Genomic DNA, 56,467 nt, shown 5'->3' with positions numbered 1-56,467 from the left:
CGGAACTGGTTGCATTCGTTGAGGGCGAGGTTGCAGTCACCCGCACCGGAGCGGACGGTCCCGAGGGCACGGTTGCGCACGTCGATGTCTTCGGCGTCGCCGCAACCGCGTTCGACCACTACGACTCCCGGGCGGGCGATCCGCAGTTGCACACCCACGTCGTCATCAGCAACAAGGTCAAGACCGCCCAGGACGGCAAGTGGCGCGCCCTGGCCGGGAGGCCGATGCACGCCGCGGTCGTTGCGGTCTCCGAGCTCTACAACGCCGCTCTCGCCGACCAGCTCACCCGCACTCTCGGTATCGAGTGGGAGGCCCGTGACCGTGGCAGGGACCGCAACCCCGCCTGGGAACTCGTCGGCGTCACCGAGGAACTGATCGGTGAGTTCTCCGCCCGGTCACGGCACATCGAGGTCGAGAAAGACCGGCTCATCGCTGAGTACGTCGCTACGCACGGCCGGCAGCCCTCCGCGCGGGTCGTGTTGAAGCTGCGCGCCCAAGCGACACTGGCGACGAGGCCGGAGAAGCACATCCATTCGCTCGCGGACCTGACTAGCCAATGGCGGGAGCGCGCCGGCCGGGTGCTAAGGCAGGACGCGACCGGCTGGGCGCGCACTCTCACCCATCAGGCAGCGGATGCGCCAGCTCGGGTACTGCGGGCCGACGATGTGCCGCTGGATGTCGTGCGCGAGGTTGGCCTGTCGGTGATGGCGGTCGTGAGTGAGAAGCGGTCGACGTGGATGCGCTGGAACCTCCATGCCGAAGCCTCCCGGCAGTTGATGGGCTGGCGGTTCGCCTCGATGCTGGATCGGGAGGCGATCACCGGGCTCGTGGTCGATGCCGCCGAACAAGCCTCGCTGCGCCTGACCCCGCCTGAACTCGCGTCCAGTCCGGTGCAGTTCCGCCGTGCCGATGGCACCTCACGGTTCCGGCCGCACGCCTCGGCGCTGTTCTCGTCCGAAGCCCTGCTCGCCGCCGAAGACCGACTCCTGGCCCGCGCCGACACTCTCGCCGGGCCGGTGGTGGGGTTGGAGACGGTCGAGCAGATCACCAGCCGCCCCGACCCAAGGGGCCGGATGCTCGGCGAGGATCAAGCCGAAGCACTGGCGGCGATCGCTGTCTCCGGCCGCGCCCTCGACGTGCTGGTCGGCCCCGCCGGTGCAGGCAAGACGACCGCCATGTCAGCACTGCGTCGCGCGTGGGAGAAGGAGCATGGCCCCGGCTCGGTCGTCGGGCTCGCACCATCCGCCGTCGCGGCGCAGGTCCTCGCAGACGATCTTGGAATCGTCACGGAGAACACGGCGAAGTTGTGGCAGAACCACCTCATGCACGGAACCGCGTTCGAGGCGGGCCAGCTCGTCATCATCGACGAAGCATCCCTGGCCGGCACCGCCTCCCTCGACCGCATCACCGCCGAAGCCGACCAGGCCGGCGCGAAAGTCCTGTTGGTCGGTGACTGGGGGCAACTCCAATCGGTCGACGCTGGCGGCGCGTTCTCGATGCTCGTCCACGCCCGTGACGACACCCCCGAACTGCTCGACATCCACCGCTTCACCCACGAATGGGAGAAGACCACCTCCCTCCAGCTCCGCCACGGACGCGCTGAGGCGATCGACACCCTCATCGACCACGACCGCATCACCGGCGGCGACCAAGAAGGCATGATCGACGCCGCCTATGCCGCGTGGCGACAAGACCTCGCCACCGGGCGGGCATCGATCCTCGTCGCCGAAACCCACGAAACCGTCACCGCCCTCAACGCCCGCGCACGAGCTGACAGGATCATCGACGGCACCGTGCACGGCACCCGTGAAGTCAGCCTGCATGACGGAACGGCCGTGTCCGAGGGCGATCTGGTCATCACCCGTCACAACGACCGCCGCCTACGCAACGGCCGATCCTGGGTCCGCAACGGCGACCGCTGGACCGTCACCGGCGTTCACGCGGACGGGTCGGTCAGTATCCGCCCGGTCGGCCGCCGGCTCCGTGGCGGAATCGTCCTGCCCGCCGACTACGTGGCCGAACACCTCGACCTCGGCTAGCCGAGGTGCCCTAAACGCACTCACCTGTGATCGTGCGCGTGTGCGCGGTTGTAGTTTACCGGTCGGTGAGAGTTCACTCGCGCGACCGACTGATCATCGCGGGCAGCGAGATCATGAATCGTTAGACCGTGGTCGTGTTTGGTGGGTTTTGAGTGGTGGCTGCTCAGGCATCGCGTTCCAGACTCCGGCCCACTGCTCTGGTGTCAGGTCTCGCGGCAACGCGCGTGTGTCGATGCCACTCTGCCTCAAGAGTTGCTTGGCTTGTCCAGGATCGAGGCGGCCCGCGTTCGCGATGATGCGCTCGAGGGTTCCGCCTCGACCGGTGAACACCGCGCGTACGAACTGTTCGTACCGGCTGCGCTGTGAACCGGGAACGAGAGGATGGTTGCGTCTACTGATCTGGATGATGCCCCCATCAACGCTGGGGCGTGGGCGAAAACCCCAGGAGGGAACCCGGCCGTGGAGGTCGAAGGTAAACCAGGGCGCAGTCTGCGCAGTCAGCATGGTGGAGCCACCGATCCCGCAGCGCTTGCGTGCGACCTCCCATTGAGTGAGGAGCACGGCCTCGGTCCAGGTGCCGCCCCGGAGAAGCCGTCGCAGAATCGGAGTGGTGAGGTGGAAAGGGATGTTCCCTACGATCACGGGATGGTCGAGAGGAACGGTGAGCGCGTCGGCGTGATTGATCGTCACGCCTGGCAGTGCGCTTTGGAGGCTTGCGATCCGATGCTCGTCGATGTCGATCGCAGTCACTGGCCTGCCGAGTTGCGCGAGAGGCCTCGTGAGTGCACCGGCTCCAGCGCCGAGTTCAAGGATCGGCCCCTTCGTCGCCGTAACGAGGGCTGTGATCTTGCTGATAGTGGGTGTGTGGGTGAGGAAGTTCTGGCCGAGTTCGTGTCGGCCGCCGTGGGATGAACGAGGCATGTTCGCGCTCCAAGAAAGAAGGATGGAGCGCCTCGGAAACAGGGCAGAGCACAGAGAAAAAATGGGTGCGCAAGATCGCCGTTCCGAGACGCGAATGGTCTCTCGGATGGACGACGCGCGAAGCGTTCAGCGAGGCGCGCCGTTAGGCGCGGCGGTCGCGGACAGCAAGCGTGTGCGTCGCAGCGAACACGCAAATCAAGTTACCCATGCCAAGCATCATACCCGACGCCAGGATAGGTCATGTGGACCACAGGAACTGCGTGACTGATCACAGGCCGCGCGCTGGTCCCTCGCGGCGCGGGTCATAGCGTTGGGGATCGTTCGCAAACGGACTATGCAGTTGCCTGGCCCGTTCCGTTGCCTGCTGCCGACCACGCTCCTGCTCGGCGCGCTTCGTCTCGATGAGCTTGGCGGCGACGTTCGTCGGGAGGCTGCGGAGTTCTGCACTCTCGACGCGAAGGAAGTCTGCGCGGGTGCGAGCATCGCGGGCATTGCGTCGAGGGTTGAGGGCGCGCATCCCGTACTGGTGAGCGCGGGCATTCTCAGCCCCGTACTCGCTTGCCAAGAGCGCCAGCCGTTCGTTGCGGTGACGGTCAACCGTTGTGGTTCGTTCGGTGCGCGCGGTTTCGACAGCTTGGTTGGCTTCGCTCACGCGGGGATCGGCTTCTGCTCGCCGCTCCGCGACCTGTGTAGCCCATTCGGGTAGTGCGCTGCGGGTTCGTGGCGGTTCGGCGTCCCACTCATCGCGAAGGTGTACTCGGATGGTTGCTGCTTGTTCGCTGGCGGCGCGGTGCTCGTCGCGGGCCTTACGCCGCCCGAATCGCCCGACAGTGGCGAGGCGTGTGCTCGCTGTCCTCTCTGCTTCTACTCTGGCAAGGTACGTCGCTCCGTCTTGTTCGGCTTGCTTGGTGAGGGGCGCGGCGACCTTGGCACGCACCCGCGCGGCCTCTTCCTCGGCCTGGCGAAGCGCGGCGGTGCTCTCGTCGCTCTCGGCCCGGTGCGCAGCGCGTTGGGCATCGAGCCGGTTGGCGGCCTGCTCCCATCGATCCGCATGCCGCTCAGCACGTTCGGCTTCCCTGTCGAGTCTGGCGAGTTCTTCGGTGACGCGCTGGATCGGGCCGTCCTTGACGATGCCACGCACGGCTTCGGCGGCTTGTGCGGTGGCGTGGTCGAGGCCCCGGTCTGCGGGATCGCGCTCCGTCGCTGCAACGAACTGCGCCCGAGCCTCCGCCATATCCTCGGCAACAACGTGCAGCCAGTTGTGCTCGCGGCCTCGGGTCATGCCAACGTAGACGCCTGCCGCGCTCGTCGCCTCAGTCAGCATCGTGTGGGAGGCGTTGACGGTTGCGCCCTGGACGCCGTACGCGGTTGCTGCGTAGGACAGGTGCGCGTGTTCACTCACGTACTCAGGCGGGAGGGCGACGGTGCGGGGGTTCCTGCGCCCGCTGCCGGTCTCGCGGGCGTACACGGTGCCATTACCAGCGACGTGCTGCACGATCCATTGCTGCCGGTTCGCCACGCCAAGCGCGGGGTCGTTCCTCCTCGTCTGGATCAGATCACCCCGACCGATAGGCAGCTCGTCGCTGCCGGTCGCCGTGATCGTGTCATCAACCTCGCCTCGCTCGACCCGCCCCATGCGGATGCGCTCGTTCAACGCCGCTGCCTTGTCGTTCGAGGCGACCGTGATCGCCTCACCCTCAGTAGCTTGCTCTGTGATGTGCTGCTGGGCTTGTTCCTCGTCCGCGTGCAGTATCACGAGGCCCATGGCAGTGAGCCGGTCGAACACCTCGCCGGGGTTCTCCCGGTCGCGCATCGTCAGCGTGAGTGTCGCGTACTCGGCGTCGGCGAACCGGTGCAGCTCGGTCATGTCGTATGTACGGCCCCTGATCTGTGCGGCCATGTCGAGTACCCCGCCCCGACCGACAGCGGGGAGTTGGGCACGGTCGCCGACAAGCGCGACGGTCGCTCCGGCTTCGGTGGTGATGGTGAGGAGGGCGTGGGCGGTGTCTTGGTCGAGCATCCCGGCCTCGTCCACGATTACCCGTTCACCCCGCGACAGCACAGCATCGTCGGGCGGGCCGGTGAAGGTGCGCCCGGTGTCGGGGTCAGCGTCGCCAGGGTGTAGGCGTGTCCATACGCCATCGGAGTTCCATCGCCATCCGTGCGCATGTACGAGCGCCGCAACGCTCGTTGCGGGGATGCCGAGTTCTTCGTGCGCGACCTGCGCCGCGCGCAGCGTCGGTGCAACCACCCGTGACGCCCTGCTGTGCTGGGCGGCGACGTCGATGGCGGTGCGCAGCATCGTCGTCTTCCCGCTGCCCGCAGCACCCTCCACGATCACCAACGGGTCAGATGATGCAACCGCAGCAGCAGCGACCGCCTGCCCTTTGTTCAGCCCCGCTACTTGTGCGGCGTCGGTCATGTCCGGGTGCTTCGATTCTTGCTCTGGGGTGGTGGCGGCGAAGCGGTCGCGGAGCGCGGTTTCGGCGGCGATCACGGTGAGGCTGGTCAGGTGCGCGACATGTTCCGGCGTCGCCGCACCCGGTGGCAGGACGGAGAAGCAATCCGAGACCGCAAGGTCGGTCGCTATCTTGATGAACTCGCGCAGCTCGGCAGGTGTTGCTTGCACTCCGTGTTCGGTGGTGATGCGGGTGACGTGCTCCTGCATGCTGTGTTTCGTCCATGCTGATGATGCGGCGGCGCAGCGATCCAGTGCCCGTGATGCAACCTCCTGCACCGCAAGTTCATCCAACTGCACCGGGCGCTGCACGGTGCTGCGTCGAGGTGCAGCGGGGTCGTATCCGGCGTCGCGGAGTTCCTGCACCCACCACTGCTCGTTCTTCAAATCAGTCGGCTTCTTCCCTGGCCGCTTGTGTGTCCAGGCGATGCCCTGCAACTTCGCGGTCATGATCGGGCCGAGAGCTTCGCCGGGGTGCTCTGTTTCCCATTCGGCTTCGAGCCGGACGAGGTTGCGTCTGATCTGCGCAGACCGCTTCGACATCACCCCATTGAATGGCTGCAACTCAACTACCTCGCCGGAGACGGGATCGAGGGTCAGGCCATGCTCTGCGAGGGTTTGCGCGAGGTGTGGGTGCGCGGCGATGACCGCGGTTCCGAGGGCGCGGATCGCGCCTTGCTGCTTGAACAACGCCGCCGTATCCAGTGCCCGCCACTTCCCAGCCGCAAACACCCGAGTGCCGATCTGCATGTGAATATGCCGGTGCGGATCACCAGCCCGCGAGGTCTTGTGGCGGATGCCGACGACCTGCATCTGCTCGATAGGCAGCACTTCCCGCGCGTCACGCGGCCCGACCCTGATGACGGAGTGTTGGCCGAGCCAGCGGCGAATCTCTCCAAGTGCATCCTGCTGCGCTTGGTCGAGGGCGCTAGATACTTCGGGGTGGAGGGCGGCGGCGACCGACAGGCTCTTGGGTGCGTTAATCGTCATCTCCGCGAACAACGGCGAACCCTTCGACCCCTCACCCGGATTACGTGGCGTGCCCATCGACTCACCCGTGACGGGATCGTGCCAGTCCACCCACCCCTCGTACTCGACCGCCGACAGTGACATTGCGGCGGTGACCTCGCCGCTAGCATCGAGCACCGTGTACTCCGACAAGGCGTTGTCCGCGCCCAGGTAATACTCGTCGGCGCGGGAGCGGTCGGCCTCGACATAGCGGCGCGCGGCAGCACCTGTGCCGCGGAACAGGATCACCCCGCCCTTCATCCTGGCCTCCCTCATGAGTCGTCTCATGAAGGAGGTGCGCACGCCCCACCCGCGGTGGCATACGTGCATCCGTTGTTTCAGAGGCAGAGGGTGGCCGGTGCCGAGCGGTCGGTGGGGTGCTGGGGTTAGGAGCCGGTTACTGGTTCGCTCGGGGCGGGTGCGTCGGAGGCGATGAACTCGGTGATGTGTTGTTGGAGGAGGGCTGCGCCGTCGAGCATGGCTCTGGCTCGGTGTGTCAGGCTGGTTCGTCGTTCGGTGAGCGCGGCCTGTAGAGCATCGGCACTCTTGCTTCCTCGGAGTTCGGTGATGATGGGTCTGATGCGGTCGAAGCGATAGCGTCCTTGCCGGAGGAGATGGATGATTCGGGCGTCTCTGACGTCCTCGCTGTCATAGACCCGGTGGCGGCGGCTGGTCTGCCGAGCTGGGGCGAGCAGACCAGCGTGTTCCCATACGCGGAGCGCTGACGTGCGTATCCCGAGATAGTCCGCGAGTTCTCCGATGGACAACGGCGCGTCCGGGCCGGCGTGATGCTCTACCGCAGCGGCAACACGGGTGAGGGCCTGGCTCGTTTCGGTAAGGGCCTGGCGTTGCTGGTGAAGTTCGTGGTGGCTGGCATCAAGGAGGGCCAATGCTTGGTCGATCTGTCCTGTGCTCAACGCTTCCATGATGGAACGGGCTGATCCAGCGCCGTGGCCGCGTGCGAGTGCCTGATAGCAGAGTAGAGCGCTGAGGTGCGCACCGCGATAGACCCGGTAACCCGAACCTGTGCGATCGGCAGGCGGGAGGACTCCGGCGGCTTCGAGGTTGCGAATCTGTTGGGTGGAGACTCCGGCCCGGGTTGCCAGATCGACGGGGCGCATCATGGTTCCTTTCGAGTGCGAGTTGAGGCTTACACGGCATCAGTCCAGGATTTTCGGCAGTCCACACCCTCCAACCCTCAACTAGCAGTTCAATATTATACTTGAAGTATGAGTGATTCCCCAGATAACCCGACCCGATTCCGCCTGGACATAGACCTGGGAGCCGTCGCGGGAGATCCAGTTGAGGAACTGGCGCGTGTGCTGCGGTACTGGGGCGGCAACATGAAGCATTACGACCTCGCCCAGCCGATTACCGAGACCATCTACGACTCGGAGTATCGAGAGGTCGGCAAATGGTCGCTGTCTTGACCCGCGAAACCGCACCCTAGAGCGACTGCGGATGCTCGCGCCGGAATGATTCCCGGCGCGAGCATTCGCAGCCGTTCCTATCGCTGCAGGGCGGCCTTCTGACAAGTCGTACCTGCGCTGCGCCGGGGAAGCAGCGACGTATCGACTGACGAACGGTTGTAGCGGCGTGCTGGTTCACGTCCTGGCGTGGGTTCTGGTGGCGCACCTCCTTCACGGGAGGTGCCACCGTGACCGAACACACCCCACCCACTACAGGCGACGACGCCGCAGCCCAGGATGGCTCGCCACGCCACGGGTTCGAGACACCAGAGGGCTTACGCACCCTGCTGATCCGGTTGCACGAGGCCGGGCCTGGGGCCTGGCGCAGTGACCGTGAAGCCGCGGAACTCATGCGGTACACGGCAGAGAGGTATCGACGCCTGGCCCGCAAGTACGCACTGGATGAGTGGGAGATTGCCTCGGCAGCATTCGAGGTCATGCTCGCCCCCTCGACCAGGAACGCCGGAAACCCGTGGGCGGTCGTCACTCGCGCGATGAAGATCACCTGTGGCGTCGAAGTGCGGGCGGCGGGGATGCTCGTCTCGCCGAGCAAGGTGCGCCACACGGCCAGAATCGTCGGCTTCCACGACGCCATCCGGTTCGCGGAGCGAGAGAACCTGGCCGACTACCACCCCGCGTTCGCCGTCAACCCCACCACCGACAATGAGGAAGACTTCGACGGCAGCGAGCGCGCTCGGGTCGCTGCCGTCCTATCGGAGATAGTCGGGCTGTTCGCCTCGGCCGGATGGGATGCCGTGCTCGTGACCGACTGCATCGAGCACGTCGCCTACCGGCTCGGCGATCTGACCTCCCGGCCGAACGCGGTAGAGGTGCTACGCCGCGACCGCGCTATCCCGGAGCTGCTCGGGGTACCGTCGACGTCGTGGGCTGCCTTGCTGCGGATCGTGCTCGGGCATCCCGCTCCGAAACACGCTGGTACTGCGACTGGCGACGGGGTGCTGCTGCGCCTGCTCAGCGGCGAACCCCTCGACTCCCTGCGCTGCGACACCGGCCTGCTGGCTGCGATATGGGCCGCCAACCCAGACAAGCAGGCCGAACCCTGAACCACCGCGAGTCTGTGGGAGGGGCGTCGTACCTATCAGCATGAGCATCCCCACCGCACCCGCCTCCGTCACTCCTGACCGTTCCGCGCCGTCGTCACAGCATGCTGCTTTCACGTTGGGAGCACGCCTGGCCGCTGCCTCACGTCAGGCGCAGGGTTTGCCCGCGACGGTGGACGATCCGGCGGTGCTGGACGAACTGCGAGGACTCTGCACGGCACCTCGCCCCAACAAGCGCATTGTCTCGAAGATACGGAAAGGCCCCGCACCCTGAACCGCTTGCGCTGGTCAAGATGCGGGGCCGACAACGCCCTGCGGGTGGCCGTGCTCAGGCTCGCCAGACGAACTCCACCCGGCGGGCCAGCACCTCGGCGCGGTACACGGTGCGGCGGGTGTGGAACGCCTCAACCGTCTCGTTGCGGCGACGTGCTGGGGTCGCACCGTTCATCCCGTTCGGCAGAGCGTGGACGAGCACGGCTTCCAAGATCAGGCTGGTGGCCTGGTACTGCCACAACGGGGTACGCCCCGCCCATTCTTTGGCGACGGTGGTCACGTCGATGCCCGGCCCCTCCTGTTCGGGCATGGCGGCGGCGTACTCACGCCGGGTGACCTCGATCCGCTCGGCGATCCTGGCCCGCTGCCGCACCCACATCGCCTTGTCGATCAACCCGTCATAGTGATCGTCGTCCAATCGGGCCAGGCGTTCCCGGTCAGCATCCAGCCTCGCGGCGAGACCGACCCGCGCACCCGCGTCCACGCTCGGCGTCGCCCGCTTCGACGGGGCCAGGGTGATTTGCTCGAATGTTGCCAGCACCGCTTCTTCCACCAGTTTCAAGATGTCGGCGGAGCGGATCGAGCGGTGACATCCGCCGCGGGTGGCCTGCACGCACTGATACACGTTGCCTCGGTGGAGCATCGCCCGCCCACACGCTGAGCAGCGGATCAGCCCCGAGAACGGATACATGCGCTTCGCCGCCCCACTGCCGGGCTGATGGAAGTTCCGCGCCTGCTTCCGCGCATCGAGCACATCGGAGACCTGCTGCCAGGTGTCCTCATCGAGAATCGCAGGCCAGGCGGCTTTCACCTGCATCTGCGAGGTCTTCGCACGGGTGCCGTCCGGCAATACGGGGCGGTACTCGCGCACGCCTTTGATGGAGGGGCTGCGCAGCACCATCTTGATCGTCTTATCCGACCACGCGCACCCGTGGGTGGTCAGCACGCCGCGCTCGTTCCAGTCCTTGCGAATCCGGTACAGCGACTCACCGGCCAGCACCCGCTGCGCGGCCTCGGCCACCATCGGCCCCGCCACCGGATCAACGACGAGGGCACCGGACTCGGCGCGGTAGCCGAACGGCACCCTGCCGCCGTGCCAGGTGCCCTCAATGGCTTGCTGCTTGGCTGCGCGGGCGACTCGGCGGGCGGTGTCGGCGCTGGACTTGTTCGCCATCGCTACCAGCACCCTGGCCATCGCTACATCCGAATCGGTGTCCAACCGTAGGGAGCCGGTGACCGAGCGCACGGTGAACCCGGCCAGCACTTTCGCGTCGATCAAGTCCTCCAAATCTCTGGGGTCGCGTACCGCTCGATCCAGGTCGTAGGCGATCATCACTTGCGCCTGTCCATCGGCCAGGTGCTTGAGCATCGCGCGGAACTCTGGGCGAACCACGCGGCGCACCCGCTCACCCGATGCCAGCGTGATCGTGCGCTGCTTGAACGCCGACGTGTCATTCTCACGGAACACCGCCGCGACCTCCCAGCCGTGCGCGACAGCGTAGGCGCGGCAATCGGCCTCCTGCCGATCCACCCCACGCTCGGTACTCTCGGGATCATCACTGATCCGCACATACACCACCGCCCGCAACGGCGACACTGACCCCGTACTCTGTTCCTGCTGGTTCTGGCCCATCAGTCGGCCCACCTTCCTACTCGTGTGAGAGGTAGGTGCGTTTACAGAACCTCGGCTACGCCATCACCGCCCACCGAGCGCAAGGCGTGACGACCGACACCGCGCACGTCATCGCGACCGCGACCACGACGCGGGAGAACTTCTACGTCGCCATGACCCGCGGCGCTGACGGCAACTACGCCTACGTGGTTCTCGATCGGCCCGACGACAGCCATGGGGTGCCGCACCCCAGCGACAACCCAGACGCCACCGCCCGATCGGTGCTCTACGGTGTGATCCAGCACATCGGCGCCGAACTCTCCGCGCACGAGACGATCACCGCCGAGCACGAACGGTGGAGCAACATCGGCCAACTCGCTGCCGAGTACGAAACCATCGCCCAAGCCGCCCAACACGACCGCTGGGGCGCCCTCCTTGCCGCCGCCGGACTCGCGAGTGCGCAGGTCGATGCTGTGCTCGACTCTGACGCCTACCCGGCCCTGTCGGCCGAGCTTCGGCACGCCGAAGCCAACCACCACGACCTCGACACCCTGCTGCCGCGTCTCATCGCCGCGCGGGGGCTGGGCGATGCGGACGACATCGCTTCGGTGATCCACGCCCGCGTCGCCCGCGCCACGGCCCGGCCTGCCGGGTCCGGCCGCACACGCAAACCGCCTCGGCTCATCGCCGGCCTCATCCCATACGCGCACGGGCCGATGGCCGACGACATGCGCCAAGCCCTGGACGAGCGTCACGAACTGATCGAAGCCCGCGCCGACGCCGTGCTCGCCGGCGCGCTCACTGACAAAGCAGCGTGGACAGCGCAGCTCGGTCCCGAGCCGAAAGACACGAAGCAGCGGACGGCATGGCGACGTGCCGCCGTCATCGTCGCCGCGTACCGGGACCGCTACCAGATCACCGACGACCGAACCCCACTCGGCCCGGCACCGCAGACCACCCGGCAGAAGATCGACGCCGCCCGCGCCCGCGCAGCCCTTGACCATGCCCGCGCCATCACCGCCGACGAGACACGGCCCGAACCGGCGAGGTCGACCACCGCGAGGCCGGCGCAGACCCTTTGAGTTCAACCCATCTGCTGTGCGGCATGACGACGACTGATGGCCCGGTACTTGCTCGGCGTGACGCCGACGCTGCGACGGAACTGGCGCGCCGCAAAGTCAGGATCACGCCACCCCACCTCGTTGGCGATCGCCGCGATCGAGTTCTCCGAGGAACGCAAGAGCCCGGCCATCTGCTCGGTGCGCAGCATCGTGAGGTACGCGATGGGTGACTTCCCGAACGCCTCCACAAAGACCCTGCCCACTTGCGACTTCGACAGATGCAGCTCGCGGGCCAGGTCGGTCACTGACCAGTGTCGTACCGGGTCAGCACGCAATAGCTCTGCACCCCTCCGGGCCTCGTTACGGATCGGTGCGAACCGGCGATGCCGCGGCTGGGTCGGCCATCCCGTCGCGCGTTGCGTCGAGGATGTACGGATCGGCGAAGTCTTGATGAACGGAACGATGACATGGCTGACGGAGAACCAGAGCGCCTGCATCCGATGGAAGTTTTCGACGGGCCGCGCCTCGATACTCAGAGCGACCAGCTCGTCCAGCCACGGCATCAACTGGCCGGCCCGGTCCTCGCCGAGTCGGAGAATCTGCGCTGGCTCGGTATAGACCGTGGCCGCGAACTCCAGTGCATCGAGCCGGTCTTGCAGGAAGCCGACGTGCTGCCAGAACACCTGGTCGATCACGTAGTCGGTGTCCGCGTAGATCGTCGTGACCGTGATGTGGCCCTCAGGCTCCGACCCGCAGAGAGTGTTCGCAGCCAACACGATCGCGTCACCAACCTTGACAGGCTGCTGCCCGAACTCGCTGAACAAGATCGCTGAACCGTCACGGACGACGATGATCTTCACACAGTCGTATGCGAGCGGGCCGACAGGCCGGTGAACAGTACGTGTGCGCGCCACCATCGGTTGAAAATCGCGCACAGGGATCAGCCATCAACGTCAACGGTCAAGTTGGAGGCGGGACCACGACGCGCATACCAATGCGGAGAATGCACCTGGCACTGCGAGCGCAAGAGCGAGTTGTGTGCTGGTCACGGCGGTTCCGCCGGACATGGCCCACAGCGCCGGAGCGGCCAGCGGCATCCAGCCGCCGGCTCCCGCGAGGGCGCCAACTTCGGCGATCACCACGAGCGCGACTGTGCATCCAACCGCCGCGAGCAACGACCGGCTGAACGTCGCGACCCATGCGACCGGTACGGCGATTCCCGCAGAGAGCAGTGCCAGGACGAGTACCCGTCCAAGTGCGCCCCAGGTCTGGCTGCTCGGCGGACCATAGGCGAGAGTGAGTCCGAGGACCAGCACGCCCGCTGTGAGCGCGACGCTGACGACGGTGGCCCATAGCGCGTAGACGGTGAGCTTGGCGAGCGCGATGCGGGTGCGGCTGACGGGTAGTGCGAACAGCCCTGTGACGGTGCCCTCGGTAAACTCGCGGCCGAACATCCAGGCCAGTACGATTCCGAAGCCGAGGATGCTGGCGACTGCGGTGATTTGGGCGGCTCCTGCGAGCAGGCCGTCCCAGTTCAAAGTTCCTGCAGGCCCAGCCTTCGCAACCAGTTCCGGGTTTCCACCCGCTACGCCGGCGGTGATGCCGCCGAGCAGGGCAAGCATGCCGGCGACCACAGCCAGGGTGGCAATCAATCCGACCAGGGAATGCGTCAGTTTCAGCGCCTCGACGCGCATAGCCGCTCTCATCGGAAGACCTCGGCGGTTTGATTCTGTTCATCGTCTTCGCGGATGCGGTCGAAGAAGGCACGTTCGAGGTCGTGTCCAGTCGTGTCGAGCGACCCGATCAGTCGGCCCGCGTTCATCAGCAGCACGCGATCTGCGATTCGCGCCACCTCATCGAGGTGGTGGCTGCTGACCAGGATCGACGCCCCCTCCCGTGCGCGCCGGATCAATTCCTCGCGGAGCAGGATCACCGACGCAGGATCGAGCGCATTACTCGGCTCATCCAGAACAATCAACCGAGGATCATGCTGCATCGCGGCCGCGAGGCCAACGCGTTGCCGATTGCCCAGCGAAAGGCGACGGAACCTACGATCAGCGACCGGGGTGAGCCGCCACGTCCCGATAGCACTGCGCGCACATTCCGGGCTTGCACCATGCAGAAGCGCCGCCAGGTGCAGGTTCTTCCTGACGGTCAGCTCGGGGTAGGCCAAGGGCACCTCGATCAACGCGCCCACGTGCGCCCACCTTGCGGCCGGCAGCTCACTCATCGGGTACCCGAGCACGCGCACCATACCGGCCTGCGGACGCAGCATCTCGAGCGCGAGACGCATCAGCGTCGTCTTGCCGGCACCGTTCAACCCGATCAGGGCGACAACCTCGCCCGGCTCGACGGCGAACGTCAGATCGGTCACACCTGCGCCGCCGCGAAACACGCGAGTGACGTTCTCAAAGGCGAGCATGTCCCTCACCGCCCAGCACATCCAGGGCCGAACTGAGGGCAGCGTCCAACGGGCTCTGCTCCGAACGCGCCCAATCCAGCAGAGCCGCGCTCAGTCCCGCGAGTACCGCGGTCACCGCGACCCTCGCCTGCGCCTCGGGCACGCCACGATCGACCAAGGCGCCCGTCAATGCAGCAGCGGTGTCGTTGCTGTTGCGTTCGACAGCACCTCGCAAAGCCGGCGTCTGCGCCACGATCCGCAGCAGGTCGCGCAGCTCCCGCGTGCTCTCCGCATCGACACGCCCCCATGCCTGCCGGATGCCCTGTGCCAACGCCAACATCGCGGGCTCGTGCGCCGGACGCGCTCGCACCGCCTCCGCCATGAGTGGATCGAACGGGTCAGTCAGCAGCAGTGCCTCCTTCGTCGGGAAGTGCCGGAACAGCGTCATTTCACTGACGCCCGCACGCTCCGCGACCTGAGCCGTTGCTGTCGCCTCATACCCGCGCTCAGCGAACAACTCGAAAGCCGCTCGCTTCAGCGCCTCGTGTGTCTGATCCCATCGGCCCATGCCTCTAATGTTAGTCACTAACTATTTGGATGCAAGCCCATGTCGAAGAGCCACTTGGACGTGGCTCATAAGGAGCGTCCGGGAGACTCGCGCCCTGCCTCCAAACCGATCCCGAACCAAGACGGGGTGACAGATGGACCTTCCGAAGCGTCGGCGTCGAGGAGCGCGATCACGTCGCTGGCCTGGGTGACGACGGCAGCGAGTCCTTGTTTGATGAGTTCGTTTGGGCCGGTGCTGACCACGCTGGTCACCGGGCCGGGAACCGCGCCGACGCGGCGGCCGAGGCTATGGGCGTTGTGAACAGTTCTCATCGACCCTGAGCGCGGCCCGGCCTCTGGAATCACGACTGCACCCGAGAGTGCCGCCATCAGTCGATTGCGGGCCTGGAACCTGTCCTTGGTCGGCATGGCACCAGGGGGAAGTTCACTCACCAGCAAACCGGAATCGCCGATCCGATCCAGCAGTTCGCTGTGCGCGGCCGGGTAGCGGCGATCCACGCCTGTCGCCAGTACCGCGATCGTCTGACCAGCCGCGGTGAAGACGCCCCGGTGTGCGGCACCTTCGATGCCGAAAGCACCGCCAGCGATCACCACCCGCTCTTCATCGGCCAGACACATCGCAAGATCGCTGGTGATCTGTTCGCCGTAGCGGGTGGACGCGCGGGCGCCCGTGATCGTGACCCGATCACTCAGTTCTGTCGCCAGGAATGACGATGCGCCCTGTGTCCACAGCACATACGGGGCGCGGTCGCCCAGCTCGTCCAGTCCGGCGGGCCACTCCCGATCCGCCGGGATCAGCGTGCCGAACCCGTGCTGCTCAGCCTCGGCCACGCGCTCCATCAGGTCGGGCGCGATCCGTGCTCGCAGGCGCTCGCGCCACAACAGAACGTCGGCGCGGCCCAGTCCTGTCACGTCGTGATCGGACTCGACCAGGTTCAGCGTCGCAACGCCGCCGTGGCGACCCAGGATGTACCCGGTCGTCAGATCGTTCGGTTCGGCGATCATCGACAGCACGATCCGCGCCATCCGTTCGCCCTGCACCTGCTCTGCCAGCGTCGCCATGATCGGTGTCCTTCCATTCCAAGGTCACCGACGAGGTGCACCGCCGGGCGCCACCGATGGGGGTTCCCTTCGTCGCAGGTCGGACGTAGAGTTGATGACGAGGCAGGTTCTCAACTCTGCGGGTCCTTCGGGACGGCCCCTCGTGGGCACTCATTCATAGCTGCCTCAGCGGTCAACTGTGCCGTTGCTATGACAAGACGAGGCCTGACATGACTCAGTTCGCACTCACCACCATTTTCAGCATCCGCTACCGGCTGCTCAGGTACGCGCCGACCAACATCCTGCTGATCCGCACCCACGGTCGTCACGGAGGCAGGTGGTTCCTGCTCGCCGTCGGCCTTGCTGCGGTGTTCTTCTACGCCGCCGCGATCTGCACCACGATCCTCAACCACGACGGCCCCGGCTGGCTCAACGCACTGGTGATTCTGTTCACATGGAACGGCTTCAAGATGCTTCGGATCGACCCGGTGACGCTCGTGCTCCGGCGGTACATCCGCGTGACCCGGCCTGACCGACGCGCGAGCACCGACGTGAACCGCGAGGAAGCACCGGCTCAGTACGAGGTCGAGACGATCGGAGCGACCCGATGAGCGCCCGCAAGCTTGACCACTCAGGCGACTCGACCGCGACGAGCAAGCCACGCAAGACCCCGCCGGCTCGGATGCGCAACTACCGCATCGTGGCCGAACCACGCACCGAGCCGGACCTGCACAAACTCGCCCAACTCTTCATCGGCATGGCCCTCGCGCGCGCCGACGCCGAACGGCAAGCGCGGCATGACCTGGGATCGCCGAACAGCCGCCCGCCGCGCCCGGACGGTCCTGACAAGACCTGACCGTCGCAACCGGATGAGCAGAGGATGTCGGTGGCCCTTGGCACACTGAGGGCTGGGCTTCGGGGTCGTCAGCCTGTCGTCTGGGTGACGACGCCCTCGCCCCGGTAGCCTAGAGGCAGGCCTACCTGTCCGGAGGTGACGTACGCAAGAGGAGGAGGTGCGCTGTGGCGCGTCCGAGTGAGCGACCGACTGCTGAGCAGATCGAGCTCGCCGAAGCACAGATCGTGGAGCAATCCAAGCGAATCGACTTCTTCCTCACGGAGTACTCCGTAGAGATTCTGGCCCAGAAGGTCCGGGACGGTGAATACGTGGTCCCCGCATACCAGCGTGAGTTCACCTGGGAGGATCGGCGCAAGTCCCGCTTCATTGAGTCCCTGATTATGGGCTTGCCCATCCCCTTCATTTTCTTCTGGGAGATGCCTGACGGCAAGCTTGAAATCGTGGATGGGTCTCAGCGACTTCGGACGATTGAAGAGTTCATCTACGGCGGATTCCAGCTTGGAGACCTTGACCCACTGACTCATCTTTCAGGTTTCCGGTTCGATGATCTGCCCGAGTCAAGACAACGCAAGATCAAGAATCGGTCTGTCCGTGGAATCGTCCTGAACGAGCATGCCGATGAGGCGGCGCGGCTCGATATGTTCGAACGCATCAACACTGGCAGCAAGAATGCGAACAATGCGGAGATTCGTCGGGGAGCCCTCGCCGGTCCGTTCCTTGATGTCGTGATGGAACTCGCCAATCTCCCGCTCCTGGCCAGCCTCGCACCCATGCCCGCCAAGGCGAAGAAGGAACGCGGATACGAAGAACTTGTCACGCGATTCTTCGCTTACGGCGACGGACTCGAAGACTATCGAGACCGCCCCTCTGACTTCCTTTTCGTCTACTCGAAGAAGATGAACGAAGCCTTTGCGGCCGATCCGGCGCTCGCAGACGCCTATCGCGGACGGTTCAACACGGTTCTGGAGTTTGTCTCTCGGAACTTCCCGATCGGTTTCAGGAAGACTGCAAAGGGCACGGCCACTCCTCGGGCAAGATTTGAGGCGATCGCGGTTGGCTCAGAGCGAGCCTTGTCCGAGCGCCCGGAACTCAAAGATGCCTCAACCGAGGAGATCGGTGTTTCTTCTTGGATCGACGGGGCAGATTTCCAGAAGGTCACGAGTTCTGATGGTGCGAATGCGATTGCCCGCCTCAATGGGCGGATCGATTTCGTGAAGAACAAGCTGGTGAAGCATGGCGACGATTGAGCTCGTCCCATTCTTTGAGGAGAGGTACGCCGAAATTGAGGCCTACCTCTCGTTTCTACAGAATGTAGAAGAAGCAGCGCGAGAGGGAACCCCACGGCTCCGCGGTACCGACGCCCCGATCACAACCGAGCAGAAGAAGATTCTGAACTCAAGCTTCTATCTGCAGCTCTACAACCTGGTCGAAGCCACTGTGCTCCGATGTCTTGAAGCGGTGGTGGCCGCGATCGAAGAGGCTGAGCGCCGACCCAGCGAACTGAGCATCGGGTTGAGGACTGAATGGGTGCGGTCCATAGCGCGAACCCACAGCGACCTCGGTCCTGACAAGCGGTTGCAGGCCGCTCTCGACCTGTGCGAGCAGCTCTTGCAGCAGATGCCGATCAAGGACTTCAAGATCGAGCCTGGCGGTGGCGGAAACTGGGACGACTCTTCCATCGAAAAGCTCTGCGAGCGGCTCGGGTGCGGACTAGCGATTTCTCCTGACGTCGTCCGGGCAGCCAAACGTCATGTCAGAGATGACCTAGGGGCGCTGAAACTCGTCAAGAACCGCCGCAATGGGCTTGCACATGGCTCATTGTCCTTTGTTGATTGCAGTGACGGTGTGACGGTCGCTGAGCTAAAGGGACTCGCCGCGGCCGTGGGCGACTATCTGAGAGAAGCTGTCGGCTGCTTCGTTAGTTTCATCAAGCTTGAAATCGCCGAGAAGGAAGCTCAAGCGGAGAAGGAAGGAGTGATCGCCTCATGAACCGGGACGAGAACACTCTCACGATCCGCGCAATAGACCTTTTCTGCGGAGTCGGCGGACTCACCCACGGACTCGCCCAGGCCGGCATCGAAGTTGTGGCCGGAATCGACATTGATCCCGCATGCAAGTACCCCTACGAAGCCAACAATGAAGCAAAGTTCATCGAAGGTGACGTGAACGACTTGTCGGCGTCGGAGGTAACGCAGCTGATCGGTGGCGCAGATGTCAGCATGATCGCTGGATGCGCGCCATGCCAGCCGTTTTCCACCTACAGTCGATCTGGCCGAAGCAAGAAGCGCGGCGATGACTGGCAGTTAGTTGAAACATTCGGCAAGCTGGTAAAAGAGGTTCAACCAGACCTAGTAACGATGGAAAACGTACCGCAACTACTTGACCATCCGGTTTTTGAGCAGTTCCTAGAGAATCTAGATGGCTACTCGATCGAGTGGTCCGTCGTTCAGGCAGTTCGTATCGGCATTCCGCAGACACGGAAGCGCCTGGTCTTGATTGCCTCGAAACTCGGAGCCGATGGCCTCGCACTCCCACAGAACGAACAGAAGGCAAAGACGGTTCGCCAGGCTATCGGACGTCTGCGTCCCATCAAGGCTGGCGAATCCGATCCCAAGGATCGGTTACACGTCGCATCCCGGCTGAGCAAGACGAATCTAGAGCGGATACGTCACTCGAAGCAGGGAGGGACGTGGCGCGACTGGCCGGACGGCCTCCAAGCCGATTGTCACCAGAAGAGCAGTGGTGCAACCTATCCGAGCGTATACGGACGCATGTCCTGGGATGAAGCGAGCCCAACCATCACGACGCAATGCTTCGGGTACGGAAACGGACGGTTTGGCCACCCCGAACAGGATCGAGCCATCTCCCTTCGTGAAGCCGCGATCTTGCAGACCTTCCCACCGAAGTACAAGTTCGTGCGCCCCGATGAACCCGTCCGGTTCAGCGTTCTTGGGCGTCTCATTGGCAACGCCGTTCCCGTGCGCCTAGGAGAGGTAGTGGGACAAACAGTGGTTGCACATGCCACGCAGTTCGCCCGTCCGGACGACTCTGCGGAGGGATAGCGATGTGCCGCGCTCGGTCAGCTTGCCAAGATGACGCCAGCCTCAACGAGCACACGACGCACAGCCTTGCGGTCCACACCCATGCTCTGCGCGATCGCCCGCATCGAGATTCCGCCGAGGTGGAGCCGCACAGCCTCGGCCGCTTCGTCTACTCCGAGCCCCGGACGACGACGCCCGACGCGGCGCCGGGTCAGATGAGCCGACACGGTGGCGCGATGCACGCCGTACCTATCTGCCAACTCGTTGACCGTCGCGCCGTCGAGGTAGTCATCAACCAGACGGTCGACCTCAGCGGCGGTGAGAAAGGTTTGAAGATGTTCAATCCTCCGCACCACGGTGCCCCGAGAGTCCTCCATCGGGGTGGTTTCCGGGCGCTGAGACACCCGGTAGACGCCGCGCTTCCAGCGTGTGACCAGGGTCTTCGTGCGCGGGGTGAGGTTGGAGAACGTACTACGCAGGGACCCCAGTGAAAGCCGCTCTGGCTGTCTCCCGTCGTTGACGCGGACGAGCCGGAGGCGGTGGGCGAGCAGCGCTGGCCGGCGTTGGCCGATGATGGACGTGGTCCGGCTCCACGAGGCTGGGACGTCACGGTCAAGGTCCACGCACGCCGCCGGACCCAGGCCCAGTGGCTCGCGCTGGCTGCCCACAAGCCACTCGTGCAACGTTCTTCATTGTCGCCACACGGTCGGCCCGCACCCTCTGCTTAGCGCCGCGAGAACTTTGTAGAACGTTTTCCATCTGCGTAGAGTCCGTGGCATGACCACGCAGCGTCAACGCCTGACGCCCACCGCCGAACCCAACGGCCGGCGGGTCACGATCCTCGACGTCGCGACCAGGGCCGGCGTCTCCCCCTCTGCGGTGTCGAAGGTGGTGCGGAACGCCTACGGCGTGTCGCCCGCCATGCGGTCCCGGGTGCGCGCCGCCATCGACGACCTCGGCTACCGTCCCCACGCCGGGGCGCGGGCGATGCGTGGCCGGTCGTACTCCATCGGCGTCGTGGTGACGGACGTGGGCAGCCCGTTCCAGATCGACGTCGCCCACCGCATCGCCGTGGGGCTGGAGTCCACCCCGTACCAGGAGTCGATCACCTCGGGCGGCACATCCGCAGCTCAATACCGCAGCCGCATCGACGCGCTCGTGGACCGCCAGGTCGACGGGCTGGTCCTGGTCGCGCCCTGGATCGACCCGGCCGAGGTCGCGGAGATCGCCGCGACGGTCCCCGTCGTGACGGTGGCGCTGCACGGGACGACCACCGACTTCGACATGGTCGTGGACGACGAGGAGCTGGGCGCGCGGCTCGTGGTCAACCACCTCGTCGAGCTGGGGCATCGCCGCATCACGCTCACGAGCATGCCGAGCCTGGACTGGGAGGAGGGCTTCCGCCTCTCCCACACGGCCCGCCGCGATGGCTTCGAGCGGGCGGTCCGCGCGCACGGCCTCGAGCCGGACGTCATGGACGCCTGGTACTCCGAGGACGCAGGCTACGCGGCGACCCTCGCGGCCCTCGATCGGCCCCAGCCGCCCACGGCCATCTTCGCGGGCGCCGACATCGCAGCCCTCGGCGCGCTTCGGGCCGCCGACGAACGCGGGGTCCACGTCCCCGACGATCTCACCATCGTCGGTTATGACAACATCTTCGCCGCCTCGATCCCCCGGGTTTCCCTCACGACCGTCGACGCGTCCGGCGCCGTGACCGGCGACGCCGCACTGCGCTTGCTCCTGGAACGTATCGAGGGCCGCGAGCAGTCCGTGCAGTACGTGGTCGCCCCCCAACTCGTGGTCCGCGGCACCAGTGGGCCCGCCCCGGCGTCCCGCTGACCGACGCCACCGTCACACCTCAGCTAGCGAAGGAATCCTCATGAGCGAGACCTACCTGGACGCCGCCCTCCCACCCGAGGAGCGCGCGGCGGCGCTGCTCCCCCTCGTGAGCCTGGACGAGAAGATGGCGCAGGTGTCGTGCCTGTTCCCGCCCGACATCGCCGACCCCGCGATGATCGAGCGGGTCCGCCCCGGTGGCATCGGCCACGTGTCGGCGCTGGAGGCGCGGCTGGTCGAGCGCCTGCCCGACGTTGCGGCCGCCCAACGCCGGCTGCAGACCACGATCATGGACGCCGGCGAGCACCGCATCCCCGCCATCTTCCACATGGAGGGCGCCTGCGGGGCGTACCTCCCGGGCGCGACCAGCTTCCCCGTCCCCATCGGCCGGGGCGCCGGCTTCGACCCGGACCTGGAGGAGCAGATCGGCCGCGTGGTCGGCCGCCAGGAGCGGACGCTCGGCATCACGATGACGCTCGCCCCCGTGCTTGACGTGGCGTACGACCCGCGGTTCGGCCGGCACGGCGAGTCGTACGGGGAGGATCCGGCTCTGGCGTCCGCGCTCGGGGCGGCGTACACGCGCGGCGTCCAGGACGACGACGGGTCGGGCCGGGCCACGTACGCGGTGGCAAAGCACTTCGTGAGCTCCCACCAGGTGACCGGCGGCATCCACGGGGCGCATGTGGAGACGCCCACCAGGAACCTCATCGAGACCTACGCCACCCCCTTCCAGGCCGCCATCACCCTCGGCGGACTGCGCGGGGTCATGCCGTCCTACAACCTGGTCGACGGCACGCCCATGTCCGCGTCGGAGCGCCTGCTCAACGGGCTGCTGCGCCACGACATGGGGTTCACCGGGCTCGTCGTCTCCGACTACGGCGCGGTCGGGCAGATCCACGGGCTGCATCGCGTGGGCGAGTCCCCGGCCGCGGGCGGCGTCCTGGCCCTGCGCGCCGGCACGGACGTCGAGTTCCACGTCCCCGAGGCCTACGCCGACGAACTCAAGGGCTGGTTCGCCACCGGACGCGCGGACGCGGCCCTGCTCGACCGCGCCGTGCTCCGCGTCCTGGAGGCCAAGTTCCGGATGGGCCTGTTCGAGGACCCCTTCGCCCCCGAGGCCGACGTGCCCGAGCGCTTCGACGACGCGGACGCCTCGGCGATCGCGCTGCAATCGGCACGACAGTCGCTGGTGCTGCTCCGCAACGACGGCGTCCTCCCGCTCACGCCGTCCGGAGCCCGCAAGGTCGCGGTCATCGGCTGCCACGCGGCCTCGTCGCGATTCTTCTTCGGCGGCTACACCCACCTGTCGATGGCCGAGGGCATGTTCGCCGCCAACGCGAGCATGGCGGGCACCGTCGGGGAGACCAAGCAGCTCCAGCGGACCATCCCCGGCACCCAGATCCAACCCGACGACGACCCCGTCTTCGAGGACCTCGTCCACCGCATGTACCCCGGCATCCGGACGCTGCGCAACGAACTCGAGGCGCGCCTACCGAACGCCGAGGTCGCCTGGGCGTACGGCTACCCGATCGCCGGCCCCGACGACTCCGGGCATGCCGAGGCCCTCGCGCTCGCCGAGTCGGCCGACCTCGTCATCCTCACCCTCGGCGGCAAGCACGGCACGTCGTCCATCGCCGCGATGGGCGAGGGCGTGGACGCCACCGACATCAACCTGCCGCCCTGCCAGGACGCCCTCATCGAGAAGCTCGCCGCCCTCGGCAAGCCCCTCGTCGGCGTCCACATCGACGGGCGGCCCATCTCGAGCGACGTCGCCGACCGGCACCTCAACGCCATCGTCGAGGCCTGGAACCCCGCCGAGCACGGCGCCCGCGCCATCGTCGACCTCCTGCTCGGCGAGACCGACCCCAGCGGACGCCTGCCGGTCAGCGTCGCACGCACTGCGGGCCAGGTGCCCGTGGTGTACCGGCATCCACGCGGATCGGCGTGGCACCAAGGCGGCAGCATCGGGTTCGCCGACTACGTCGACTGCCCCCACACCCCGCGCTACCCCTTCGGACACGGGCTCACCTACACCACCTTCGCGTACGACGACCTGCGCATCGAGGCCGCCGAGGTCGCCCCCGACGACGCCGTGTCCGTCACGGTGCGGCTCACCAACACCGGCGAGCGCGCGGGAACCGAGGTCGTCCAGCTGTACGCAACCGACCGGTTCGCGTCCCTGGCGCGTCCCGTGCTGGAGCTGATCGGCTTCCGCCGGGTGACCCTGGAACCCGGCGCGAGCACCGACGTCACATTCCGATTCCCCGTCACCCAGCTGGCCTTCCTGGACGCCGACCTGCGCTGGGTGGTCGAAGCCGGGGAGATCGACCTGCTGGTCGGGGCGTCCTCGGAGGACATCCGCCTGCGCGGCGAGGTACGGATCGCGTCCGACGCCAACGTCGAGGGACGCGACCGCGGCTTCTTCGCCGCGACGAGCGAGGCTCAGGCGGTGCGGGAGCGCGCCGCCTCGAGCAGCTCGGCCTTCTGATCCCGCGTGCGAGCGAGCTCGGCGAGGTAGGAGGCCTTGTCGGCATCCACCTGGGCCTTCACCGCGGCCTGCTCGGCCAGCGCCGTGTCGCTGCCGTCGTTCTTGGCGGTACGCGCGGCGAGCTTGTCGGTGGCCGCGTTCTCGGCGATGGCGGTGCGGACGTTGTCCTCCGTCTCCGCCAGCGAGGTCTCCAAAGCGTCGACGCTCATCTGTTCGGCGAGCCGCGCGCGCAGGTCGAAGACGTCCCACTCCGGCTCCGGCCACCCCAGGTCCATCTCGATGAGCGTCTGGGTGAGGATCGACACGATGGCCGTCCGCGAATACCACTTCCGGTTGGCGGGGATGACGTACCACGGCGCGTGCTCGGTCGAGGTCCGGGCAAACACGTCGGCGTAGGCGGCCTGGTAGTCGTCCCACTTGGCGCGTGTGGTCAGGTCGTTCTCGCTGAACTTCCAGCGCTTGTCGGGCCGGTCGAGCCGCTCCATGAGCCGGACGCCCTGCTCGTCATGGCTCACCATGAGCGCGAACTTCAACACGATGGTGCCGGACTCGACCAGGTCGGCCTCGAAGGCGTTGATCTCGTCGTAGCGGGGCTCCCACTCCTTCTGCGGCACCAGGTCGTCGACGCGCACGACCAACACGTCCTCGTAGTGGCTGCGGTCGAACACGCCGATCCTGCCCGCCGGCGGCAGTGCCTTCTTGATGCGCCACAGGTAGTGGTGCTTGCGCTCCTCCTCGGTCGGCGGGCCGAACGAGCGCAGCGCCACCCCCTGGGGGTCGACCAGCGACATCACGTGGCGGGCCACGCCGCCCTTGCCCGCGGTGTCGAGGCCCTGCACCACGCACAGCACCGAGCGGGTGCCGCCGGCGCGCCCCTCGGCGTAGAGCCGCTCCTGCAGCTCGGACAGCAGCCCAGCCCGGTCCGCCATGAAGGCCTTGCCCTCGGCCTTGCCACCGTCGAAGCCCGGCTTGCCGCCCCGGTCGAAGCGGGCCAAGTCGAAATCCGGGCCCGCACGCAGCAGGTCACGGGGGTCGGCCTGCCACGGGTTGGGGGTGTTCAGTTCGTCCTTGCCCATGCTTCCTCCTCGAATCGGGATGCGGATGTGACCACCCATGCTAGGCGAGCCCTCCGTCATTCCCCCGAGCGCGTCCCTGCCTACGCGGCGCGTCGGCGGCGCGTCAGCACCCGGCCCACCCGGACCAGGACTGGGAAGAGCGCATCGCGGCGCCGGAGCCACGGGCCGAGGATCTCGCGGTAGGGCGTCCGCCCGGCCTGCGGCCCGAACAGCTTGCCCTCCACCTGCAGGACGTCGGAGCCCACCAGCTTGCCGAGCGCCCCGGCGATCCGGAAGGCGACCCCGGCGAAGCGGCGGGCTGGGTCAGGGTCGCGGACGTTCTCCATGAGGTGGTGGGCGTACTCCCCCAGCGCGGCCAGATCCGGCATGCGCTGGGTGCTGTAGTCGGTGAACGGCGTGGCCGAGCCGGACGCCATCTGCTCGGCCAGCAGGCAGCAGTCCTCCAGCCCCGAGTTGACGCCCTCCCCGGTGGGCGGGATGACGCCGTGGGCGGCGTCCCCGAGGAGCACGAGCCACTCGTCGACGTGCACGAAGGGGCAGCGCACGACGGCCCCCGTGAAGGAGCCGCGGCCGAAGAACGCGGCGTGATCGGCGTCGGTGAACAGCGGTGCGGCCTTCGCCGCGTGGGCGGTGACGTAGCGCTCGAGCGCGGCCACGTTCTCCGGCGTCGCCTCCGACGCACCCAGGAAGGCGGCCTCGTCGTCACCCTCGCGCAGCGACAGGGCCAGGCACCACACCCCGTTCTTCAGCGTGGAGGTGTAGATGCCCTTGTCGCTGAAGATGTAGTGGCAGGCCGGGTCCATGCCGGGAGCGGCGGCGTCCGGACGGGAGAACAGCACCCGGAACTGGACGCCCCACGGGTCCACGTCGGGGGTGAAAGCGGGCAGCTGTTCGGCGAGGGACGTCCGCGTCGCCGACCACACGCCGTCGGCCGCGACGACCCGGGCCCCGGACGCGTCCACCTCATGCGTCGCACCGTCGGCGTCCTCGAACAGCAGCCGCTTGCCCGCCACGTCGACGCGCGTGAGCCTGCGCCCGGTGGTGAGGGTGATGTGGGGGTTGGTCTCGGCGGCCTCCAACAGCAGGGCGGTGAGGTGCGCACGGGTGGTGGCGAGCAGCGTGCCGCTGGGCAGCTCGGCCACCTGGCGGCGTCCCGCGTGGATCCGAAACGCGGCGACCACCTGGGCGTCGGCACGCAACCGTTCGAGCAGCGCGGGGTCGATGCGCCGCAGGGCCTCCTGGCCTCGCAGGTTCACACCGATCGGGTAGCTGTTGGCGTCCGACAGCGCGAGGGTCGCGTGGGACTCGTACACGGCGACCGGGCGGTTCTCACTCGCCAGCAACAGGGCCGCGGCCAGGCCCACGGGCCCGGCACCGATCACGACGACCGGCTCGGTCACAGCGTCATCCACCGACATGACACCTCCTTCTCTCGGGACCCTCATCGTCGCCACCGGGCGCGGGCCGGTCAAACCCGGGCGTCAGGTGGTCCAGGATGGTCACATGGCTGAGGGGCACGCCGTCCACGGGATGGCCGCGCGGGTGCGGCGCTTGGTGGACCAGCCCGGACGCTCGCAGGGCCCGGTCACCGAGCAGTTCGATCCGCGCGCGCTCGACGGCCGGGCCGTCGCGGGCGCCGAGGCCCACGGCAAGCACCTGCTGATCCACCTCCACGGCACCGATCTCAGCCCGCACCTGCACCTGGGCATGCACGGGGCGGTGTCGGTCCGGCAGCACCGGCGTGCACTCGGCCCGGACGGCCTCCCCCGCACCGACCCGCCCGACCCGGCCGGGCTCGCCTGGCGTCACCTCACGGCCACGCACCTGCTCGAGGTGACCCGCCCCACCGTCTGCGAGCTGCTGGACGCCGACGGTCGGGCCGCCCTCCACGCGCGCCTGGGCCCCGACCCGCTGCGCGACGACGCGGACCCGGCCGAGGCCATCGCCCGACTCCACGCGTCGCGGCGTGCCATCGGTGCCCTGCTGGTCGACCAGTCAGTCGTCTCCGGGATCGGCAACGTCTACCGCGCCGAACTGCTGTGGCGGGCGGGCCTCGACCCGCACACCCCCGGCAACGCCCTCGACCCCGACACGCTGCGCGCGCTGTGGGACGACGCCTTCGATCTCATGACGATCGGGCTGGGCGCCGGCTGGATCGTCGCCCACCCCACCCAGCTCGCGGACGCCCGGGCCCTGCTCGCCCGGGGTGAGGCCGTGCCGCGCTGGCCGAAGCGCTACGCGGTCTACCTGCGCCGCGGCGAACCTTGCCCGCGGTGCGGCACGCCGGTGGCGTCCGAACGCCTCGGCCTGCAGACCATGTACTGGTGCCCGGGCTGCCAGCAACAGCCGGCCTGACGCGACGACGCCCCAAGCCAGCGTGGACTCCGGCCCGTCCGCGGTGCAAGATGGGCCCGTGGGGCACCGGGCCCCACCGGGACCGGTCGTCGCTCCCCCCGGCGCGGGCGGACCCCTCCGACGGAAGGCCGCCCATGCCCGACCAGCACTCCCATCCGACCACGCTGACGGTGAACGGCGAACGCCACGACCTGGTGCTCGACCCCCGCGTGTCGGTGCTCGATGCGCTGCGCGACCGGCTGGGTGTCACGTCGGTGAAGAAGGGCTGCGACCACGGGCAGTGCGGGGCCTGCACGGTGATCGCCGACGGACGCCGCATCGTCAGCTGCCTGGCGCTGGCGGTCTCCTACGACGGCGCCGAGGTCACCACGGCCGCGGGGCTGGGGAGTGTCGGCGCGCTCGGCGCGCTGCAGGAGGCCTTCGTCGACCGCGACGCGCTCCAGTGCGGCTACTGCACCCCCGGGCAGGTCTGCTCCGCGGAGGCGATGTTGGCCGAGGCCGAGGCGGGCATGCCCTCGCACGTCACCGCCGACGTCGCCGCGCTCGACCCGGTGCGGCTGAGCCCCGAGGAGGTGCGGGAGCGCATGAGCGGCAACCTGTGCCGGTGCGGCGCCTACCCCAACATCGTGGACGCGATCCTCGACGTCGCCGGGGAACGGGGCCTGGCATGAAGGCCTTCGCGTACGCCCGGCCGGGTTCGATCGCCGAGGCCCTCGAGCTGGCCGGCGACGGCGACGACACCCAGACCGCGTACCTGGCCGGCGGTACCAACCTGGTGGACCACCTCCGTCTCGGCATCGCGCGCCCCGACACCCTGATCGACCTCAGCCGCCTGGACTTCGGCGGCGTCGAGGAGACCGCTGATGGTGGCCTGCGCATCGGCGCGAACGTCCGCAACGCCGACCTGGCGGCCGACCCCGCGCTGCGCCGCCGCTTCCCGTTCGTCAGCGAAGCCTTGCTCGCGGGGGCGTCCGGGCAGCTGCGGTCGATGGCCTCCACCGGGGGCAACCTGCTGCAGCGCACCCGCTGCGTCTACTTCCAGGACCGCTCGACGCCGTGCAACAAGCGCGAGCCCGGGTCCGGCTGCTCCGCCCTCGACGGCTACGGCACGTACAACGCCCTGATCGGCGCGTCCGAGCACTGCGTGGCGGTCCACCCCTCCGACCTGTGCGTTCCGCTCGCCGCGCTGGACGCGATCGTCCACGTCACCGGCCCCGGTGGTGAGCGGGCCATCCCGTTCGACCAGTTCCACCGGCTCCCGGGGGACGCCCCCGAGCGCGACACGACGCTGGAGGCGTCCGAGATCATCACGGCCGTGGAGATCTTGGCCCTGCCGTGGGCGTCGCGCTCGCGCTACCGCAAGGTGCGCGACCGCGCCTCGTACGCCTTCGCGCTGGTGTCGGTGGCGGCGGCGGTGGACGTCGCCGACGGCGTCGTCACCGATGTGCGGCTCGCGCTCGGCGGCGTCTCCCACAAACCCCACCGCGCCCGGGCGGCCGAGGACGCGCTGCGCGGCCAACCGGCCACCCCGGCGGCGTTCGAGGCGGCCATCGATGCCGAACTCGAGGCGGCGCGTCCGGGCAAGGACAACGCCTTCAAGGTGGGCCAGTTGCGGCGCACGACCGTCGCCGTCCTCACCGAACTCACCCAGACCGAGGGAGACCGGCCATGACCGCGACGCGCGACGCCCAGGGCCGATCGTCCGAATCGCCCGTGCTGCCCCTCCACGCCGCACCGGATCCGCAGCGGTCGGCCGGTCCGCGCGAACCCAGCGTGGGCACCGACCGGCGCCGGGTGGATGCGCCCCTCAAGGTCACCGGTACGGCCCCCTACGCCTACGAGCACCCGACCACGAATCCGTGTCACGTCTGGCCGGTGCTCTCCACGATCGCGCGCGGCACGATCATCGGCGTGGACGCGTCCCGCGCCGCCGCGGTGCCGGGGGTCATCCGGGTGCTGACCCACGCCGACGCACCCCGGCTGCGCGTCAAGGCCGACGCCGGCCTGTGGATCCTGCAGGGCCCCGAGGTGCACCACCGCGGCCAGATCATCGGCGGGGTCATCGCCGACACCCCCGAGGCGGCCCGCGAGGCCGCCGAACTCCTGGTGTTCACCTACGACGAGGCACCCTCGAAGGTCGAGCTCGACCCGGACGGCCCGGACGTGACCACCGCCAAGGTCGTGCTCATGCGGCCCGGGAGCGAGACCAAGGGTGACCCGGAGCAGGGCTGGGGCGAGGGCGTCCACCGCGTCGACGCGACGTACGAGCACACGGCGCAATACCACGCCCAGATGGAGCCGCACGCGGTCATCGCGACCTGGCACGAGGTCTCGCCGCTCGACGTGCGGGCCACGCGGCTCACGCTGCAGGACAGCAACCAGGGCCCGCTCCCGCACCGCCTGCTGCTCGCCCCCCTGCTCGGGCTGCTGCCGCACCAGCTCGACGTCAGCTCGCCCTACGTGGGCGGCGCGTTTGGCGGCAAGGCGTTCCCGCACCCCCACCTGGTGCTGGCCAGCCTCGCGGCCAAGATCGTGTCGCCGCGGCCGGTCAAGCTGGCCCTCACCCGGCAGCAGATGTTCAGCGTCGTCGGGCACCGGGCGGCGAGCAGCCAGCACGTGCGCCTGGCGGCGGACGCCGAGGGCCGGCTCACGATGGTCGAGCACGTGTCGACGCAGGCGGCGTCCCGGGTCAAGAACAGCGTCGACCACTCCTGCATGTCGACGCGCATGATGTACGCCACGCCGAACCGGCACACCGAGCACCGCGTCCTCGAGCTCGACGTGCCGCCCTCGACCTGGATGCGCGCGCCGGGCGACTTCACCGGCATGTTCGCCCTCGAGACGGCGCTCGACGAACTCGCGCACACCGCGGGGATCGACCCGGTGGACCTGCGCGTGCGCAACGAGCCGGACGTCGACCCCGAGAACGGCAAACCGTGGAGCACTCGGGCCCTCGTCGCCTGCCTGCAGCGGGGTGCGGAGCGCTTCGGCTGGGACGAGCGTCAGGCCCCGGGGCAGCGGCGCGACGGCGAGTGGCAGATCGGGCTCGGCATGGCGTCGGCGGTCTTCCCGAACATGCACATGGTCACGTTCGCCGCGAAGATCCTGTTCACCGGCGGCCGGTACGTCGTGCAGCTCCAGGCCTCCGACATCGGCACCGGCGCCCACACGGTGTTGGCGCAGATCGCGGCGGACGCGCTGGGCGTGGACCCGGATCTGGTGGTCACCGACATCGGACGCACGGGCACGCCGATGGCGATGGTGGCCGGCGGCAGCTCGGGCACCTACGAATGGGGCAACTCGGTCGTGGCGGCCTGCGAGGCGTTCCGCCGCAAGCACGGCCTGCACCCGGCCGAGGGCGCCTCGGCGACGGGCCGCAGTGGCCCGCCCAAGGGCTCGAACAAGTACTCCCGCAACGCGTTCGGCGCCCACTTCGCGGAGGTCGCGGTGAGCTCGGTCACCGACGAGGTGCGGGTGCGACGGCTGCTCGGGGTGTACGCCGCGGGCACGATCATCAACCCGAGGACGGCCCGCAGCCAGGTGATGGGCGGCATGATCATGGCGCTCTCGGGCGCCCTGCTGGAGGAGTCCTACCGCGACCCCCGGTTCGGGCACATCGCGAACGGCGACCTGGCGAGCTACCACGTCGCCGCGCACGCCGACGTGCCGCCCATCGACGTCGAGTTCCTGCCCGAGCACGACCCGTGGTTCGGAGCCAAGGGATCCAAGGGCATCGGCGAGATCGGCATGGTCGGGACGCCGGCCGCCCTCGGCAATGCCGTGTTCAACGCCACCGGGAAGCGACTGCGCAGCCTGCCCTTCACGCCCTCGGCGCTGGCCGAGGCGTGAGCACGCACGGTCTGCTGCTGGCGGCGGGGGCAGGCACGCGGTTCGGCGGGCCGAAGGCGCTGGCCCGGGACGCCGACGGCTCGGCCTGGCTGCTGCGCGCCCTGGCGGCGCTGCGCCCCTGCGCGGGGATCACGGTGGTTCTCGGGGCCGGGGCGTCGCAGGCCGCGGGTCTGGTGCCGCCGTCGGTGCGGGCTGTGCTCGCGGCTCGGTGGGCCGACGGCCTGGGGGCGTCGCTGCGCGCCGGGCTCGATGCGGTGGCCGCGTCCGACCACGACGCCGTGCTCGTCTCGCTCGTCGACCTGCCCGACGTGGACGCCCGGGTGACCCAGCGGGTGCTGGCTGCCGCCTCCGGCGCGTCGGCCCTGGCGCGGGCCACCTACGGCGGCGTGCCGGGTCACCCCGTCCTGCTGGGCCGCGCGCACTGGGACGGCGTGCTGGCCACCGCGGTCGGCGACCGGGGCGCCGGCTCCTACCTGGCCGCGCACATCGACCGGGTGCGGGGCGTCGAGTGTGGCGACCTGGCGAGCGGTGCCGACGTGGACGTCAACACCGGGGCGGGGCTGCGACCGGGGGGCGTCCGTGCGTGACGTGCTGCCCGAGCTGCTGGCGTGGTGGGACGCCGGCGCGACGGTCGCGCTCGCGACGGTGGTCGCGACGTTCCACTCCTCGCCGCGTCCGGCCGGCGCGGCCATGCTGGTCGGGCCGGACGCGACGGTGGTCGGCTCGGTGTCGGGCGGCTGCGTCGAGGGCGCGGTCTACGAGCTGGCCGGCTCCGTCGTGACCTCGGGGACGCCGGCCCTGCAGCGCTACGGCGTCTCCGACGACGACGCGTTCGCCGTCGGGTTGACGTGCGGGGGCGTCCTCGACGTGTTCGTGGCGCCGGTCTCACGGGAGACATTTCCCGAGCTGGGCGAGGTGGCGCGTCGGGTGGAGGCCGGCGAGCCGGTCGCGGTCGCGACCGTGATCGAGCACCCCGACCCCGGCTGGCTGGGTCGCCGGCGGGTGGTCACTGCGGACGCCGCCGACGCCGCCGCCGACGACGCCGCCGCGGACGCCATGGGTGGGTCGCTGGCGTCCAAGCGGGCCGATGGGGCCGTGGTCGACGACGCCCGGGGGCTGTTGGCGCTCGGCCAGAACGGCACGCTGACCTATGGCGCGGACGGCGAACGGCGCGGGGAGGGGCTGCGCGTCTTCGTCGAGTCGTTCGCGCCGCGGCCGCGGATGATCGTGTTCGGCGCAATCGACTTCGCGGCCGCGGTGGCGCGCATGGGCACCTTCCTCGGCTACCACGTCACCGTGTGCGACGCGCGGCCGGTCTTCGCGACTCGGGCGCGGTTCCCCGAGGCGGACGCCGTCGTCGTGGACTGGCCGCACCGCTACCTCGCCCACGAACGGGACGCCGGCCGCCTCGACGGGCGCACCGTCATCACCGTGCTCACCCACGACCCGAAGTTCGACGTGCCGCTGCTGGAGGTCGCCCTGCGCCTTCCCTCGCTGGCCTACCTCGGCGCCATGGGCAGCCGCCGCACCCACGAGAACCGGACGGCGCGGCTGCGCCAGGCCGGGGTGACGAAGGAGGAGCTGGCGCGGCTCGCGAGCCCGATCGGCCTCGACCTGGGCGGCCGCACCCCGGAGGAGACCGCCCTCTCCATCGCCGCCGAGATCGTGGCGGTGCGCTGGGGCGGCTCTGGGGAGCGACTGTCGTCGCGGGCGGGCCGGATCCACCGGGGGCCCGATCGGCAACCGCCAGCCGGTGCTCAACCGAGCATCGAGCGCAGCGTCCGCCGGTAGGTGGTGAAGGCGACTCGCCCCTCCTCGGTGAGTCGGGCGGACGTCGCGCGACCCTGCTTGCGGGTCAGGACGTACCCGGCGTCCTCGAGCTTGCGCAGGTGGGTGATCAGATTGCCAGCGGTGAGTTGGTGCAGACTCTGCAGGCGGCTGAAGGAGAGATCGTCACCGGGGCCCAGCGCGGCGAGCGTCACCATGATCCGTAACCGCACCGGGGCGTGGATCACGGGATCGAGCGGGTCAAGCACGCCGTCGCCTCGCGGCCAGACCGGCGGCCACGAGCAGTCCGCCGCCCCCGGCCACACCCGCGACCAACGGCGCCCAGACCGGCCCCGTCCAGCTGGCGACGCCCCCCACGGCGATGATGCCGACCCCGAGCCGGACCAGCAACGGGTCGTCCCACACCGCCCCGCTGAGCAGATACATCAACCCGGCAATGAGCACCGCCCCGGCGGTCATCATCACGCTGGCGGCCTCCGGCGTGCCGTACACGGCCACGCCGCCCGCCACCAGCACGAACCCGCCATAACCCACACCCCAGCCGAGGCCCAGCCGTGCGCCGGTGCGTGCCGTCCGGCCGCCGACACCCCGGGTGGCGCGGGTGGTCGCGATCGCGGTCACCACGCCTGCGACCAGCAACAACGCGAAGAACACCAGCGAACTCAACGTGCCGGGCGGGGTGTAGGTGGAGTGAGCGCGGACGTCGAGCCACAGCGCGAGGAATCCCACGAGCCAGGCGACGCCCCACGCCAGCAACTGCACCGGCAGGTTCACCGCCAAGGCTCGCCGCACACGGGACTCCTCATCCTCGATCATCCCCAGCGCCTCGCCCGGGTCGAAGGCTTCAGTCATGGCACGCCCCCCCTCACCTTGACCGCTCTCGCGCGACCTCATGTCCCGCCAACTTTGCGGTACAAACATGATCCTGCGGGGCCGCCGGTGGCGTCAAGGGTCGGCGTCACGGCCGGTCGGACCACCCCGCCCGTGCCACACTGCTGCCCATGAGCGACCCTTCCCCCGCCACGACGCCGTGGCCCGCCGGTCTGTCCGCGCCGGCCCGCCGGGCGCTGGAAGCCGCCGGGTACGCACGAACGTCCGACCTCACGCGGGCGCGCTTCATTGACCTCGCCGGGCTCCACGGCGTCGGGCCGAAGGCCCTCGACCTGCTCAGCGCCGCCCTGACCGAGGCAGGGCTCGACTTCGCCGAGCCCGCGCCGCGCAGCCAACAGCAGTGGCGCCGGGCGATGGGCACCGCACGGCCGGCGGGCACGGGCGAGGACGCGGCCCGCGAGGCGCGCCGCCGCAGCGCCGCCGCAGCGGGCGCGGCGTCCACACCGAAGGCGCCCCCGGTGGTGCTGGACGTGGGCGGCCGCGACGTGCGCATCTCCAGCCCGGACCGCGTGTACTTCCCCGAGACGGGCTGGACCAAGCTCGACGTGGTGCAGTACTACCTGGCGGTGGGGCCGGGGATCCTGCGCGCGCTGCGGGACCGGCCCACCATGCTGCACCGCTTTCCGAAGGGGTTGGCCGGGGAGAAGGTCTTCCAGAAGCGGCTGCCCTCGGGGGCCCCGCCGTGGGTCACCACCGTTCGCCTGCACTTCCCCCGCTTCGACCTGCACGCCGACGAGCTGTGCCCCACCGAGCTGGCAGAGATCGCCTGGGCGGGGCAGATGTCGACGGTGGAGTTCCACCCGTGGAACGTGCGCCGCTCCGACGTGGACGCCCCCGACGAGTGGCGCATCGACATCGACCCGATGCCCGACGCGGGCTGGGACCGCGTCGTGCGCGTGGCCGGGGCCGTGCGCGCCACCCTCGACGAGCTCGGCGTCACCGGTTACCCCAAGACCTCCGGCGGCAACGGCATCCACGTGTACGTGCGCATCCCGCCCGACCGCGGCTTTGCGGAGGTGCGCCGCGCCGCCTGGGCCTTTGCGGTCGCGGTGGAGGAGCGGCTGCCCGACGACGTCACCACCGCGTGGTGGCGACGCGACCGCCGACCCGACCAGGTGTTCCTCGACTACAACCAGAACGCCCGCGACCACACCCTCGCCAGCGCGTATTCTCTGCGCGGCAACCCGCGGGGCACGGTGTCGACGCCGTTCCGCTGGGACGAGCTGGACGCGCTCGACCCCCGCGACTTCACCCTGGCCACGGTGCCGGGCCGGTTCGCCGAGCTCGGCGACCTGATGGCCGGCATCGATGACGAAGCCTTCTCCCTCGATGCCCTCGTGGAGCAGGCGGATCGGCTCGAGGCCGACGGCCGCAGCATCGGCAGCCTGCCGGAACCGGGCTGACGGTGCACGATCGCGACAGGGCACAATGGTGCCCGTGCCTCGTGACCTGACCTCGTTCGACCGCGTCCGCCTCGCCGCGGGCACCGTTCTCGGGGACGCCGCCGCGTGGGCGTCCCGCCGGCTCGGCCGGGGCTCGGGCGCCTCGATCCGGGGCCAGATCCTCACGCGCGTCCAGCCGGACGCCTTCCGCCTGCTGCTCCGCGGCCGCCGCATCGCCGCGGTGACGGGCACGAACGGCAAGACGACCTCGACCCACCTCCTCGCCGCCGCGGTGCGCGAGGGGCTGGGGGCGGACGCCGCGCGCCTCGTCACCAACGCCGACGGGGCCAACCTGCACTACGGCATCGCGTCCGCGCTGGCCAAGGCGCCGAAGGCCGACACCGCCGTCCTCGAGACCGACGAGCGCGTGGTGGCCGACATGATCGCCCACGGCCGTCCCGAGGTGTTGGTGCTGCTCAACTTCAGCCGCGACCAGCTCGACCGCAACCACGAGATCAAGTTCCTCGGCCGCGCGTGGCGTGACTCCCTGACGGCAGCCGGGGACGCCGGCCCGGTGGTCATCGCGAACTCCGACGACCCCCTCGTGACGTGGGCGGCCGGTGCGGCGCGACGCGTCATCTGGGTCGACACCGCCAGCACGTGGGTCGCCGACGCGGCCCTGTGCCCCAACTGCGGTGACCTGCTCACCCGCGAGAACCCCAGCGCGGACGCCCCCACCGGACGGTGGGACTGCCCGGGCTGCGACCTCACCGAGCCGCAGGCCGACTACGTGGTGCGCGGCGACGCGGTCGAGCTGCCCGACCACACGGTCCGCGAGCTGACGCTGAACGTGCCCGGCAAGTTCAACGTCAGCAACGCGGCCATGGCGCTGGCGGCGGCCGTCGAGCTCGGTGTGCCCGTCTCCAAAGCCCTGACGGGGTTCCGCACCGTCCGCTCCCCCGCCGGCCGGTTCGCGGTGACCACGGTCAACGGCGTGGGCGTCCGCCTCGTGCTGAGCAAGAACCCGGCCGGCTGGGCCGAGTCGCTGCCGCTGCTCGAGACACCGACGGTGGTGCTGGCCATCGACTCGGTGGCGGCCGACGGCAAGGACGTGAGCTGGCTGTGGGACGTCGAGTTCGAGCAGCTGCGGGGCAAGAAGGTGATCTGCACCGGCCCGCGCGCCTACGACCTCGCCGTCCGGTTGGCCTACGCCGAGGTGGAGCACGAGGTGTCGGTGGACCTGACCGACGCCCTGCGGATCGCCTCGATCGCCCCCCAGCCGGTCGACCTCATCGCCACCTACACCCCCTTCCAGAAGCTCCTCAAGATGGCAGGCCTCCGATGACCGCTCCGGTGAAGATCGTCCTCGTCTACCAGTCGCTGCTCGGCATCTACGGCGACCAGGGCAACAGCCTCGTCCTGGCCCAGCGGCTGCGCTGGCGCGGCATCGACGCCGAGGTCGTGGTGGTCGAGCCCGGCGATCCGCTGCCGGCCGACGGCGCGATCTACTGCATGGGCGGCGGGGAGGACAACGCCCAGACCACGGCCGTCCGCGAGCTGACGAAGGACGGCTCGCTCTTCGCCGCGGTGGACGCCGGCGCCGTGGTGTTCGCGGTGTGCGCGGGTTACCAGATCTGCGGCCAGACGTTCACCATCGGCGAGACCGACGAGGTCCGTGAGGGCCTCGGCCTGCTCGACGTCACCACGACGCGCGGAGCCACCCGGGCCGTCGGGGAGATCCTGACCCGCTGGACGCGCCCCGACGGCTCGGAGTACCTGCTGTCCGGCTTCGAGAATCACGGCGGCTACACCCACCTCGGCCCGGACGCCACGCCGCTGGCCCGCGTCGAGCGCGGCATCGGCAATGCGGGCGACGGCACCGAGGGCGCCGTCCAGGGCCGCGTGATCGGCACCTACCCGCACGGACCGGTGCTGGCGCGCAACCCCGCCCTCGCCGACCACTTGCTCGGCCTGGCCCTCGACCGGGAGCTCGAACCGCTGGGCCGGGTGCAGTCCGTCCACGAAGGTCTCCGCCGCGAGCGCATCGCGTTCGTCCGGCGCTAGCTCCCGCGGTCGCGGCAACCGGGAGCGACCCGATTTCGTGAACACCGCGGCGGTGGGGTAACGTTCTTCTTCGCGCACCGCTAGCTCAACTGGCAGAGCAGCTGACTCTTAATCAGCGGGTTCAGGGTTCGAGTCCCTGGCGGTGTACCACTGGGGATCGGCCAGCGGTCCCAACCCGTTCACTGCGGAAGGTGCGATGTCCACCTCGGTGTGGGATCTCTACGGTGACGCGCTCCAGCGGCAGCCCCTCGTTGCACCCCCGTCACGCCGACGCGCGGCGTGGGCGTCCCTGTGGCGGTTCCGCACCTACCTGCGCCCCTACGCGTCCCGGTTCGTCATCATGTTCGTCGTCGCCCTGCTGGGCACGGGGGTCGGCATCGTGACGCCACTCATCGCGCGGGCCATCATCGACGGGCCGGTGGCGAACTCCGATCGGCCCGGGCTCTACGCCCTTGGCGCGCTGGCACTGGCCGTGGGCATCGTCGACGCGGTGTTGACGTTCATCCGCCGCTGGATCGTCTCGATCGGCACGTTGGGCGCCGAGACCGGCATCCGGCTCGACCTGTACGCCAAGCTGCAACGCCTGCCGCTGGGTTTCCACGGCCAGTGGGATTCGGGCCAGCTGCTCAGCCGGGTCATGAACGACCTGTCGACGATGCGGCGATTCCTCGGGTTCGGGCTGCTGTTCCTGATCCTCAACGTGTTGCAGATCACCGTCGTCACGATCCTGTTGATCGGCATGTACTGGCCGATGGGCGTCGTGGTCGCCGTGTCGGCCGTGCCGGTCGTCGCCCTGTGCCTGCTCAACGAGCGCGCCTACACCCGGCTGTCGCGCCGCATCCAGGACCAGACGGGCGACGTGGCGTCCTCGGTGGAGGAATCGGTGCAGGGGCTGCGCGTCATCAAGGCCTTCGGACGCGGCCGCCACATGTTCGCCGAGTTCGACGAGCGCGCCACCCGCCTGCGGGCCACCGCGCTCGAGCGGGTGCGCAACGTGAGCCGGTTCTGGACCTTCCTGGAGGTCATCCCCACCGTCACGCTCATCGCAGTGCTGGCCATCGGCGCGCTCGCCGCAGCGCAGGACCGGCTCACCCTCGGCACCCTGGTGGCCTTCATCACGCTCATGTTGTCGCTGATCTGGCCGGTGGCCGCGCTCGGCTTCCTGCTCAGCATGACCCAGGACGCAATGACCGCGGCCGACCGCGTCTGCGAGATCCTGGACGCCCCCGAGACGATCGTCGACGGCCCGCGCGTCCTGGACGCCCCCCGCGGCGCGCTGCGCTTCACCGACGTGGCGTTCCGCTTCCCGGACGCCGACGACGACGTCCTGCACGGCGTCAACCTCACCGTCGCGCCCGGCGAGACGGTCGCTCTGGTCGGCGGTACGGGCTCGGGCAAGTCGACCTTGACCGCCCTGGTGGCCCGGCTGGCGGACGTGACGGCGGGCTCGGTCACGATCGACGGCGTCGACGTCCGCGACCTGAAGCTCGCCCACCTGCGCTCCCTGGTGGCGACGGCGTTCGAGGATCCGACGCTGTTCTCCATGTCGGCCCGGGAGAACCTGACGCTGGGGCGTCCGGACGCCACCGAGGCCGAGATCGAACAGGCCCTCGAGGTCGCCCAGGCGCAGTTCGTCCACGACCTGCCCTGGGGGCTCGACACCCGCATCGGCGAGCAGGGCATGAGCCTGTCGGGCGGCCAGCGGCAGCGGCTCGCCCTGGCCCGCGCGATCCTCACCCGGCCGCGGGTGCTGGTGCTGGACGACACCCTGTCCGCCCTCGACATCCACACCGAGGCGCTGGTCGAGGAGGCGCTGCGCCGCGTCCTGGTGGGCGTCACCGGCATCGTCGTCGCCCACCGGGCCTCCACCGTGCTGCTGGCCGACCAGGTGGCCCTGCTGGAGTCGGGCACGATCACGCACGTCGGCACCCACGCCGAGCTGCTCGCCACCGTCCCCGAGTACCGCGAGCTGCTGAGCGCCGACTTCGATGCCGAGGCGGAGCTGGCATGAGCAGCGCCGCGCCCTCTCCCCAGGCCTCACCCCAGCCCTCATCCTCGCCGACGCCGCCGGACGACGACACCTCCTGGCGCGGCGTCGCGGCCGAGGAGAACGAGCAGGCCGCCGAGGCGGCCGGCGTCCAGCTCCGCGGCCGCAGCCGCCGGCTCCTCGGCGAGCTGTTGCGCCCCCATGTGCGGCTCCTGCCGGTGCTCATCGTGGCCCTGGTGCTCGAGAACGTCGCCCGGCTGAGCGCACCCCTGCTGGTGCAGCGCGGCATCGACCTGGGCATCCCGCCCCTCATGGCCGACCGGGGCCCGCGCATCCTGCTGGAGGTGTTGGCCGTCATGGGCGTCGCGGTGGTCGTGCAGACCGTGGCCCGCGTGTTCTTCCTGCGGCTGTTCGGCCGCATCGGTCAAGACATCCTGCTCGCGTTGCGCCGCCGCGTGTTCCGCCACTTCCAGCGCCTCGACGTCGCGTTCCACGACCGCTACACCTCGGGGCGGGCCGTCTCGCGGTTGACGTCCGACATGGACGCGATCGCCGAGCTGGTGGGGGGCGGCTTCGACGGGCTGGTCTCGGCGGTGCTGACGCTGCTGGGCGTCTCGGTGATGCTGCTCGTCCTCGACTGGCGCCTCGGCCTGGCGTGCCTGACGTCGGTGGTCTTCGTCGCGCTGCTCGTGCGCTGGTTCAGCACGGCCTCGGCCCGCACCTACCGGCGGGTGCGCGAGGCGTCCGCCCAGGTCATCGTGCACTTCGTGGAGTCGATGACCGGCATCCGGGCGGTGCAGGCCAACCGGCGCGAGCCACGCAACCAGGAGCTGTTCACCGGTCTGGCGGACCGCTACCGGGCGGTCAACGTCACCTCGTTCCGGCTCGTGGCGGTCTTCATGCCGGGCATCCGCGGCATCGGCAACGTCACAACCGGCCTGGTGCTGCTGCTCGGCGGCCTGTTCGTCCTCGAGGGCTCGATGACGGTCGGCGTGCTCACCGCCTTCCTGCTCTACCTGCGGCAGTTTTTCGAGCCGATGCAGGAGATCAGCCAGTTCTACAACACGTTCCAGTCGGCGATCTCGGCGCTGGAGAAGCTGTCGGGCGTCCTGGAGGAGGAGCCGGCGGTGGCCGAGCCGGCCTCGCCCACCCCGCTGCCCGACGCGTCGGGTGCGCTCGCGCTCACGGGAGTCGCGTTCTCCTACGTGGACGGCACCCCGGTGCTGCCGGGCCTCGACCTCGCGATCCCGGCCGGCCAGACGGTGGCCCTCGTGGGCACCACGGGGGCGGGCAAGACCACCATCGCCAAGCTGCTGTGCCGCTTCTACGACCCGAACGCCGGCCGCGTCACCCTCGACGGGGTCGACCTGCGCGATCTGGCGGACGCCGAGCTGCGCCGCCACGTCGTCATGGTGACGCAGGAGAACGTGATGTTCGCGGGCTCGGTGGCCGACAACATCCGCTTCGGACGGCCGGACGCCTCCGACGACGAGGTGACCGCCGCTGCCCGCGCCGTCGGCGCCGACGCCTTCATCGCCGCCCTGCCCGAGGGCTACGCCACCGACGTCGGCAAGCGCGGCGGCCGGCTCTCGGCGGGTCAACGGCAGCTCGTGGCCTTCGCGCGGGCATTCCTGGCCGACCCGGCCGTGCTGATCCTCGATGAGGCGACGAGCTCGCTCGACATCCCGTCCGAACGCGTGGTGCAGCGGGCCCTGCACACCGTGCTGGCCGACCGGACGGCCGTCATCATCGCGCACCGCCTGTCGACCGTCGAGATCGCCGACCGGGTGCTCGTGCTGGAGCACGGCCGGGTGGTGGAAGACGGATCGCCCGCCGGGCTGTTGGGCTCCGGCGGGCGATACGCGGCGCTCCACCGCTCGTGGATCGCGTCGTTGGGCTGACGGGCTACCCCTTGACGCCGCCCGCCAGCATGCCGCGGACGAAGAACCGCTGCAGCGCCAGGAAGACGATGACGGGCAGCAGCATGGCCACGAAGGCGCCCGCGGAGAGCAGGTGCCAGGCCTGGCCGCGGCTGCCGGCCATCTCGGCGATGGCCACCGTGATGGGGCGGTAGTCCGCGCGGGCGAAGGTCAGGCCGACCAGCAGGTCGTTCCACACCCACAGGAACTGGAAGATGCCGAACGAGGCGATCGCCGGCACCAACAGCGGCATGAGCACCTGGAAGAAGGTGCGCACGTGGCCGGCGCCATCCACCCGGGCCGCCTCGATGAGCGACCGCGGGATCTCCCGCATGAAGTTGTGCAGCAGGAAGATGGCGAGCGGCAGGCCGAAGATGGTGTGGGAGAGCCACACCGTCCAGTAGGTGCCGACGAGGCCGAACCGGACGTACTGGCTGAGCAGCGGGATGAGCGTGACCTGGATGGGCACGATCTGCAGCGCAAACACGGCGGCGAACAGCCAGTCGCGGCCCTTGAAGTCGATCCACGCGAACGCGTACGCGGCCAGCAGGGCCAGGATGATCGGGATGACCACCGAGGGGATCGTGATGATCAGCGAGTTCACGAACGGGCCGACGAGATCACCCGAGCCGGTGAGCACCGTCTCGTAGTTCTCCAGGGTGAACATCGGGTTGGTGAACGCCGTCCACCAACCGGTGCGCCGGATGGCGGACGGCTCGCGGAACGACGTGATCAGCAGCCCGGCGGTGGGGATCGTCCACACGACCGCGATGATGACGGCGATGGCGGACGCCGCGGGCGACGACAGCCGCGTCTTGCTGTCCTCCTTCCGCTGCTCGGCCCGCGTCAGCTTGCGGGTGGGGCCGTGGACGGCGACGGCGGTGTTGTCGGTCATCGCTCCCCCTCCGTGATGCGCATCTGGCGCACGTTGTAGATGATGATGGGCAGGACCAGCACGAACAGCAGGACGGCCAGTGCCGCGCCGATGCCGCCGGCCTGGCGTCCGAAGGTCTGGGTGTAGAACTCCAGGGCGACGATCGAGGTGTCGAACTGGCCGCCCGTCATGGTGCGGACGATGTCGAACGCCTTCAGGGTGGCCATGGCGATCGTGGTGATGACCACGATGATCGCGGGCCGGACGCTCGGCACCGTGATCTGCCAGAACATCCGCATGCCGGTCGCGCCGTCCATCTTGGCGGCCTCGATGGTCTCGTCGGGGATGGCCTTGATGGCGGCGGAGAGCACCGTCATGGCGAAACCGGTCTGGATCCAGATCATGACGACGATCAGGTAGAAGGTGTTGTACGGGGCGTCCAGCAGGAACTGTTGGGTGGGCACCCCACCCAGGCCGAGGAGCGCGTTGAGCAGGCCGACCTGGCCGTCGTAGACGAACTTCCAGATGATGCCCGCGCCCACCATGGAGATGGCCATGGGCAGGAAGACCAGGGTCTTGGCGAACTTCTCGAACCGGGTGCGGTCGACGAGGACGGCGTAGACGAGGCCGAGCGCGGTGGAGACCAGCGGCACGAGCAGCACCCAGAAGAAGGTGTTCCGCAGCACGATGAGGAACAGGTCCTGGCTGAAGACCGTGGCGTAGTTGTCAAGGCCGACGAAGGTCGACCCGTCGTTGGAGTACAGCGAGTTGCGCACCGTCATGATGGCGGGGATCAACAGGCCGAGCAGGATGAGCAGCAGCGCCGGCCCGAGGTAACCCAGGGCGGCGAACCAGCGCGGGAGGCTGGGGCGGTCGACCACCAGCAGAACCACGGCCATGACGGCGGCGAAGAGCGCGATCGCGACGAACATCACGATGAACTTCTCCACCGTGGTGTCCGGCTGCATGAGCCAGTCCATGGGGCCCTCCTTTCAGAAGGGGTCGTCGACCGGGGGCCCCGCCACGGCCGGTGCGGTCGTGGCGGAGCCCCCGGTGCGAGAGGGTCAGACGATCAGGCGGGCCAGGAGGCTTCGATGGCGTTGGCGGCGTCCTGGGAGCTCTTGTCCAGGGCGATCCAGTCCGTCATCTCCTTCCAGAAGGAACCGGCGCCGACGGCGCTGGGCATCAGGTCGGAGCCGTCGAAGCGGACCACGGCGTTCGGGTCGGTGATCAGCTCGTAGGAGAGCCGGTCGATCGGCATGGCCAGGTTCGACGGGTCGAGCTCGGTGTTCGCCGAGAGCCAGCCACCGTTCGGGGTGGTCTGCGCCTTGACGTTGCTCCACTCGGGGCTCGTCAGGTACGCCTGCAGCGCCGCGACCTCGGGGGCGTCGCGGAAGGCCATGGCGAACTCGCCACCCACGAGCATCGGGACGCTGTCCGTGGTCTCGGCCGGCAGGGCGAAGGCCCACACGTCGCCGTCCTCACCCACGGTGATGTCGCCACCGGCCTCCTGCCAGTTCGCCTGGTAGAAGGACGCCTGACGGTGCATGAAGCAGGTGCCGTCGACGATCGGGAAGCCCGCGTCGGTGAACGGGGTGGCGGCGATCGAGCGGACGTCGCCGAAGCCGCCGTTGACGTAGTCGGCGTTCTTGAGGATCGAGCCGGCCTGGTCGATGGCCTCGACGACGACCGGGTCGTTGAACGGGATCTCGTGGGTCACCCACTGGTCGTACTGCTCCGGGGTGCCGACGCGCAGCATCATGTCCTCGACCCAGTCGGTGGCCGGCCAGCCGGTGGCGTCGCCGGACTCGATGCCCGCGCACCACGGCTTCACCGAGCCGTCGGGGTTGTCGGTGACGATCTGCTGCGACAGGTCCATCAGCTCCTGCCACGTGGTGGGCACCTCGTAGCCCGCGTCCGCGAAGGCGGACGGGCTGTACCAGACGAACGACTTCGCGTTCGCGCCGATCGGGATGCCGTAGAACGTGTCGTTGACCGTCCCGTACATCTTCCAAGCCTCGTTGTAGTACTGGTCGACGTTCGCCGCGGCCGCCTCGCCGACCGGCACGACGGCGTCCGGGTTGCCGTTGACGATGGTCTGCAGCAGGCCGGGCTGGGGGAAGTAGGCCAGGTCGGGGGCGTTGCCCGCGGCGACGCGCACGGGGAGCTGGGCCTCGAACTCGCGGCTGCCCTCGTACTCGACCGTGGCACCGGTGCACTCCTCGAACGGCTTGAAGGCGTCGATGTGCGGCTGCGCCTCGGCGTCACTGGCGATCGAGGTGTAGACGGTGACCGTCGTGCCGTTCAGGTCGCCATAGGTCTCGAACGCCGAGCAGTCGACCTCTTGGGTGGGGGTTGTGGGGGCCGTGGCGGTGCCTCCGCTGGAGCAGGCGGAGGCGGTCAGCAGCGCCCCGGCGGACAGGGCCACGGCGAAGGCCCTCGTCATCTTCTTCGACATCAATCCTCACTTCTGTGTGGTGGTGGAGCGGCGCCCGCGGACGAGCACTGACCCCGGACCGGGCCAACCTACCCCACACGAAAGCAGAGGATTACGTGTGTAAACGTTTGTTATAGAACTGGAACCAAACACGGCCGGACGCCCCACCTCACGAAGGGTGCGGCGTCCGGCGCGTGGGGGCGATCAGCCCGCGGGGGGCTCAGCCCTGCGCGATGGAGCGGACCACGAAGAGGAACGCGACCGAGGCGGCGACCGCCAGACCGAGCGCACCGATCCGCTCATAGCGGGGCTCGCCCGTCGGGTCCACGAACTGCGACTTCACCGCGTCCACCTCGGAGCTGAGCAGCCCCTTGGCGTCCTGCACCGTCCGCGCGGCGACCGCGCGGGGGTGGGCCTGGGTGATGAGGCCTTCGACATTGCTCGCGAGTCGCGCCCGGGCCGCCGCGATCTCGGCCTGGATCTCTTCCTTGGTCCGCATGGGGCCCACCCTATGCCAGAAGCTAGGGTGGAGTCATGGCCAGACTCCAGGTGGGCGACCCCGCCCCGCCCTTCACCCTGCCTGCTGCCGACGGCACCACCGTGTCGCTGTCCGACTACGCGGGGCGTCGGGTCATCGTCTATTTCTACCCCGCCGCGTCCACGCCGGGGTGCACCACCCAGGCCGTCGACTTCACGGCGTCGGCCGACGCGATCGCTGCGGCCGGCTTCGACGTGCTGGGCATCTCGCCGGATGCGGTGGCCAAGCTGGCCGGGTTCCGCGAGAAGGAGGCCCTCACCATCACCCTGCTCGCCGACCCCGAGCGCACCACCCTCGAGGCGTACGGCGCCTGGGGAACGAAGCTGCTCTATGGCAAGGAGATCACCGGCGTCCTCCGCTCCACGTTCGTGGTCGACGTGGACGAGACGGGGGCAGGGACCATCTCGGTCGCCCAGTACAACGTGAGGGCGACGGGCCACGTCGCCAAGCTCCGCCGCGACCTCGGCATCGCATGACGGTTTCGGGGGCCGTGCTGTTCGCCGGGGCCGCGCCGATGGCGTCCGACCTCGCCGAGGCGTTGGCCGAGGAGTTCGCTGACGGCGCGTCGGCCCAGACCCTCGACATCCCGGGCAAGGGCAAGGTGGACGCGGCCGTGGTCTCGACCGGTCTGGTGCGGGCGATGGTGGCTGGCAACGCCGTCTCGCTGGACGCTGCCGCCGCGCTGCGCGCCTGTCACCCCGTGTGGTGGCAGGGTCAGACCGACGCGGTCGCCCAGCACCGCAGCCACGTCGTCATCACCGTGCTCCACCCGGGCGAGGTGCCCGAGCCGCGCGCCCAGGCGCTGCAGGAGGCGACGATCTGGTCGGTCATCGCGACGGTCGTGGCCGGGCTGCCCGGCGCCGTGGCCGTGCACAGTGCCCAGGCGTCGGCCGTGTACCCCGCGGACGCCTATGCGCGCGGGTTCAGCGCCGCGGTGGAGTCCAAGCAGGTGCCGGCCGACCTGTGGACCTCCGTGTGGGTCATGGACGAACCCGACGGCACCCACTCGGCCTACACCCTGGGGCTGGACGCCTTCGGCGCGCGCGACCTCGTGATCGAGCACAGCAGGCGGCCTCCCTCGGACCTGTTCCGCTTCCTCGCCGACACGGCCCGCTACCTCATCACCACCGGCGCGGTCGTCGAGGCGGGCCAGACGGTGGGGCCGACGCCGAGCCAGCAGCACCCGGTGCGCGAACGCCACTCGGCGATCCACGATGCGATGGTGCTCGAGATCGGAGACGAGCACCGGCCCCGCGCCGGCTCCTGACGCCGGGCTCTGCTCAGGGCACCAGGCGGGCGTCCACCGCGGCGGCGTCCAGCCCGCCGTCGAGACGCGCGTGGAAGGGGTGTCCCGGGGTCAGGTCGCCGCGTCGCACGGTGCCTCCCCCCAACCCGGAGGCGTAGATGGCGCTCACCAGCTCCATGGTCGACCGGGCGCTCTCCAACGTCGTGGCGTGGCGGCGTCCGGCCAGCAGGTCGCCCACCAGGCGGTTGATCTGCGCGGCGTGGTTGCTGGGCACCTCGTCGACGTCGGCCGCGCTCGCGGCCCACGGATCGCCCGCAGCCGGGCGGGCCGCGGCGCCCGGCCGCGCCTGCGTGCCGGGATCCAACCCGAAGCGTGCGGCGACCTCCGGATCGGGCACGGGCGTCCAAGACCAGTCGGCGTCACGGTAGCCGTACAGGTGGTTGACCTCTAGGGTGCCGCCCTCGGTGTCGACCCGGATGCGGCTCACCTCGCGCGGCGAGACGAGGCTGGTGACGATGCTCGCCACAGCGCCGCTGGCGAAGGTGACGACGGCGAGCGAGGCGTCCTCGAACTGCACGGGCCGCGCGAGCCGGACGGCGCGGGCGTCCACGCTCTCCCACTCCCCCATCAGGTGCAGCAGCAGGTCGATCTGGTGGATGGCGTGGCCGAGCGTCGGCCCACCGCCCTCACCGGCCCAGAGGCCTCGCCAGTCGACGTCGGTGAAATAGCCGTCGGTGCGGTACCAGAGGGTCTCGCAGACGGCGACGCGGGGGGTGCCCAGCGAGCCGGCGTCCATGAGCCGCCGGGCGCGCACCGCGCCGCTGCCGTGCCGGTGCTGCAGGACGACGTAGGCCTGGACACCGCCGGCCCGTTCGGCCTCGGCCACCCGGTCGAGCTCGGCGAGGCTGATCGTCGCGGGCTTCTCGATGAGCACGTTCACCCCTGCGGACAGCAGCGCGCAGGCGATGTCGGCGTGGCTCCCGGGCGGGGTGGCGATGGACACGAGGTCGACACCGGACGCGACCACCTCGGCCACGGAGCTGACGGCGCTGCCGCCGTGGGCGTCGGCGAAGGCCTCGGCCCGGCCGGGCACCACGTCGTGGTACGCGACGAGCCGGACGCGCGGGTTCTCGGCGTACGCGCGGGCGTGGGAGCGGGCAATGTTGCCGCAGCCGACGATGCCGACGCGGAGCGGGGTGACGTCCTCGTCCGGGCTCATGGCCCCAGCCTAGGCCAGCCGGTGGATGCCCCGCTGGGCGAACCAGCGCGTCGCAGCCTCGAGGAGGCCTGGCTCCGCGGTGAGTTCGACGGTGAGCACGCTCACCGGGAAGATCTCCATGGTGGTGATGCGCTGGGCGACCAGGCGGAGCTCGACGCCGAGGTCGGCGGCGAGCTGGGCGAAGGTGGCGCCTGCGGCGCTCTGCTGGACGAAGACGAGATCGAGGGTCATGACGGCTCCTGGCTGCGGTGGTGTGGGTGTGGGGGTTGAGAGCCACACTCCCGGCCACCGGCCGGGTCAGGTCGCCGGGGGGATCAGGAGTGGGCGCCGCGCGGGCGGCGACAACACCGACAACAGCCGGGCATGACGAGAGACAGCGTGTCGAAATGCGCCGTCGTGATCACGGGGTCAGACTAGCGGCGCGAGCGGCGTCCGCACAGCCGTTTCCCACAGGTCGGACGCCGGGGCGACCGGGGCGACCCGGGCGTCAGTAGTCGATGCCGCGGCGCGCGCGGACGCCGGTGGCGTGGGCGTGCTTCACGTTGCGCATCTCGGTGACCGTGTCGGCCAGGTCAACCAGCGAGGCGTGGGCGTTGCGGCCGGTGCAGATGACGTTGGTGGACGCCGCGCGCTCCCGGATCCGGGCCACGACCGTCTCGGCGTCGAGCCAGCCGTAGGTGAGCGGGTAGGTCACCTCGTCGAGCACGACGAGGCGGTACTCCCCGGACGTCAACACGCGGTCGGCCAGACGCCACGCCTCGCGGGCGATGCCGGCGCTCCGGTCGAGGTCGTCGCTCTCCCAGGTGAAGCCGTCGCCGTGGGTGAACCAGTCGACCCCCAGGCGGCGGGCCGACTCCGCCTCCCCCACGCGCCAGCGTCCCGACTTCATGAACTGCACCACGCAGGACGGCCAGCCGCGGGCGGCGGCGCGCATCAGCATGCCGAAGGCGGCGGTCGACTTCCCCTTGCCGTCGCCGGTGTTGACGAACACCAGCGAGTCAACGTCCCGGCGCGGCGGCAGGGGGCGGTCGTGTGTCGGCAGGTCGGTCACAGGGGGCTCCTTGCGGGGATGGGATGGGCGTGCGCGTCAGCGGCTCACCGGGCGGACGGGGATGACGGCGGGGCCGGCGGGGCGGGGCAGCACGTCGACGCGGGCGCCATAGGTCTCGTTCAGTTGGCGGGCGTCCAGCACGTCCGCGGGGGGGCCGTCCTGCACGAGGACGCCGCGGTCGAGCAGCACCATGCGGTCGGCGTACTGGGCGGCCAGCGTGAGGTCGTGCATGGCGGCCAGCACGGTGAGCCCTCGCTCGTGGCGCTGCTCGTCCACCAGGTCCAGCACCGACTGCTGGTGCCCGATGTCGAGGGCGCTGGTCGGCTCGTCGAGCAGCAGCAGGGTCGGCTGTTGGCACAGGGCACGGGCCAGCATGACGCGCTGCAGTTCGCCGCCGGAGAGCCGGTCGGCGGGGCGGTCGGCGAGCGTGGCCAGGCCGAGCCGGGTGAGCTCGTGCTGCACGGCGGCCCGGTCGGTGGCCGACTCGGTGCCGAAGCGGCGCAGGAAGGGCGTCCGGCCGAGGGCCACCAACTCGCGCACGGTCATGCCGGTGGGCACGACGGGCTGCTGGGCCATGAGGGCCACCCGCCGAGCGAGCGCACGCCGGGAGAGCTGGTGCGGATCGTCGTTTCCGAGGCGGAGGTGGCCGGTGACGGGGGTGAGCGCGGCGATGCCGTGCAGCAGCGAGGTCTTGCCCGCCCCGTTGGGCCCGACGACGGCGACCCAGGCGCCGGCGTCCACCACGAGATCGAGGTCGTGGACGACCTGCGCCTCCCCCCGGCGGACGCCGAGGCCGCGACACTCCAGCACGCTCACGTCATGCTCCGGTTCCGGCGGAGGACGACCAGGAAGAAGGGCGCGCCGACGAAGGCGGTGACGACGCCGATCGGCAACTCGGCGGGCGCCACGACCGAGCGGGCAGCGACATCGGCGAGCACGAGGAAGGCCGCCCCGAACAGCATGGCCAGCGGAAGGAGGAGGCGGTGGGAGGTGCCGAAGATCAGCCGGACGGCGTGGGGCACGACGATGCCGACGAACCCGATGAGCCCGCTCACCGCCACGACCGCGGTGGTGCCGAGCGTGGCGACCAGCACGAGCACGAGCCGCACCCGCGGGACGTTGATGCCGAGGCTGGCGGCCTCCACGTCGCCGACGGCGAGCACGTCGAGCGTGCGGCGGTGCAGCAGCAACAGCACCCAGCTCGCGAGCACGTACGGCAGCACCATGATGACGTCGCTCCACCCGTTGGTGCTCAGCCGGCCGAGCATCCAGCTGTAGACAGCGAGCAGCGAGTCGTCGAACCACTGCTGCACGAAGGTCTGCACGGCGCTGAAGAACGCCGCGACGGCCACGCCGGCGAGCACGATGATGGTCGAGCTGCGGTGGCCCCCCACGCTGGCACCGAGGGCGTAGGTGGCGCTCACCGCCAGCAGGCCGCCGGCGAAGGCGGCCAGCGGCACCCCGAACGGGCCGATCCCGCCCCCCTGCGTGATGGCGAGCGTGGCGCCGAGACCCGCGCCGGCCGAGACGCCGAGCAGGTACGGGTCAGCGAGCGGGTTGCGGAAGACGCCCTGGTACGCGGCGCCGGCGACAGCCAGCGTGGCGCCCACCAGGGCGCCCAGCACCATGCGCGGCAGCCGGATCTGCCACAAGATGGCCTGCTGCTGGCTCGTCAGGCCCGAATCGAGCGTCACGCCGGGGATCGCGTTGACCAGCTCGAGGGCGACGCCCGACGCCGTCAGGCCGGCCGGCCCGATCATGACGCCGGTGAGCAGCGCGATCCCGAGGACGCAGCCCGCGACCAGCCAGCGGCCCGACCGACCGATGCCACGGCCAAGGCGTGGCACGTCGAGCCGGCGGACCCGGGCCAGGGACGGCGTCCTCGGGGTCGCACTCATGCGTGGGCTGTCTGCAACGCGGTCACGTGATCGGAGACGGTCTCGACGAAGTCGACCACCCGCGGCCCCCAGCGGCTCGCGACGTCCTCGTCGAGGACGTGGACCCGGTCACCGGTGACGGCGGAGAGGCCGGCCCACCCGGCGCGCTCACCGAGCGATGCGGGCGTGACGCCGCAACACTGGGTGTCGGACAGGAAGATGAGGTCGGGGTCGGCGGCCACGACGTACTCCTCGGAGAGCTGGGGGTACAAGTCGGTCGTCCCGGCGGCGTCCGCGATGCTGGTCAGCCCGAACATGCCGTAGACCTCACCGATGAACGTGTCACTGGTGACGGTGTAGAGCGTCGGGTCGAGCTCGTGGAAGTAGGTGGCCCCTTCAGCCTTCGGGGTGGCGTCGACGGCGGCCTGGATGCGCTCGTCCATCTGCGCGACCACGGCCTTGGCATCGGCCAGGTGCCCCGTGGCGGTGCCGAGCCGCTCGATCTGCCCGTAGGCCTCGTCCAGCGTCTGGGCGGACGGGAGGGCGAGCGTCGGGACGCCGGCGTTGGCGAGGCTGCCGATCAGGTCGGCGTCCCGCGTCGAGGCGACCACGAGGTCGGGCTCGTGGGCCAGGATGGCCTCCACGTTGGGGGTGTACCCCGACAGGTCGGTGATCGGCGCCTCGGCCGGGTAGTCGGACTGCGAGTCGACGGCGACGACCTGGTCGCCCGCTCCGATCGCGAACAGCGACTCCGTGGCGGTCGGGCTCAGCGAGACGATCGCGTCGGGGCGCTCAGCGATGGTGACCGTCTCGGTGCTGTCACCGGCGCCGGTGACGACGTCGACGGGGAAGGATGCGGCAGCCGGGGTCGTGGTGGCCGGGGTGGTGGCGGCCGGGGCGTCGGTCGTGCCGCTCGCGCTGGGCGTCGCCGGCGATCCGCAGGCCGCCAGGGCCAGCGCGAGCGCGGCGGCGCCGAGCCAGGTGAGGCGCGCAGGGCGCGTGCGAGTTGATGGGGTGTGGGGCTGGATCACCAGCATCCTCCGATTCGTTGCGGAGGACGAAGTCGTCAGCCGCAACGGGCGGGGGCCCACTGCGCACGGACGGCCCTTCGTCCGAGGACCTGAACGTGGTCGTGGGGCAGGTGACCTGGCTCATCCGACCGACGGTCGGCATCACAGTTGCGGCACAGCGCCGGATTTTCACCGGACTTCACTGGCATCCACGACGCCCCCACTGGTTGCGGGGACCCGGCCAGACTAACGCATCGGATCGGCGTCCGGGCCCGGCGCTGGCGCGGCGGACGGATCGGGCTGGACGGCCGGTGCGGGCTGGACGGCCGGGTCGGCGTCCGCCCCCGGTGTGGGCTCCGCAGTCGCCCGGCGCACCTTCTCGAGCTGGCCGTGGTACCAGGTGCCGATCACCAGCAACAGGATGCCGACGACGATAAAGGCGAGCGCGCGGGCGAGGCCGGGCAGGGCACCCAGGTCGAAGAGGAACAGCTTGGCGACGGCGGCGGCGGCCAGCGCGATGGCGATGTGACGGGCCGCTTGGGCGTCCGAGGCCCGACGCAGCCCTCGGGAGAGCAGGGCGACGCTGAGGGCCATCCAGCTGACCGTGGCGACGGCGTGCGCGACCTGGAAGCCGTTCGCGACGTCGCCGAGAGTGTGGCCGAGGAGTGTGCCCGCCAGCACCACCGCCACGGTCCCGAAGAGCACCGTGCCGACCCACACCGCGTAGTTGAGAACATGGCCTCCCTCGGGCCAGTCCAGGCGGAGGGCGCGGACCACCAGCAGCGTGGCGACCAGCCCCAGCACGGACTGCACCACGTGCTCGATGCCGAGCCGGCCGTCGGCCACGGCCTGCAAGGACACGAGGGAAACCAGACTGGGCAGCCACACCAGGGCGCCGACCCCGGCGAGCAGGACGCCCACGACCATCACGGGGCGGAAGCGGACCCGCTCGGCCACCGCGAGGTAGGCGATCGCGAGGCCGAACCACAGGTAGCCCTGGTGCGCAGCATCGAAGGCGCGCAGCGCGGCCACGGCGAGGAAGAGCGCCCCCAGGGGGATGGCCGCGGCCCGGACCCAGGTGTGCACGCGCTGCGGCCAGAATCCGGCAGCGGTGGCCACCGCCCCGACGACGACGTAGGCGGCCACGGAGGGGAGCTTGTCGACGTTCCAGCCGCCGACCAGCAGCGGACCGCAGAACAGCACGAACGCGATCACGGCCGCGACGCGGGTGCCGGCGTCATTGCGCTGGTGCATCACCGCGATGAGGAGACCGCACAGCGCGAGCGCGGTGACCAGGGCGAGCAGGATCAGAGAGTCGGCCCCGCCCCGGGCCAGGATGAGGAGTTCGTCGATGGTCATGGCGAGGAACACCAGCCCGGTGGGCAGCGTGCGCGCCAGCACCAGGACGGGCCAGTCGACGGCGCGTTGGAACGCGCCGGAGGCGACGGTCAGCACGAGCATGAAGGCGAGCACGGCCAGCCGGTCGTTCTGCGACAGCAGGGGCGCCAGTACCAAGCTGCCCAACATGGCCAGGACCGCCAACCACTGGCTTCGCCAGGAGACGGCGACCCACACCCCGGCGAGGCTGACGAGGCCGGCGAGCACCAGCCCGGGCAGCACCGCGAGCAGGGGGCGTCCGGCCGGATCGGTGAAGATGGCCGTGAGCGCGACGAGGCACAGGAAGGTTGAGGCCACGCCGGTGGCGAACAGGGCTTGGGCGCCGATGTTCTTCGGGTCAAAGCGGTGCTGCCAGAAGGCCGCCGCGACGGCGGCCGCGGCGAGGCTGAGGCCGATCGTGGTGCGGGCGAGGGGGCCCAGGAAGCCGTCCTGCGGCATGAGCAGCACCAGGGCCACGCCGATGAGCGTCACCCCGGAGCCGACGATCGCAAAGATCTCCGCGAGGGACACCGGGCGCCGGGGCGGGCGGGGCGGGCTGGGTGGGCGGGGCGAGCGGGGCGGCGCGGGGAGCTGGGCTGCCGGGCGCTGGGAGGGGTGCGCCGGGGTGGGCTGGGTCGCCGGGGTGGGCTGGGGCGCCGGGGATCCGGGGCCTCGGGCCGGCGCGTCCTGGGCCGGGCCGGGCCGGCCCGGGACGACTTGCGGTGGACCCCAGGGCACGGCCGCGGGGAAGGGCGCCTGCCCCGCGGGCCTGCCGGGGAAGGGCGCGGTCCCCAGCGGTGGGCGTCCCGGCGCGTCCTGTCTCGATGTGCCCTGTCCCGATGTTCCCTGTCCCGATGTGCCCTGTCCGGATGTGCCCTGTCCGGATGCGCCCTGACCTGGCGCGCCCTGACCTGGCGTGTCCTGACCTGGCGCGTCGCGCGCCGCGGCATCCTGTGCCGCGGCGTCCCCGGCCACTGTGCGCTGCTGCAGGGCGAGGGCGCCCGCGAGGGCGTCCAGATCGCCGGCCAGGCGCACCAGACCGCGGGACACCTCGGCGATCTCGCCCCGGATGCGCGCGGTGATGGCGTCCGGGTCGTCGAGGCTCTGGCTGGACGCAGCGGGTGCGCGGCCGGCGTCCGGGCCGGGCGTGTGGGTCATCGCGGATCCTTTGCTGGGGCTGGCACCACCTTCCCGCACCGGGCGCCTCACGCGAGGGCGACACAGCGGCGCCGGGGCGAAACGCCGTCCGGCGAGGGCAACGGGGAGTGGCTGGGGCGACTGACCCGATGGAGTGGTGCGAAAAATGTCAGAGGCGGGTTGGAGGATGGTGTCATGAGCACGGGAGCAGCCGGGGTGGTGAGTCGTGACAGCGTGAACGCGCTGGCCGACGACCTCGCGCGCGGTGCGCTGCCGCGGGACGCGGATGCGCTCGCCGAGCTGCTCACGGGGCTGGAGGAGCTGAAGGCCACTGCTGCGGCGATCCAGGCGCGCGCCTCGGTGGCCCTGTCCGAGGTGCTGGTCGCGGAGCAGCGGGCCGGGGGCGTGCCCGCCGCACGCCTGGGGCGTGGGGTGGGTGCCGCGATCGCGGTGGCCCGGCGCGAGTCCCCGCACGCGGGCGACCGCTGGCTGGGCTTCGCCAAGGCGATCACGGCCGAGATGCCGCACACGCTCGCGCTGCTGAGCGCCGGGGTGCTGAGCGAGTACCGGGCGACGTTGCTGGTGCGCGAGACGGCCTGCCTCAGCCGGGAGGATCGCGCCGCCGTCGACGCCCAGGTGTGCGCCGACCCGGCCCAGCTGGCCACCTGGGGCAACCGCCGGATCGCGGCGGAGGCGCGTCGCATCGCGCAGCGGCTCGATCCGGCGTCCAGCGTGGAACGTCATCGCCGGGCGGTGGAGGAGCGCTGCGTGAGCCTGCGTCCTGCTCCCGACGGCATGACCTACCTCACCGCTCTGCTCCCGCTGACCCAGGGCGTGGCCGCGTACGCCGCCCTCGTGCGGGGTGCGGACACCGTGCTGGCGGCCGGTGACCCTCGGTCACGGGGGCAGATCCGGGCCGACCTCCTCGTCCAGCGCCTCACCGGCCAGGCCGCGGCGGACGCGGTGGGCGTCGGCGTGTACCTGCTCATGTCGGACGCGACGCTGCTGGACGCCGGCACCGAACCGGCCCAGGTGGTGGGGCACGGCTCGCTGCCCGCTCCCCTCGCCCGGGCCCTCGTGACGCGCGCGGTGGACGCCGGCGTGGCGGCGTGGGTGCGCCGGCTGTACCAGCGCCCCGGGGACGCCGAGCTCGTGGGGCTGGACGCGCGCAGCCGGGTGTTCCCCGCGGGTCTGGCTGACTGGATCGGTGTGCGGGACCAGACGTGCCGCACGCCTTGGTGCGATGCCCCGATCCGGCACATCGACCACGTGGTTCCCCACGCCGGCGGCGGAGCCACGTCCCTGGGCAATGGCCAGGGGCTCTGCGAAGCCTGCAACCACCACAAGCAGGCGATCGGCTGGAAGACACTCCCCCGGCCCGGCCCGCATGCCCCGGTGGAGCTCACCACACCGGCAGGCCAGGTGGTGCGGACTCGCGCCCCCGACCCACCCGCGTCACCGGTGGCACCCCCCGAGCGGCGCGGCCCGCCGCGTCCGGTGCGGATCGACCTGATCTGGCCCACGGCGGCCTGAGCGGACGACGAGCCGCCCCGAGCCTCGGCTCGGGGCGGGGGTGCCTAATCGTGCCGGAGAAGGGACTCGAACCCTCACACCCGAAGGCACAGGAACCTAAATCCTGCGTGTCTACCAGTTCCACCACTCCGGCCGGCGGTGGGAAGTCTACGTGCGGCTGTCCCAGCCCTCGCTCACGGCGTGCCACCGCTCGGCCACGTGGGCGATCACGGCGTCCGGCAGAGGCCCGGCATCGACGGCGTCCGCCGCCTTCGACAGGTTGTCCACGCTCGTCGTCCCGACGATGGCCGAGCAGACGCCAGGGGCGAAGGCGCTGAAACGGAGCGCAAACTCGCCCATGTCGAGGTCGACGTCGTAGGCGAGTTCCCGCAGGCGGTCCCAGTAGTAATCGCCGTACTCCCCCGTCGGACGCTCCGCGTGGCGCCACATCCCGTTGGCGAGGGGACGCTTGGCGATGATCCCGAGACCGGCCGCGGCGGCGTCCGGCACGGTGGCGCGCAGGTTGTGCTGGTCAGCGATGTTGACCGACGTCTCGATCGAGGCGAAGCGGCAGGACGCGACGGCGGCGGCCAGGTCCTCGTTGTCGCCCGAGTAGGCGACGACGCGGATCTTGCCCTCGCGGGAGAGGGCGTCGAGCTCGTCGGCGAGCGAGCCGTCCTCGAGGTGGCGGGCGTCGCAGGAGTGGAGGTGCATGATGTCGATGCACTCGGTGCGCAGGCGCCGCA

Annotated in this window: 51 protein-coding genes, 2 tRNA genes and 1 riboswitch (2 of these 54 running past the window's edge); of the genes, 26 read left to right on the top strand and 27 right to left on the bottom strand. The window is 69.8% G+C overall.

Features of this window, described 5'->3' with window-relative positions; genetic code table 11:
* A protein-coding gene (gene mobF, locus IFY26_RS13525) for a MobF family relaxase (RefSeq protein WP_232549530.1) crosses the window boundary here: on the top strand, positions 1-2,039 show its 3' portion. It extends 523 nt beyond the left edge of the window; 2,039 of the gene's 2,562 nt are visible here — the last part of the coding sequence; its start codon lies off the left edge, out of view; its stop codon occupies positions 2,037-2,039.
* Between the two features lie 111 nt (positions 2,040-2,150).
* On the opposite strand, the gene erm is transcribed toward mobF (IFY26_RS13525), so the two are convergent.
* The 3 genes from erm to IFY26_RS13510 all read right to left on the bottom strand — a co-directional run bounded on the left by erm (position 2,151) and on the right by IFY26_RS13510 (position 7,550).
* A complete protein-coding gene (gene erm, locus IFY26_RS13520) occupies positions 2,151-2,960 on the bottom strand; it encodes a 23S ribosomal RNA methyltransferase Erm (protein WP_182048909.1) in 810 nt (269 codons plus the stop codon).
* Positions 2,961-3,228: 268 nt separating this feature from the next.
* Entirely contained in the window at positions 3,229-6,675 is a 3,447-nt protein-coding gene (mobF, locus tag IFY26_RS13515; RefSeq protein WP_232549529.1) for a MobF family relaxase, read from the bottom strand.
* Positions 6,676-6,812: 137 nt separating this feature from the next.
* On the bottom strand, positions 6,813-7,550 hold the full coding sequence (locus IFY26_RS13510) for a MerR family transcriptional regulator (RefSeq protein WP_182818773.1): 738 nt from the start codon (positions 7,548-7,550) through the stop codon (positions 6,813-6,815).
* Between the two features lie 105 nt (positions 7,551-7,655).
* On the opposite strand from IFY26_RS13510, the gene IFY26_RS13505 reads away from it, so the two are divergent.
* Entirely contained in the window at positions 7,656-7,856 is a 201-nt protein-coding gene (locus tag IFY26_RS13505; protein WP_182818772.1) for a hypothetical protein, read from the top strand.
* Between the two features lie 227 nt (positions 7,857-8,083).
* A complete protein-coding gene (locus IFY26_RS13500; RefSeq protein ID WP_182818771.1) occupies positions 8,084-8,959 on the top strand; it encodes an exopolyphosphatase in 876 nt (291 codons plus the stop codon).
* Between the two features lie 325 nt (positions 8,960-9,284).
* Here the strand turns inward: IFY26_RS13500 and IFY26_RS13495 are convergent, their stop codons facing one another.
* Entirely contained in the window at positions 9,285-10,862 is a 1,578-nt protein-coding gene (locus tag IFY26_RS13495) for a recombinase family protein (RefSeq protein ID WP_182818769.1), read from the bottom strand.
* A gap of 35 nt (positions 10,863-10,897) precedes the next feature.
* Here IFY26_RS13495 and IFY26_RS13490 point away from each other — a divergent pair, with 35 nt between their 5' ends.
* Entirely contained in the window at positions 10,898-11,923 is a 1,026-nt protein-coding gene (locus IFY26_RS13490; RefSeq protein ID WP_232549528.1) for a C-terminal helicase domain-containing protein, read from the top strand.
* 2 nt (positions 11,924-11,925) lie between these two features.
* On the opposite strand, the gene IFY26_RS13485 is transcribed toward IFY26_RS13490, so the two are convergent.
* From IFY26_RS13485 to IFY26_RS13465, 5 genes are all read right to left on the bottom strand, one after another.
* Entirely contained in the window at positions 11,926-12,762 is an 837-nt protein-coding gene (locus tag IFY26_RS13485; protein WP_232549527.1) for a helix-turn-helix transcriptional regulator, read from the bottom strand.
* Between the two features lie 93 nt (positions 12,763-12,855).
* Positions 12,856-13,596 (bottom strand): ABC transporter permease, encoded by a 741-nt coding sequence (locus IFY26_RS13480; RefSeq protein WP_232549526.1) that lies wholly within the window; start codon positions 13,594-13,596, stop codon positions 12,856-12,858.
* Positions 13,597-13,604: 8 nt separating this feature from the next.
* Positions 13,605-14,324, bottom strand: coding sequence for an ABC transporter ATP-binding protein (locus tag IFY26_RS13475; RefSeq protein ID WP_232549525.1), 720 nt, complete (start codon positions 14,322-14,324; stop codon positions 13,605-13,607).
* Positions 14,311-14,871 carry a TetR/AcrR family transcriptional regulator gene (locus IFY26_RS13470; protein WP_232549524.1) on the bottom strand — a complete coding sequence of 187 codons (561 nt, stop codon included), beginning with the start codon at positions 14,869-14,871 and terminating at the stop codon, positions 14,311-14,313. Before IFY26_RS13470 ends, IFY26_RS13475 begins: the two co-directional genes overlap by 14 nt.
* Before the next feature lie 65 nt (positions 14,872-14,936).
* Positions 14,937-15,932: a DNA-processing protein DprA gene (locus IFY26_RS13465; protein WP_232549523.1), complete on the bottom strand. Its 996-nt coding sequence runs from the start codon at positions 15,930-15,932 to the stop codon at positions 14,937-14,939.
* 209 nt (positions 15,933-16,141) lie between these two features.
* Between IFY26_RS13465 and IFY26_RS13460 the strand changes: the two genes are divergently transcribed.
* The 5 genes from IFY26_RS13460 to IFY26_RS13440 all read left to right on the top strand — a co-directional run bounded on the left by IFY26_RS13460 (position 16,142) and on the right by IFY26_RS13440 (position 19,829).
* Complete coding sequence (locus tag IFY26_RS13460) at positions 16,142-16,522, top strand: hypothetical protein (RefSeq protein WP_232549522.1); 381 nt, start codon at positions 16,142-16,144, stop codon at positions 16,520-16,522.
* Complete coding sequence (locus tag IFY26_RS13455; RefSeq protein WP_232549521.1) at positions 16,519-16,767, top strand: hypothetical protein; 249 nt, start codon at positions 16,519-16,521, stop codon at positions 16,765-16,767. Before IFY26_RS13460 ends, IFY26_RS13455 begins: the two co-directional genes overlap by 4 nt.
* A 164-nt stretch (positions 16,768-16,931) precedes the next feature.
* Positions 16,932-18,014 (top strand): DUF262 domain-containing protein, encoded by a 1,083-nt coding sequence (locus IFY26_RS13450; protein ID WP_232549520.1) that lies wholly within the window; start codon positions 16,932-16,934, stop codon positions 18,012-18,014.
* Positions 18,001-18,756 carry an MAE_28990/MAE_18760 family HEPN-like nuclease gene (locus IFY26_RS13445; RefSeq protein ID WP_232549519.1) on the top strand — a complete coding sequence of 252 codons (756 nt, stop codon included), beginning with the start codon at positions 18,001-18,003 and terminating at the stop codon, positions 18,754-18,756. The genes IFY26_RS13450 and IFY26_RS13445 overlap by 14 nt, the downstream gene beginning before the upstream one ends.
* Positions 18,753-19,829, top strand: coding sequence for a DNA cytosine methyltransferase (locus tag IFY26_RS13440; protein ID WP_232549518.1), 1,077 nt, complete (start codon positions 18,753-18,755; stop codon positions 19,827-19,829). The genes IFY26_RS13445 and IFY26_RS13440 overlap by 4 nt, the downstream gene beginning before the upstream one ends.
* Positions 19,830-19,846: 17 nt before the next feature.
* Here IFY26_RS13440 and IFY26_RS13435 read toward each other — a convergent pair whose 3' ends face one another.
* Positions 19,847-20,476, bottom strand: coding sequence for a helix-turn-helix domain-containing protein (locus IFY26_RS13435; RefSeq protein ID WP_232549517.1), 630 nt, complete (start codon positions 20,474-20,476; stop codon positions 19,847-19,849).
* Between the two features lie 109 nt (positions 20,477-20,585).
* Here IFY26_RS13435 and IFY26_RS13430 point away from each other — a divergent pair, with 109 nt between their 5' ends.
* A complete protein-coding gene (locus IFY26_RS13430) occupies positions 20,586-21,647 on the top strand; it encodes a LacI family DNA-binding transcriptional regulator (protein WP_232549516.1) in 1,062 nt (353 codons plus the stop codon).
* 40 nt (positions 21,648-21,687) lie between these two features.
* A complete protein-coding gene (locus IFY26_RS13425) occupies positions 21,688-24,132 on the top strand; it encodes a glycoside hydrolase family 3 N-terminal domain-containing protein (RefSeq protein ID WP_232549515.1) in 2,445 nt (814 codons plus the stop codon).
* Here IFY26_RS13425 and IFY26_RS13420 read toward each other — a convergent pair.
* Both IFY26_RS13420 and IFY26_RS13415 read right to left on the bottom strand, forming a co-directional pair.
* Positions 24,087-25,208: a PPK2 family polyphosphate kinase gene (locus IFY26_RS13420; protein ID WP_232549514.1), complete on the bottom strand. Its 1,122-nt coding sequence runs from the start codon at positions 25,206-25,208 to the stop codon at positions 24,087-24,089. The two genes, IFY26_RS13425 and IFY26_RS13420, sit on opposite strands and share 46 nt — an antisense overlap.
* An 80-nt stretch (positions 25,209-25,288) precedes the next feature.
* Positions 25,289-26,626 carry an FAD-dependent oxidoreductase gene (locus IFY26_RS13415; protein ID WP_232549513.1) on the bottom strand — a complete coding sequence of 446 codons (1,338 nt, stop codon included), beginning with the start codon at positions 26,624-26,626 and terminating at the stop codon, positions 25,289-25,291.
* An 85-nt stretch (positions 26,627-26,711) separates the two neighbouring features.
* Between IFY26_RS13415 and IFY26_RS17960 the strand changes: the two genes are divergently transcribed.
* From IFY26_RS17960 to IFY26_RS13380, 6 genes are all read left to right on the top strand, one after another.
* On the top strand, positions 26,712-27,563 hold the full coding sequence (locus IFY26_RS17960; RefSeq protein WP_269779504.1) for an Fpg/Nei family DNA glycosylase: 852 nt from the start codon (positions 26,712-26,714) through the stop codon (positions 27,561-27,563).
* Positions 27,564-27,697: 134 nt separating this feature from the next.
* Positions 27,698-28,234: a 2Fe-2S iron-sulfur cluster-binding protein gene (locus tag IFY26_RS13400; protein WP_232549512.1), complete on the top strand. Its 537-nt coding sequence runs from the start codon at positions 27,698-27,700 to the stop codon at positions 28,232-28,234.
* Complete coding sequence (locus tag IFY26_RS13395) at positions 28,231-29,235, top strand: FAD binding domain-containing protein (protein WP_232549511.1); 1,005 nt, start codon at positions 28,231-28,233, stop codon at positions 29,233-29,235. The genes IFY26_RS13400 and IFY26_RS13395 overlap by 4 nt, the downstream gene beginning before the upstream one ends.
* A complete protein-coding gene (locus IFY26_RS13390; RefSeq protein ID WP_232549510.1) occupies positions 29,232-31,412 on the top strand; it encodes a xanthine dehydrogenase family protein molybdopterin-binding subunit in 2,181 nt (726 codons plus the stop codon). The genes IFY26_RS13395 and IFY26_RS13390 overlap by 4 nt, the downstream gene beginning before the upstream one ends.
* The gene (locus tag IFY26_RS13385; RefSeq protein ID WP_232549509.1) at positions 31,409-31,999 is read left to right on the top strand and encodes a nucleotidyltransferase family protein; all 591 of its coding nucleotides are present in this window, start codon (positions 31,409-31,411) and stop codon (positions 31,997-31,999) included. The genes IFY26_RS13390 and IFY26_RS13385 overlap by 4 nt, the downstream gene beginning before the upstream one ends.
* Positions 31,992-33,203 carry an XdhC family protein gene (locus tag IFY26_RS13380; protein ID WP_232549508.1) on the top strand — a complete coding sequence of 404 codons (1,212 nt, stop codon included), beginning with the start codon at positions 31,992-31,994 and terminating at the stop codon, positions 33,201-33,203. Before IFY26_RS13385 ends, IFY26_RS13380 begins: the two co-directional genes overlap by 8 nt.
* Here IFY26_RS13380 and IFY26_RS13375 read toward each other — a convergent pair.
* Positions 33,170-33,448 (bottom strand): transcriptional regulator, encoded by a 279-nt coding sequence (locus IFY26_RS13375; protein ID WP_232549507.1) that lies wholly within the window; start codon positions 33,446-33,448, stop codon positions 33,170-33,172. The two genes, IFY26_RS13380 and IFY26_RS13375, sit on opposite strands and share 34 nt — an antisense overlap.
* Complete coding sequence (locus IFY26_RS13370; RefSeq protein WP_232549506.1) at positions 33,441-34,052, bottom strand: hypothetical protein; 612 nt, start codon at positions 34,050-34,052, stop codon at positions 33,441-33,443. Before IFY26_RS13370 ends, IFY26_RS13375 begins: the two co-directional genes overlap by 8 nt.
* Before the next feature lie 149 nt (positions 34,053-34,201).
* Here IFY26_RS13370 and ligD point away from each other — a divergent pair, with 149 nt between their 5' ends.
* The 6 genes from ligD to IFY26_RS13340 all read left to right on the top strand — a co-directional run bounded on the left by ligD (position 34,202) and on the right by IFY26_RS13340 (position 41,425).
* Positions 34,202-35,494, top strand: coding sequence for a non-homologous end-joining DNA ligase (ligD, locus tag IFY26_RS13365; protein WP_232549505.1), 1,293 nt, complete (start codon positions 34,202-34,204; stop codon positions 35,492-35,494).
* 25 nt (positions 35,495-35,519) lie between these two features.
* The gene (locus tag IFY26_RS13360) at positions 35,520-36,818 is read left to right on the top strand and encodes a MurT ligase domain-containing protein (protein ID WP_416046579.1); all 1,299 of its coding nucleotides are present in this window, start codon (positions 35,520-35,522) and stop codon (positions 36,816-36,818) included.
* Positions 36,815-37,537: a type 1 glutamine amidotransferase gene (locus tag IFY26_RS13355; RefSeq protein ID WP_232549504.1), complete on the top strand. Its 723-nt coding sequence runs from the start codon at positions 36,815-36,817 to the stop codon at positions 37,535-37,537. The genes IFY26_RS13360 and IFY26_RS13355 overlap by 4 nt, the downstream gene beginning before the upstream one ends.
* A gap of 74 nt (positions 37,538-37,611) precedes the next feature.
* Positions 37,612-37,687, top strand: a tRNA-Lys gene (locus IFY26_RS13350).
* Positions 37,688-37,733: 46 nt separating this feature from the next.
* Positions 37,734-39,548, top strand: coding sequence for an ABC transporter ATP-binding protein (locus IFY26_RS13345; RefSeq protein ID WP_232549503.1), 1,815 nt, complete (start codon positions 37,734-37,736; stop codon positions 39,546-39,548).
* Positions 39,545-41,425: an ABC transporter ATP-binding protein gene (locus tag IFY26_RS13340; protein ID WP_232549502.1), complete on the top strand. Its 1,881-nt coding sequence runs from the start codon at positions 39,545-39,547 to the stop codon at positions 41,423-41,425. The genes IFY26_RS13345 and IFY26_RS13340 overlap by 4 nt, the downstream gene beginning before the upstream one ends.
* A gap of 4 nt (positions 41,426-41,429) precedes the next feature.
* On the opposite strand, the gene IFY26_RS13335 is transcribed toward IFY26_RS13340, so the two are convergent.
* The 4 genes from IFY26_RS13335 to IFY26_RS13320 all read right to left on the bottom strand — a co-directional run bounded on the left by IFY26_RS13335 (position 41,430) and on the right by IFY26_RS13320 (position 45,253).
* A complete protein-coding gene (locus IFY26_RS13335; protein WP_232549501.1) occupies positions 41,430-42,338 on the bottom strand; it encodes a carbohydrate ABC transporter permease in 909 nt (302 codons plus the stop codon).
* Positions 42,335-43,297 (bottom strand): carbohydrate ABC transporter permease, encoded by a 963-nt coding sequence (locus IFY26_RS13330; protein ID WP_232549500.1) that lies wholly within the window; start codon positions 43,295-43,297, stop codon positions 42,335-42,337. Before IFY26_RS13330 ends, IFY26_RS13335 begins: the two co-directional genes overlap by 4 nt.
* 92 nt (positions 43,298-43,389) lie before the next feature.
* Positions 43,390-44,775: an ABC transporter substrate-binding protein gene (locus IFY26_RS13325; RefSeq protein WP_232549499.1), complete on the bottom strand. Its 1,386-nt coding sequence runs from the start codon at positions 44,773-44,775 to the stop codon at positions 43,390-43,392.
* Between the two features lie 199 nt (positions 44,776-44,974).
* Entirely contained in the window at positions 44,975-45,253 is a 279-nt protein-coding gene (locus tag IFY26_RS13320) for a DUF3618 domain-containing protein (protein ID WP_232549498.1), read from the bottom strand.
* 35 nt (positions 45,254-45,288) lie between these two features.
* On the opposite strand from IFY26_RS13320, the gene IFY26_RS13315 reads away from it, so the two are divergent.
* Together IFY26_RS13315 and IFY26_RS13310 are read left to right on the top strand one after the other, a co-directional pair.
* Positions 45,289-45,768: a peroxiredoxin gene (locus IFY26_RS13315; RefSeq protein WP_232549497.1), complete on the top strand. Its 480-nt coding sequence runs from the start codon at positions 45,289-45,291 to the stop codon at positions 45,766-45,768.
* Positions 45,765-46,559, top strand: a complete 795-nt coding sequence (locus IFY26_RS13310; protein WP_232549496.1) for a DUF4261 domain-containing protein — start codon at positions 45,765-45,767, stop codon at positions 46,557-46,559. Before IFY26_RS13315 ends, IFY26_RS13310 begins: the two co-directional genes overlap by 4 nt.
* A 13-nt stretch (positions 46,560-46,572) precedes the next feature.
* Here the strand turns inward: IFY26_RS13310 and IFY26_RS13305 are convergent, their stop codons facing one another.
* The 7 genes from IFY26_RS13305 to IFY26_RS13275 all read right to left on the bottom strand — a co-directional run bounded on the left by IFY26_RS13305 (position 46,573) and on the right by IFY26_RS13275 (position 54,230).
* Positions 46,573-47,757, bottom strand: coding sequence for a Gfo/Idh/MocA family protein (locus tag IFY26_RS13305; protein WP_232549495.1), 1,185 nt, complete (start codon positions 47,755-47,757; stop codon positions 46,573-46,575).
* Positions 47,758-47,766: 9 nt separating this feature from the next.
* Positions 47,767-47,988 (bottom strand): NIL domain-containing protein, encoded by a 222-nt coding sequence (locus tag IFY26_RS13300; protein ID WP_232549494.1) that lies wholly within the window; start codon positions 47,986-47,988, stop codon positions 47,767-47,769.
* A 256-nt stretch (positions 47,989-48,244) separates the two neighbouring features.
* Positions 48,245-48,808: a cob(I)yrinic acid a,c-diamide adenosyltransferase gene (gene cobO, locus IFY26_RS13295; RefSeq protein WP_232549493.1), complete on the bottom strand. Its 564-nt coding sequence runs from the start codon at positions 48,806-48,808 to the stop codon at positions 48,245-48,247.
* Between the two features lie 36 nt (positions 48,809-48,844).
* The gene (locus tag IFY26_RS13290; protein ID WP_232549492.1) at positions 48,845-49,624 is read right to left on the bottom strand and encodes an ABC transporter ATP-binding protein; all 780 of its coding nucleotides are present in this window, start codon (positions 49,622-49,624) and stop codon (positions 48,845-48,847) included.
* On the bottom strand, positions 49,621-50,706 hold the full coding sequence (locus tag IFY26_RS13285) for a FecCD family ABC transporter permease (protein WP_232549491.1): 1,086 nt from the start codon (positions 50,704-50,706) through the stop codon (positions 49,621-49,623). The genes IFY26_RS13290 and IFY26_RS13285 overlap by 4 nt, the downstream gene beginning before the upstream one ends.
* The gene (locus IFY26_RS13280; protein ID WP_232549490.1) at positions 50,703-51,716 is read right to left on the bottom strand and encodes an ABC transporter substrate-binding protein; all 1,014 of its coding nucleotides are present in this window, start codon (positions 51,714-51,716) and stop codon (positions 50,703-50,705) included. Before IFY26_RS13280 ends, IFY26_RS13285 begins: the two co-directional genes overlap by 4 nt.
* 88 nt (positions 51,717-51,804) lie before the next feature.
* A riboswitch (cobalamin riboswitch) is annotated at positions 51,805-51,948 on the bottom strand.
* A complete protein-coding gene (locus tag IFY26_RS13275; protein WP_232549489.1) occupies positions 51,942-54,230 on the bottom strand; it encodes a DUF2339 domain-containing protein in 2,289 nt (762 codons plus the stop codon). (Overlaps the previous riboswitch by 7 nt.)
* Before the next feature lie 174 nt (positions 54,231-54,404).
* On the opposite strand from IFY26_RS13275, the gene IFY26_RS13270 reads away from it, so the two are divergent.
* Complete coding sequence (locus IFY26_RS13270) at positions 54,405-55,742, top strand: HNH endonuclease (RefSeq protein WP_232549488.1); 1,338 nt, start codon at positions 54,405-54,407, stop codon at positions 55,740-55,742.
* A 51-nt stretch (positions 55,743-55,793) separates the two neighbouring features.
* On the opposite strand, the gene IFY26_RS13265 is transcribed toward IFY26_RS13270, so the two are convergent.
* Positions 55,794-55,875 (bottom strand) — tRNA-Leu (locus tag IFY26_RS13265).
* Positions 55,876-55,889: 14 nt separating this feature from the next.
* On the bottom strand, positions 55,890-56,467 hold the 3' portion of the coding sequence (locus tag IFY26_RS13260) for an aldo/keto reductase (protein WP_232549487.1). Its footprint extends 301 nt past the window's final position; 578 of the gene's 879 nt are visible here — the last part of the coding sequence; the start codon falls outside the window, past its right edge; the stop codon is at positions 55,890-55,892.

Origin of the sequence: Propioniciclava soli (assembly GCF_014858005.1) — a bacterium.
Classification (GTDB): Bacteria; Actinomycetota; Actinomycetes; order Propionibacteriales; family Propionibacteriaceae; genus Propioniciclava; species Propioniciclava soli.
The sequence above is the reverse complement of the archived record's forward strand: the minus strand, read 5'-3'. Positions and strand labels throughout refer to the sequence as shown.

What these genes read in the sequence shown, in the direction of transcription:
- erm (WP_182048909.1), bottom strand. Translation starts at nt 2,960, where the DNA reads ATGCCTCGTTCATCCCACGGCGGCCGACACGAACTCGGCCAGAACTTC.
- IFY26_RS13510 (WP_182818773.1), bottom strand. Translation starts at nt 7,550, where the DNA reads ATGATGCGCCCCGTCGATCTGGCAACCCGGGCCGGAGTCTCCACCCAA.
- IFY26_RS13505 (WP_182818772.1), top strand. Translation starts at nt 7,656, where the DNA reads ATGAGTGATTCCCCAGATAACCCGACCCGATTCCGCCTGGACATAGAC.
- IFY26_RS13495 (WP_182818769.1), bottom strand. Translation starts at nt 10,862, where the DNA reads ATGGGCCAGAACCAGCAGGAACAGAGTACGGGGTCAGTGTCGCCGTTG.
- IFY26_RS13480 (WP_232549526.1), bottom strand. Translation starts at nt 13,596, where the DNA reads ATGCGCGTCGAGGCGCTGAAACTGACGCATTCCCTGGTCGGATTGATT.
- IFY26_RS13475 (WP_232549525.1), bottom strand. Translation starts at nt 14,324, where the DNA reads ATGCTCGCCTTTGAGAACGTCACTCGCGTGTTTCGCGGCGGCGCAGGT.
- IFY26_RS13470 (WP_232549524.1), bottom strand. Translation starts at nt 14,871, where the DNA reads ATGGGCCGATGGGATCAGACACACGAGGCGCTGAAGCGAGCGGCTTTC.
- IFY26_RS13465 (WP_232549523.1), bottom strand. Translation starts at nt 15,932, where the DNA reads ATGGCGACGCTGGCAGAGCAGGTGCAGGGCGAACGGATGGCGCGGATC.
- IFY26_RS13460 (WP_232549522.1), top strand. Translation starts at nt 16,142, where the DNA reads ATGACTCAGTTCGCACTCACCACCATTTTCAGCATCCGCTACCGGCTG.
- IFY26_RS13455 (WP_232549521.1), top strand. Translation starts at nt 16,519, where the DNA reads ATGAGCGCCCGCAAGCTTGACCACTCAGGCGACTCGACCGCGACGAGC.
- IFY26_RS13445 (WP_232549519.1), top strand. Translation starts at nt 18,001, where the DNA reads ATGGCGACGATTGAGCTCGTCCCATTCTTTGAGGAGAGGTACGCCGAA.
- IFY26_RS13440 (WP_232549518.1), top strand. Translation starts at nt 18,753, where the DNA reads ATGAACCGGGACGAGAACACTCTCACGATCCGCGCAATAGACCTTTTC.
- IFY26_RS13430 (WP_232549516.1), top strand. Translation starts at nt 20,586, where the DNA reads ATGACCACGCAGCGTCAACGCCTGACGCCCACCGCCGAACCCAACGGC.
- IFY26_RS13425 (WP_232549515.1), top strand. Translation starts at nt 21,688, where the DNA reads ATGAGCGAGACCTACCTGGACGCCGCCCTCCCACCCGAGGAGCGCGCG.
- IFY26_RS13420 (WP_232549514.1), bottom strand. Translation starts at nt 25,208, where the DNA reads ATGGGCAAGGACGAACTGAACACCCCCAACCCGTGGCAGGCCGACCCC.
- IFY26_RS13415 (WP_232549513.1), bottom strand. Translation starts at nt 26,626, where the DNA reads ATGTCGGTGGATGACGCTGTGACCGAGCCGGTCGTCGTGATCGGTGCC.
- IFY26_RS17960 (WP_269779504.1), top strand. Translation starts at nt 26,712, where the DNA reads ATGGCTGAGGGGCACGCCGTCCACGGGATGGCCGCGCGGGTGCGGCGC.
- IFY26_RS13400 (WP_232549512.1), top strand. Translation starts at nt 27,698, where the DNA reads ATGCCCGACCAGCACTCCCATCCGACCACGCTGACGGTGAACGGCGAA.
- IFY26_RS13395 (WP_232549511.1), top strand. Translation starts at nt 28,231, where the DNA reads ATGAAGGCCTTCGCGTACGCCCGGCCGGGTTCGATCGCCGAGGCCCTC.
- IFY26_RS13390 (WP_232549510.1), top strand. Translation starts at nt 29,232, where the DNA reads ATGACCGCGACGCGCGACGCCCAGGGCCGATCGTCCGAATCGCCCGTG.
- IFY26_RS13370 (WP_232549506.1), bottom strand. Translation starts at nt 34,052, where the DNA reads ATGACTGAAGCCTTCGACCCGGGCGAGGCGCTGGGGATGATCGAGGAT.
- ligD (WP_232549505.1), top strand. Translation starts at nt 34,202, where the DNA reads ATGAGCGACCCTTCCCCCGCCACGACGCCGTGGCCCGCCGGTCTGTCC.
- IFY26_RS13360 (WP_416046579.1), top strand. Translation starts at nt 35,520, where the DNA reads ATGGTGCCCGTGCCTCGTGACCTGACCTCGTTCGACCGCGTCCGCCTC.
- IFY26_RS13355 (WP_232549504.1), top strand. Translation starts at nt 36,815, where the DNA reads ATGACCGCTCCGGTGAAGATCGTCCTCGTCTACCAGTCGCTGCTCGGC.
- IFY26_RS13345 (WP_232549503.1), top strand. Translation starts at nt 37,734, where the DNA reads ATGTCCACCTCGGTGTGGGATCTCTACGGTGACGCGCTCCAGCGGCAG.
- IFY26_RS13340 (WP_232549502.1), top strand. Translation starts at nt 39,545, where the DNA reads ATGAGCAGCGCCGCGCCCTCTCCCCAGGCCTCACCCCAGCCCTCATCC.
- IFY26_RS13335 (WP_232549501.1), bottom strand. Translation starts at nt 42,338, where the DNA reads ATGACCGACAACACCGCCGTCGCCGTCCACGGCCCCACCCGCAAGCTG.
- IFY26_RS13330 (WP_232549500.1), bottom strand. Translation starts at nt 43,297, where the DNA reads ATGGACTGGCTCATGCAGCCGGACACCACGGTGGAGAAGTTCATCGTG.
- IFY26_RS13325 (WP_232549499.1), bottom strand. Translation starts at nt 44,775, where the DNA reads ATGTCGAAGAAGATGACGAGGGCCTTCGCCGTGGCCCTGTCCGCCGGG.
- IFY26_RS13320 (WP_232549498.1), bottom strand. Translation starts at nt 45,253, where the DNA reads ATGCGGACCAAGGAAGAGATCCAGGCCGAGATCGCGGCGGCCCGGGCG.
- IFY26_RS13315 (WP_232549497.1), top strand. Translation starts at nt 45,289, where the DNA reads ATGGCCAGACTCCAGGTGGGCGACCCCGCCCCGCCCTTCACCCTGCCT.
- IFY26_RS13310 (WP_232549496.1), top strand. Translation starts at nt 45,765, where the DNA reads ATGACGGTTTCGGGGGCCGTGCTGTTCGCCGGGGCCGCGCCGATGGCG.
- IFY26_RS13305 (WP_232549495.1), bottom strand. Translation starts at nt 47,757, where the DNA reads ATGAGCCCGGACGAGGACGTCACCCCGCTCCGCGTCGGCATCGTCGGC.
- IFY26_RS13300 (WP_232549494.1), bottom strand. Translation starts at nt 47,988, where the DNA reads ATGACCCTCGATCTCGTCTTCGTCCAGCAGAGCGCCGCAGGCGCCACC.
- IFY26_RS13285 (WP_232549491.1), bottom strand. Translation starts at nt 50,706, where the DNA reads ATGAGTGCGACCCCGAGGACGCCGTCCCTGGCCCGGGTCCGCCGGCTC.
- IFY26_RS13275 (WP_232549489.1), bottom strand. Translation starts at nt 54,230, where the DNA reads ATGACCCACACGCCCGGCCCGGACGCCGGCCGCGCACCCGCTGCGTCC.
- IFY26_RS13270 (WP_232549488.1), top strand. Translation starts at nt 54,405, where the DNA reads ATGAGCACGGGAGCAGCCGGGGTGGTGAGTCGTGACAGCGTGAACGCG.